General features: G+C 71.5%; 52 protein-coding genes (1 of these 52 only partly in view). 26 read left to right on the top strand and 26 right to left on the bottom strand.

From position 1 onward, the window contains the following. The 4 genes in view from moaCB to ACFRFH_RS16100 are tightly spaced (at most 33 nt apart) and all read right to left on the bottom strand, a layout consistent with a single transcriptional unit that may run on beyond the window. A protein-coding gene (gene moaCB / locus ACFRFH_RS16115; RefSeq protein ID WP_382464006.1) for a bifunctional molybdenum cofactor biosynthesis protein MoaC/MoaB crosses the window boundary here: on the bottom strand, positions 1-476 show its beginning. It extends 547 nt beyond the left edge of the window; the window shows 476 of its 1,023 coding nt (coding positions 1-476); the start codon lies at positions 474-476; its stop codon lies off the left edge, out of view. After that, entirely contained in the window at positions 473-1,687 is a 1,215-nt protein-coding gene (gene glp, locus ACFRFH_RS16110) for a gephyrin-like molybdotransferase Glp (protein WP_382464005.1), read from the bottom strand. The genes moaCB and glp overlap by 4 nt, the downstream gene beginning before the upstream one ends. 33 nt (positions 1,688-1,720) lie before the next feature. Next, positions 1,721-2,890, bottom strand: coding sequence for a ThiF family adenylyltransferase (locus tag ACFRFH_RS16105; RefSeq protein ID WP_382464004.1), 1,170 nt, complete (start codon positions 2,888-2,890; stop codon positions 1,721-1,723). A gap of 4 nt (positions 2,891-2,894) precedes the next feature. Further along, a complete protein-coding gene (locus ACFRFH_RS16100) occupies positions 2,895-4,502 on the bottom strand; it encodes a molybdopterin-dependent oxidoreductase (protein ID WP_382464003.1) in 1,608 nt (535 codons plus the stop codon). 68 nt (positions 4,503-4,570) lie between these two features. Here ACFRFH_RS16100 and ACFRFH_RS16095 point away from each other — a divergent pair, with 68 nt between their 5' ends. The 3 genes from ACFRFH_RS16095 to ACFRFH_RS16085 all read left to right on the top strand — a co-directional run bounded on the left by ACFRFH_RS16095 (position 4,571) and on the right by ACFRFH_RS16085 (position 8,804). Beyond that, positions 4,571-7,126 (top strand): DEAD/DEAH box helicase, encoded by a 2,556-nt coding sequence (locus ACFRFH_RS16095; protein WP_382464002.1) that lies wholly within the window; start codon positions 4,571-4,573, stop codon positions 7,124-7,126. A 131-nt stretch (positions 7,127-7,257) separates the two neighbouring features. Further along, entirely contained in the window at positions 7,258-8,472 is a 1,215-nt protein-coding gene (locus ACFRFH_RS16090; RefSeq protein WP_382464001.1) for an anion permease, read from the top strand. Further along, on the top strand, positions 8,469-8,804 hold the full coding sequence (locus ACFRFH_RS16085; RefSeq protein WP_382464000.1) for a peptidase: 336 nt from the start codon (positions 8,469-8,471) through the stop codon (positions 8,802-8,804). Before ACFRFH_RS16090 ends, ACFRFH_RS16085 begins: the two co-directional genes overlap by 4 nt. Before the next feature lie 15 nt (positions 8,805-8,819). On the opposite strand, the gene ACFRFH_RS16080 is transcribed toward ACFRFH_RS16085, so the two are convergent. The 9 genes from ACFRFH_RS16080 to ACFRFH_RS16040 form a co-directional block, all read right to left on the bottom strand. Next, positions 8,820-9,422 (bottom strand): hypothetical protein, encoded by a 603-nt coding sequence (locus ACFRFH_RS16080; RefSeq protein ID WP_382463999.1) that lies wholly within the window; start codon positions 9,420-9,422, stop codon positions 8,820-8,822. A gap of 92 nt (positions 9,423-9,514) precedes the next feature. Then, complete coding sequence (locus tag ACFRFH_RS16075) at positions 9,515-11,509, bottom strand: alpha/beta hydrolase (RefSeq protein WP_382463998.1); 1,995 nt, start codon at positions 11,507-11,509, stop codon at positions 9,515-9,517. Beyond that, positions 11,499-11,795, bottom strand: coding sequence for a hypothetical protein (locus tag ACFRFH_RS16070; protein ID WP_382463997.1), 297 nt, complete (start codon positions 11,793-11,795; stop codon positions 11,499-11,501). Before ACFRFH_RS16070 ends, ACFRFH_RS16075 begins: the two co-directional genes overlap by 11 nt. A gap of 30 nt (positions 11,796-11,825) precedes the next feature. Next, a complete protein-coding gene (locus ACFRFH_RS16065; protein WP_382463996.1) occupies positions 11,826-12,569 on the bottom strand; it encodes a GolD/DthD family dehydrogenase in 744 nt (247 codons plus the stop codon). After that, positions 12,566-13,021: a ribose-5-phosphate isomerase gene (locus tag ACFRFH_RS16060; RefSeq protein ID WP_382463995.1), complete on the bottom strand. Its 456-nt coding sequence runs from the start codon at positions 13,019-13,021 to the stop codon at positions 12,566-12,568. The genes ACFRFH_RS16065 and ACFRFH_RS16060 overlap by 4 nt, the downstream gene beginning before the upstream one ends. Continuing rightward, the gene (locus ACFRFH_RS16055) at positions 13,018-14,784 is read right to left on the bottom strand and encodes a dihydroxyacetone kinase family protein (RefSeq protein ID WP_382463994.1); all 1,767 of its coding nucleotides are present in this window, start codon (positions 14,782-14,784) and stop codon (positions 13,018-13,020) included. Before ACFRFH_RS16055 ends, ACFRFH_RS16060 begins: the two co-directional genes overlap by 4 nt. Beyond that, entirely contained in the window at positions 14,781-16,100 is a 1,320-nt protein-coding gene (locus tag ACFRFH_RS16050; RefSeq protein WP_382463993.1) for an RbtT/DalT/CsbX family MFS transporter, read from the bottom strand. The genes ACFRFH_RS16055 and ACFRFH_RS16050 overlap by 4 nt, the downstream gene beginning before the upstream one ends. 32 nt (positions 16,101-16,132) lie before the next feature. Further along, positions 16,133-17,251 carry a zinc-binding dehydrogenase gene (locus ACFRFH_RS16045; protein WP_382463992.1) on the bottom strand — a complete coding sequence of 373 codons (1,119 nt, stop codon included), beginning with the start codon at positions 17,249-17,251 and terminating at the stop codon, positions 16,133-16,135. Between the two features lie 119 nt (positions 17,252-17,370). Then, positions 17,371-18,648: a uracil-xanthine permease family protein gene (locus ACFRFH_RS16040; protein ID WP_382463991.1), complete on the bottom strand. Its 1,278-nt coding sequence runs from the start codon at positions 18,646-18,648 to the stop codon at positions 17,371-17,373. A gap of 149 nt (positions 18,649-18,797) precedes the next feature. Between ACFRFH_RS16040 and ACFRFH_RS16035 the strand changes: the two genes are divergently transcribed. The 5 genes from ACFRFH_RS16035 (at position 18,798) to ACFRFH_RS16015 (ending at position 24,504) form a co-directional block, all read left to right on the top strand. After that, entirely contained in the window at positions 18,798-20,198 is a 1,401-nt protein-coding gene (locus ACFRFH_RS16035; RefSeq protein ID WP_382464175.1) for an NCS2 family permease, read from the top strand. A gap of 91 nt (positions 20,199-20,289) precedes the next feature. Further along, positions 20,290-20,598, top strand: a complete 309-nt coding sequence (locus tag ACFRFH_RS16030) for a hypothetical protein (protein ID WP_382463990.1) — start codon at positions 20,290-20,292, stop codon at positions 20,596-20,598. A gap of 35 nt (positions 20,599-20,633) precedes the next feature. Continuing rightward, positions 20,634-21,317: a tRNA (guanosine(46)-N7)-methyltransferase TrmB gene (gene trmB, locus ACFRFH_RS16025; RefSeq protein ID WP_382463989.1), complete on the top strand. Its 684-nt coding sequence runs from the start codon at positions 20,634-20,636 to the stop codon at positions 21,315-21,317. Positions 21,318-21,342: 25 nt separating this feature from the next. Next, positions 21,343-22,767, top strand: coding sequence for an aldehyde dehydrogenase family protein (locus ACFRFH_RS16020; RefSeq protein ID WP_382463988.1), 1,425 nt, complete (start codon positions 21,343-21,345; stop codon positions 22,765-22,767). Positions 22,768-22,947: 180 nt separating this feature from the next. After that, entirely contained in the window at positions 22,948-24,504 is a 1,557-nt protein-coding gene (locus tag ACFRFH_RS16015; protein ID WP_382464174.1) for an aspartate ammonia-lyase, read from the top strand. A gap of 76 nt (positions 24,505-24,580) precedes the next feature. On the opposite strand, the gene ACFRFH_RS16010 is transcribed toward ACFRFH_RS16015, so the two are convergent. The 4 genes from ACFRFH_RS16010 to ACFRFH_RS15995 all read right to left on the bottom strand — a co-directional run bounded on the left by ACFRFH_RS16010 (position 24,581) and on the right by ACFRFH_RS15995 (position 29,021). Next, positions 24,581-25,483, bottom strand: a complete 903-nt coding sequence (locus tag ACFRFH_RS16010; RefSeq protein WP_382463987.1) for an alpha/beta fold hydrolase — start codon at positions 25,481-25,483, stop codon at positions 24,581-24,583. Between the two features lie 87 nt (positions 25,484-25,570). Beyond that, positions 25,571-26,446 carry a fumarylacetoacetate hydrolase family protein gene (locus ACFRFH_RS16005; RefSeq protein ID WP_382463986.1) on the bottom strand — a complete coding sequence of 292 codons (876 nt, stop codon included), beginning with the start codon at positions 26,444-26,446 and terminating at the stop codon, positions 25,571-25,573. 94 nt (positions 26,447-26,540) lie between these two features. Next, entirely contained in the window at positions 26,541-27,305 is a 765-nt protein-coding gene (locus tag ACFRFH_RS16000; protein ID WP_382463985.1) for a glycosyltransferase, read from the bottom strand. Positions 27,306-27,377: 72 nt separating this feature from the next. After that, a complete protein-coding gene (locus ACFRFH_RS15995; protein ID WP_382463984.1) occupies positions 27,378-29,021 on the bottom strand; it encodes an AlkA N-terminal domain-containing protein in 1,644 nt (547 codons plus the stop codon). 79 nt (positions 29,022-29,100) lie between these two features. On the opposite strand from ACFRFH_RS15995, the gene ACFRFH_RS15990 reads away from it, so the two are divergent. Next, the gene (locus ACFRFH_RS15990; protein ID WP_382463983.1) at positions 29,101-30,483 is read left to right on the top strand and encodes an FAD-binding oxidoreductase; all 1,383 of its coding nucleotides are present in this window, start codon (positions 29,101-29,103) and stop codon (positions 30,481-30,483) included. Between the two features lie 143 nt (positions 30,484-30,626). Then, the gene (locus tag ACFRFH_RS15985; RefSeq protein WP_055919382.1) at positions 30,627-31,001 is read left to right on the top strand and encodes an FKBP-type peptidyl-prolyl cis-trans isomerase; all 375 of its coding nucleotides are present in this window, start codon (positions 30,627-30,629) and stop codon (positions 30,999-31,001) included. A 77-nt stretch (positions 31,002-31,078) separates the two neighbouring features. On the opposite strand, the gene ACFRFH_RS15980 is transcribed toward ACFRFH_RS15985, so the two are convergent. Together ACFRFH_RS15980 and ACFRFH_RS15975 are read right to left on the bottom strand one after the other, a co-directional pair. Beyond that, on the bottom strand, positions 31,079-31,570 hold the full coding sequence (locus tag ACFRFH_RS15980) for a carboxymuconolactone decarboxylase family protein (protein ID WP_382463982.1): 492 nt from the start codon (positions 31,568-31,570) through the stop codon (positions 31,079-31,081). A gap of 60 nt (positions 31,571-31,630) precedes the next feature. Continuing rightward, positions 31,631-32,389, bottom strand: coding sequence for an SDR family NAD(P)-dependent oxidoreductase (locus tag ACFRFH_RS15975; protein ID WP_382463981.1), 759 nt, complete (start codon positions 32,387-32,389; stop codon positions 31,631-31,633). Positions 32,390-32,477: 88 nt separating this feature from the next. Here ACFRFH_RS15975 and ACFRFH_RS15970 point away from each other — a divergent pair, with 88 nt between their 5' ends. The 3 genes from ACFRFH_RS15970 (at position 32,478) to rpsO (ending at position 34,284) form a co-directional block, all read left to right on the top strand. Beyond that, on the top strand, positions 32,478-33,086 hold the full coding sequence (locus ACFRFH_RS15970) for a TetR family transcriptional regulator (protein WP_382463980.1): 609 nt from the start codon (positions 32,478-32,480) through the stop codon (positions 33,084-33,086). Between the two features lie 26 nt (positions 33,087-33,112). Further along, the gene (locus ACFRFH_RS15965) at positions 33,113-33,871 is read left to right on the top strand and encodes a VOC family protein (protein WP_382463979.1); all 759 of its coding nucleotides are present in this window, start codon (positions 33,113-33,115) and stop codon (positions 33,869-33,871) included. A gap of 143 nt (positions 33,872-34,014) precedes the next feature. After that, on the top strand, positions 34,015-34,284 hold the full coding sequence (gene rpsO / locus ACFRFH_RS15960; protein ID WP_382463978.1) for a 30S ribosomal protein S15: 270 nt from the start codon (positions 34,015-34,017) through the stop codon (positions 34,282-34,284). A gap of 167 nt (positions 34,285-34,451) precedes the next feature. Here rpsO and ACFRFH_RS15955 read toward each other — a convergent pair whose 3' ends face one another. Beyond that, the gene (locus ACFRFH_RS15955) at positions 34,452-35,630 is read right to left on the bottom strand and encodes a low temperature requirement protein A (RefSeq protein ID WP_382463977.1); all 1,179 of its coding nucleotides are present in this window, start codon (positions 35,628-35,630) and stop codon (positions 34,452-34,454) included. 18 nt (positions 35,631-35,648) lie between these two features. On the opposite strand from ACFRFH_RS15955, the gene ACFRFH_RS15950 reads away from it, so the two are divergent. The 3 genes from ACFRFH_RS15950 to ACFRFH_RS15940 all read left to right on the top strand — a co-directional run bounded on the left by ACFRFH_RS15950 (position 35,649) and on the right by ACFRFH_RS15940 (position 39,454). Then, positions 35,649-36,092: a VanZ family protein gene (locus tag ACFRFH_RS15950; protein WP_382463976.1), complete on the top strand. Its 444-nt coding sequence runs from the start codon at positions 35,649-35,651 to the stop codon at positions 36,090-36,092. 36 nt (positions 36,093-36,128) lie between these two features. Continuing rightward, on the top strand, positions 36,129-36,887 hold the full coding sequence (locus ACFRFH_RS15945; RefSeq protein ID WP_382464173.1) for a fructosamine kinase family protein: 759 nt from the start codon (positions 36,129-36,131) through the stop codon (positions 36,885-36,887). A gap of 281 nt (positions 36,888-37,168) precedes the next feature. After that, on the top strand, positions 37,169-39,454 hold the full coding sequence (locus ACFRFH_RS15940) for a polyribonucleotide nucleotidyltransferase (protein WP_382463975.1): 2,286 nt from the start codon (positions 37,169-37,171) through the stop codon (positions 39,452-39,454). Between the two features lie 142 nt (positions 39,455-39,596). On the opposite strand, the gene ACFRFH_RS15935 is transcribed toward ACFRFH_RS15940, so the two are convergent. Continuing rightward, positions 39,597-40,061: an Lrp/AsnC family transcriptional regulator gene (locus ACFRFH_RS15935; RefSeq protein WP_382463974.1), complete on the bottom strand. Its 465-nt coding sequence runs from the start codon at positions 40,059-40,061 to the stop codon at positions 39,597-39,599. A gap of 188 nt (positions 40,062-40,249) precedes the next feature. On the opposite strand from ACFRFH_RS15935, the gene pdhA reads away from it, so the two are divergent. The 3 genes from pdhA to ACFRFH_RS15920 are packed head-to-tail and all read left to right on the top strand — an operon-like array spanning position 40,250 to position 43,739. Next, positions 40,250-41,374, top strand: a complete 1,125-nt coding sequence (pdhA, locus tag ACFRFH_RS15930) for a pyruvate dehydrogenase (acetyl-transferring) E1 component subunit alpha (RefSeq protein WP_382464172.1) — start codon at positions 40,250-40,252, stop codon at positions 41,372-41,374. Continuing rightward, positions 41,371-42,381 carry an alpha-ketoacid dehydrogenase subunit beta gene (locus tag ACFRFH_RS15925; protein ID WP_382463973.1) on the top strand — a complete coding sequence of 337 codons (1,011 nt, stop codon included), beginning with the start codon at positions 41,371-41,373 and terminating at the stop codon, positions 42,379-42,381. The genes pdhA and ACFRFH_RS15925 overlap by 4 nt, the downstream gene beginning before the upstream one ends. Then, on the top strand, positions 42,381-43,739 hold the full coding sequence (locus tag ACFRFH_RS15920) for a dihydrolipoamide acetyltransferase family protein (RefSeq protein ID WP_382463972.1): 1,359 nt from the start codon (positions 42,381-42,383) through the stop codon (positions 43,737-43,739). Before ACFRFH_RS15925 ends, ACFRFH_RS15920 begins: the two co-directional genes overlap by 1 nt. 76 nt (positions 43,740-43,815) lie before the next feature. Here ACFRFH_RS15920 and dapD read toward each other — a convergent pair whose 3' ends face one another. Next, positions 43,816-44,793, bottom strand: coding sequence for a 2,3,4,5-tetrahydropyridine-2,6-dicarboxylate N-succinyltransferase (gene dapD / locus ACFRFH_RS15915; protein WP_382463971.1), 978 nt, complete (start codon positions 44,791-44,793; stop codon positions 43,816-43,818). Between the two features lie 17 nt (positions 44,794-44,810). On the opposite strand from dapD, the gene dapE reads away from it, so the two are divergent. The 3 genes from dapE (at position 44,811) to ACFRFH_RS15900 (ending at position 47,401) form a co-directional block, all read left to right on the top strand. After that, a complete protein-coding gene (dapE, locus tag ACFRFH_RS15910; RefSeq protein ID WP_382463970.1) occupies positions 44,811-45,893 on the top strand; it encodes a succinyl-diaminopimelate desuccinylase in 1,083 nt (360 codons plus the stop codon). Continuing rightward, positions 45,862-47,109, top strand: a complete 1,248-nt coding sequence (locus ACFRFH_RS15905) for a hypothetical protein (protein ID WP_382463969.1) — start codon at positions 45,862-45,864, stop codon at positions 47,107-47,109. The genes dapE and ACFRFH_RS15905 overlap by 32 nt, the downstream gene beginning before the upstream one ends. 118 nt (positions 47,110-47,227) lie before the next feature. After that, on the top strand, positions 47,228-47,401 hold the full coding sequence (locus ACFRFH_RS15900; RefSeq protein ID WP_021764147.1) for a DUF3117 domain-containing protein: 174 nt from the start codon (positions 47,228-47,230) through the stop codon (positions 47,399-47,401). A gap of 87 nt (positions 47,402-47,488) precedes the next feature. On the opposite strand, the gene ACFRFH_RS15895 is transcribed toward ACFRFH_RS15900, so the two are convergent. After that, complete coding sequence (locus ACFRFH_RS15895; RefSeq protein WP_382463968.1) at positions 47,489-48,121, bottom strand: O-methyltransferase; 633 nt, start codon at positions 48,119-48,121, stop codon at positions 47,489-47,491. Between the two features lie 80 nt (positions 48,122-48,201). On the opposite strand from ACFRFH_RS15895, the gene ACFRFH_RS15890 reads away from it, so the two are divergent. The 3 genes from ACFRFH_RS15890 to ACFRFH_RS15880 all read left to right on the top strand — a co-directional run bounded on the left by ACFRFH_RS15890 (position 48,202) and on the right by ACFRFH_RS15880 (position 51,467). Further along, the gene (locus ACFRFH_RS15890; RefSeq protein ID WP_382463967.1) at positions 48,202-48,558 is read left to right on the top strand and encodes a Sec-independent protein translocase TatB; all 357 of its coding nucleotides are present in this window, start codon (positions 48,202-48,204) and stop codon (positions 48,556-48,558) included. Positions 48,559-48,634: 76 nt separating this feature from the next. Beyond that, positions 48,635-50,011, top strand: coding sequence for an MFS transporter (locus tag ACFRFH_RS15885; protein WP_382463966.1), 1,377 nt, complete (start codon positions 48,635-48,637; stop codon positions 50,009-50,011). Next, positions 49,998-51,467, top strand: coding sequence for a pyridoxal phosphate-dependent decarboxylase family protein (locus ACFRFH_RS15880; protein WP_382463965.1), 1,470 nt, complete (start codon positions 49,998-50,000; stop codon positions 51,465-51,467). Before ACFRFH_RS15885 ends, ACFRFH_RS15880 begins: the two co-directional genes overlap by 14 nt. 14 nt (positions 51,468-51,481) lie before the next feature. Here the strand turns inward: ACFRFH_RS15880 and ACFRFH_RS15875 are convergent, their stop codons facing one another. The 3 genes from ACFRFH_RS15875 to ACFRFH_RS15865 are packed head-to-tail and all read right to left on the bottom strand — an operon-like array spanning position 51,482 to position 54,468. Beyond that, positions 51,482-52,645 (bottom strand): Mrp/NBP35 family ATP-binding protein, encoded by a 1,164-nt coding sequence (locus ACFRFH_RS15875; RefSeq protein ID WP_382463964.1) that lies wholly within the window; start codon positions 52,643-52,645, stop codon positions 51,482-51,484. Next, entirely contained in the window at positions 52,638-53,165 is a 528-nt protein-coding gene (locus ACFRFH_RS15870) for a DUF1003 domain-containing protein (protein ID WP_382463963.1), read from the bottom strand. Before ACFRFH_RS15870 ends, ACFRFH_RS15875 begins: the two co-directional genes overlap by 8 nt. Beyond that, positions 53,152-54,468, bottom strand: coding sequence for a magnesium transporter MgtE N-terminal domain-containing protein (locus ACFRFH_RS15865; RefSeq protein WP_370056997.1), 1,317 nt, complete (start codon positions 54,466-54,468; stop codon positions 53,152-53,154). Before ACFRFH_RS15865 ends, ACFRFH_RS15870 begins: the two co-directional genes overlap by 14 nt. A 57-nt stretch (positions 54,469-54,525) precedes the next feature. Here ACFRFH_RS15865 and ACFRFH_RS15860 point away from each other — a divergent pair, with 57 nt between their 5' ends. Further along, positions 54,526-55,125, top strand: coding sequence for a general stress protein (locus tag ACFRFH_RS15860; protein ID WP_382463962.1), 600 nt, complete (start codon positions 54,526-54,528; stop codon positions 55,123-55,125). The last annotated feature ends 81 nt before the right edge of the window (positions 55,126-55,206 follow it).

Raw genomic sequence — 55,206 nt, 5'->3', positions numbered from 1 at the left:
CCGTCCCGCCGCCAGTCGCCGCGCTTCCCGCCGCTCTTCGCCACCAGCCGCACGTCCGTCAGGCTCGCCGCCGGGTCCACGGCCTTCACCATGTCGTGCAGCGTCAGCCCCGCCACGGCCACCGCGGTCAGCGCCTCCATCTCGACGCCGGTGCGTCCATGCGTGCGTGCGACCGCCTCGATCGCGATCGACCCCGCCGCCTCGTCCAGCGCGAAGTCGACGCGCAGCGAGTTGAGCGGCAGCGGGTGGCAGAGCGGGATGAGGTCGCTCGTGCGCTTGCCTCCCGCGATCCCGGCGATGCGCGCGGTCGCGAGCACGTCGGCCTTCGGGAGGTCGTCCGCCGCGACCAGGCGCACCACCTCGGGCGTGGTCACCAGCCGGCCGCGGGCGACGGCCTCCCGGTCGGTCTCCGGTTTCGCGCCGACGTCGACCATGCGGGCGCGACCGTCGGCGTCCAGGTGGGTGAGCTCGCTCATAGGGTCCAGACTGTCACGTCCGCGCCCGACTCGATCGCCTCCGCTTCCGCGGGCAGGTCGATCAGCACGTCCGCGCCGGCCATCGCCGCGACGAGGTGGGAGCTCGGCCCCGAGACCGGCGCCACGCCGTTCTCCCCGACCCGTCCGCGCAGGAACTGGCGCTTGCCCGGCACCGACCGCACCGACTCGGCCAGCCGCACGCGCCGGACCGGCAGCTCGGGCAGCCCGGCCGCGTCGCGCAGCGGCCCGCGCAGGAACACCGCGAACGACACCTGCGTGCTCACCGGGTTGCCGGGGAAGCACAGCACGGGCACGCCGTCGACCACCGCCGTCGCCTGCGGACCGCCCGGCTGCATCGCCACCGTGGTGACCTCCGCGCCGCGCGGCAGCAGCACCTCCCGCACCACCTCATAGGCACCCTTGGAGATGCCGCCGGAGGTGACGACCAGGTCGGAGGCGGCGACCGCGGCGTCGAAAACGCGCGCGAAGGCCGCCGGGTCGTCGCTGCTGCTCGCCCGCAGCGACACGACGGCGCCGGACTCCTCGACCAGCGCGGCGAGGGCGACGCCGTTCGCGTCGAAGACCTGCCCGAAGCGCACGCCCCGGCCGGGCGCAGCGAGCTCGGAGCCGGTGGTCAGGACGGCGACGCGCAGCCGCGCCCGCACGGCCACCGAGCTGACGCCCGCGGCAGCGAGCGCCGCCAGGTGCCGCGCGGCCAGCCGGGTGCCGGCCCGGACGAGAACGTCGCCGCGCTCCAGGTCGCTGCCGCGCTCGCGCACGAACTCGCCGCGCGTGCGCGAGCGCCGGATCTCGACGACGGCGCCGGCCAAGTCGTCGTCCCGGCCGAGGACGAGTTCGGTGTCCTCCACCGGCACGATCGCGTCGGCGCCGCTGGGCACGGGAGCGCCGGTCATGATCCGGATGGCGGTGCCGGGCGTCAGCGTCAGCGGCACCTCGTGGCCGGCCGGGACGTCCCCGGTCACCTCCAATGCGACCGGCACGCGGGCGACGTCGGCGGCCCGCACCGCGTAGCCGTCCATCTGCGAGTTGCGGAACAGCGGGAGGTCGACCTCCGACCGGACGTCGGCCGCGGCGACGCGCCCTGCGGCGTCGGCGAGCAGGACGGTCTCCACGTCCGGCTCCGCGGTGAGCGGCTCCAGCAGGCGGTTGACGTGCTCGACGTGCTCCTCGACGCTGCGCGGTGGGGTCATGGGTTCAGTATCCCCCTCAGCAGCAGGAGAGGGTCAGTAGCGCGGGAGCGACGGGTCGACCTGGCGCGACCAGGCGTCCAGGCCGCCCTCCAGCACCACGCCGGGAGCGCCCGCTGCCGCCAGCAGCCTCCGCGCGGTCTCCGCCCGGATGCCGTGGTGGCAGACGATCACGAGCGGGTCGTCGCCCAGTCGCCCGGCCACGCCCGGCGCGTCCCGCACCACGACGTCGAGCGGCACCAGCAGCGACCCGGGCAGTTCGGCGATGTCGGCCTCCCACGGCTCGCGCACGTCGAGGAGGATGTGCGGCTGCCCCGCGGCCAGCCGCGCGGCCAGGTCGGCGGGGGAGACGGTGGTGGCGGTCGCCGCCGCAGCCTCCGCCGGGGCCACTCCGCAGAACAGCTCGTAGTCGATCAGCTCCGTCACCGGCTCCGCCGCCGGGTCGGCGGCGTACGGCAGCTCGCGGAACGTCCCGCGCAGGCCGTCGTGGACCAGCACCCGCCCGAGCAGGAGGTCGCCCTCCCCGGTCACGACCTTGGTCGCCTCGCTCGCCATCAGCGACCCGATCACGCCGCACACGCTGGGCAGCACGCCCGCCTCCGCGCAGCTCGGCACGCTGCCCGGCTCCGGAGGCACGGGGAACAGGTCGCGGTAGTGCGGCCCGTGCGCCGCCCAGCTCAGCCCGACCTGGCCGCCGAACCGGTGCACAGCACCCCACACCACTGGCAGGCCCCCCAGCAGCGCCGCGTCGTCCACGAGGTACCTGGTCGGGAAGTTGTCGCTGCCGTCGAGCACGAGGTCGAATCCCTCGAGGATGCCGAGCGCGTTCGCCGACGTGAGCCGCTCCGCGAAGACCCGCACGTCGATGCCGGCATCGATGGCGCGGATCGCGTCGGCCGCCGACGCGGTCTTCTGCCGGCCGAGGTCGCGTTCGCGGTGAATGGTCTGGCGCGGGAGGTTGCTGAGCTCCACGCTGTCGTCGTCCACGATCCCGATCGTCCCGAACCCGGCGCCCGCCAGCAGCGGCAGCACGGCCGAGCCGAGGCCGCCGGCGCCGACCACCAGCACGCGCGCGGCACGGAGACGGCGCTGGGCGACCTCCCCGAAGCCCGGGAGCTGGACGGTCCTGGCGTAGCGCGCACGCTGCTCCGGGGGCAGCACAGGGCCGGGCGCGACGAGCGGAGCTGGGCGGTCGGGGGAGGGCATGGCGCTAGCCAACCACGGTCACGCCGATGGAGTGCAATCCGGTCGCGCCGTCCGGGATCACGTCCTGCACCTTCGAGGTCTGCACCGTCCCGTGCGCGTCGGTGGCGCGGACCGTGATCGTGTGCGAGCCGGGCGTCGCGGCCCACGCGTACTTCCACTGCCGCCAGGTGTCCGCCGAGATGGCGTCGGCGAGCGTGGCCTGCTGCCAGGCGCCGCCGTCGATCTGGACGTGCACGGCGCTCACGCCGACGTGCTGCGACCAGGCGATGCCCGCGACCGCGACGGTGCCCGCCTTCACCTGGTGCCCGTCCGCCGGCACGTCGATGCGCGACTCCAGTTTGACCGGGCCGCGCTCCGACCAGCCGCGGTCGGTCCAGTACGAGGTCGCCTTGTCGAAGCGTGTGACGTTCAGCTCGACCACCCACTTGGTGGCCGACACATAGCCGTACAGGCCGGGGACCACCATCCGCACCGGGTAGCCGTGCTCCAGCGGCAGCGGCTCGCCGTTCATCCCCACCGCCAGGATGGCGTTGCGGCTGTCGGTCAGTGCCGCCAGCGGCGTCCCTGCCGTCCAGCCGTCCTGGCTGCGGGAGAGCACCATGTCGGCGTCGGCGGACGGCTTCGCCCGGGCGAGCAGGTGCCGGATGGGGTAGCCGAGCCACTTCGCGTTGCTGATCAGGTTGCCGCCGACCTCGTTGGAGACGCAGGTGAGCGTAGTGACGGACTCCTCCAGCGGCAGGGCGAGCAGCTCGGCGAAGGTCAGCTCGACCTCCTGCTCGACCATCCCGGTGATGCGGAGGCGCCAGGCCGACGGGTCGATGCCGGGGATCTGCAGCGCGGTGTCGATGCGGTAGAAGTCGGCGTTCGGCGTGACGATCGGCGCCAGACCCGCGATGTCGAACGACGCGCCGGCCGGCACCGGCGGGGCGGTGACGGCGGGCGTCGGCAGGTGGAAGGCGGCGCGCGCCGCGGAGGCCGCGCGATAGCCGGTGGCGATGGCCTGGCCGACGATCGTCGCCACGATCCCGGCTGCCGCGGTCGCCGCGCTCGCCGTGACGAAGTGCCGCCGGCTGACCTCGCCCTCCGGGCTGATCCGGGTCGGCCGGGTGCCGCGCAGCAGGTCGGCCAGCCAGCCCAGGATGAGGATGGCGACCAGCGCCGCGAGCGCCGACGGCACGACGTTCACCACCGACGACCCGGCCCGGGTGAGCGCGGCGAACACGCCCAGCGCCCCGCCGATCCCGATCAGGACGCGGCCGAACGGAGGCCGCCGCACTTCCACCCAGCCCGCCAGCGCGCCGCCGATGAGCAGGACCACCGCCAGGGACGAGATCAGGAACGTCTTGTCGCCGGTGCCGAACACGCCGATCACGGCGTTCTTCAGCCACGCCGGGGTGAGATCGATGACGAGCGCCCCGACGACCAGGATCGGGCTGCCGTCCTGCACGAAGAACGCGCTCAGCAGCTCGGCGGCGCCGACCCCCGCCACCACGCTCGCGGCGCCGACGGCGGCGGAGGGCCAGAAGGGGGCTCGCGGCCTCACGGACGGCGACGACCCCGCGGCCCCCGACCCCTCCGGCCGCGCAGGCCCGGCAGACACAGGCGATCCCATACCCGAAGAATAAGCGCGCGATCCGGTGGATATGCCGAGCATCCCGGCCTGTGACAGGCTTGGACCCTATGGCCTCCCTCCGCGTCGACGACCTCCCCGGCTGGGCCGGCCCCTCCTCGGTGAGCGAGGACGCCGTCTACGAGGCGTTCGTCGCCTGGGCGGAGTCCACCGGCATCACCCTCTACCCGGCGCAGGACGAGTCGGTGATCGAGATCGTCGGCGGCTCGAACCTCATCCTGTCCACGCCCACCGGCACCGGGAAGTCGCTCGTCGCCGTCGGCGCCCACTTCGCAGCGCTGGCCCGCGGCGAGCGCAGCTTCTACACCGCTCCCATCAAGGCCCTGGTCTCCGAGAAGTTCTTCGCCCTCGTCGACGTCTTCGGCGCCGAGAACGTCGGGATGATGACCGGCGACTCCTCCGTCAACGCCGACGCGCCGATCATCTGCTGCACCGCCGAGATCCTCGCCAACCTCGCCCTGCGCCAGGGCGACGACACCCCGGTCGGGCAAGTCGTCATGGACGAGTTCCATTTCTACGCCGATCCCGACCGCGGCTGGGCCTGGCAGGTGCCGCTGCTGGTGCTGAACCGGGCGCAGTTCGTGCTCATGTCCGCGACCCTCGGTGACGTCACGGCGCTCGCCGCCGACCTCAGCCGCCGCACCGGCCGGGAGACCGCGACCGTGACGGGCGTCGAGCGCCCGGTGCCGCTGCACTACTACTACGAGCTGACGCCCATCCACGACACGGTCGAAGACCTCCTGCACACCGGCCAGGCGCCGATCTACATCGTGCACTTCTCGCAGCTGGCCGCCCTGGAGCGCGCGCAGGCGCTCTCCAGCGCCAAGATCGCGACCCGCGAGCAGCGCGATGCCATCGCCGAGCTGATCGGGGAGTTCCGGTTCACGACCTCCTTCGGCCGCACGCTGTCCCGGCTGCTGCGCCAGGGCATCGGCGTGCACCACGCCGGGATGCTGCCCAAGTACCGCCGGCTGGTCGAGCAGCTCGCCCAGCGCGGCATGCTGCGGGTGATCTGCGGCACCGACACGCTCGGCGTCGGCATCAACGTGCCGATCCGCACCGTGCTGCTGACTGCGCTCACCAAGTTCGACGGCACCCGGATGCGGCAGCTCAACGCGCGCGAGTTCCATCAGATCGCCGGACGGGCCGGCCGCGCGGGCTACGACACCGCGGGCACCGTCGTCGTGCAGGCTCCCGAGCACGAGAGCGAGAACGTCAAAGCCCTGGAGAAGGCCGGCGACGACCCGAAGAAGCGCCGCAAGATCGTGCGCAAGAAGGCGCCGGAGGGCTTCGTGTCCTGGGGCGAGCCGTCCTTCCGCAAGCTCGTGGAGGCCGACCCGGAGACGCTCACGTCCTCCATGCAGATCACCAGCGCCATGCTCATCAACGTGATCGGGCGCGGCGGCGACGTCTTCGGGCACGTCCGCGACCTGGTCTTCGACAACCACGAGCCGTGGAAGCGCCAGCTCGCGCTCGCCCGCCGCGCGCTCGGCCTCTACCGCTCGCTGCTCACCGCCGGGGTCGTGGAGGTCGTGGACGGCGAGATCCGCCTGACCGTCGACCTCCAGCCCAACTTCGCCCTCAACCAGCCGCTGTCGCCGTTCGCGCTCGCGGCGTTCGAGCTGTTCGACGCCGAGTCGCCGACCTACGCGCTCGACATCGTCTCGGTGGTGGAGGCCACGCTCGACGACCCGCGGCCGGTGCTCTCCGCCCAGCAGTTCCAGGCGCGCGGCGAGGCCGTCGCCGCGATGAAGGCCGAGGGGATCGAGTACGACCAGCGCATGGAGGCGCTGGAGACCGTCACACACCCCAAGCCGCACGACGAGCTGCTGGACGAGGCGTTCGTCACCTACGCCTCCAGCCAGCCGTGGGTGGCCGACTTCGAGCTGAGCCCCAAGTCGGTGGTCCGCGACCTCTACGAGCGCGCGATGACCTTCGGCGAGTTCATCGCCTTCTACAAGCTCGCACGCTCGGAGGGCGTCGTGCTGCGCTACCTCTCCGACGCCTACCGCGCGCTGGGCCAGACGGTTCCGCTCGACCTGCGCACCGAGGAGCTGCGCGACCTCGTGGAGTGGCTGGGCGAGCTGGTCCGCCAGGTCGACTCCAGCCTCCTCGACGAGTGGGAGGAGCTGGTGCACCCCGACGCCGCGAAGCACGCGGCCGAGCGCGGCGAGCTCGCCCCGCCCGCCCCGCGCAACGTCACCACCAACCGGCGCGCGTTCTTCGTGCTGGTGCGCAACGAGCTCTTCCGGCGCGTGCAGCTCGCGGCGCTCGACAAGGTCCAGGAGCTCGGCGTGCTCGAGAACGAGGCGGCGGTGCTCGCCGAGGCCACCACACCGTCGTTCACCGAGCTGCAGTGGGACGAGGCCCTGGAGGCCTACTACGCCGAGCACGACGAGATCCTCACGGACGCGTCGGCGCGGGCCGCGAGCATGATCGTCGTGGACGAGACGCCCGCCGCCGCGGAGGGCGTCTGGCGGGTGCGGCAGATCCTCGCCGACCCGGCGGGCGACCACGACTGGGGAATCGCCGCAGAGGTGCTGCTGGCGGACTCCGCCCGCACCGGCGTGGCGGTCGTCCGGGTGACGGCGGTCGACCGGCTGTGACTGCGCCGTGACGGTTTGACGCACCCGAGCGGCCGTGAAAACATGTCTCCGGTGTCTGTACGGCGCCAGGCACTCCGCATGAACGTCCGGTGAACTCGCCGGCCGTCCGTCGACACACGAGAAAGAAGCCGGTGGATCTCACCCTCATCATCGTGCTGGTCATCGCGCTGGCCCTGTTCTTCGACTTCACCAACGGGTTCCACGACACCGCGAACGCGATGGCGACGCCCATCGCGACCGGCGCCATGCGGCCCAAGGTCGCCGTCGCGCTCGCCGCTGTCCTGAACCTCGTCGGCGCGTTCCTCTCGACGGAGGTCGCCAAGACCATTTCGGGCGGCATCATCAACGAAGGCTCGGGCGGCGTCCTGATCTCGCCGGAGCTGATCTTCGCCGGACTGGTCGGCGCGATCGTCTGGAACATGGTGACCTGGCTCTACGGCCTCCCGTCGTCCTCCAGCCACGCCCTGTTCGGCGGCCTGATCGGCGCGGCGATCGTCGGCGCCGGGTTCGCGTCCGTGAACTTCCCGGTGGTCGTGCAGAAGGTGGTCCTGCCCGCGGTCATCGCGCCGTTCACCGCCGGCGTGGTCGCCTGGGCGGCGACCAAGCTCGCGTACTGGATCACCCGGCGCTACGACGGTCGTCCCGACGGCCGCGGCGGCTTCCGCTACGGCCAGATCTTCTCCTCGTCGCTGGTCGCCCTGTCGCACGGCACCAACGACGCGCAGAAGACGATGGGCGTCATCACCCTGCTGCTGATCTCGGCCAACCTGCTGCCTGCCGGGAGCGTACCGCCGCTCTGGGTCGTCGTCGCGTGCGCGCTCGCCATCGCGGTCGGCACCTACTCGGGCGGCTGGCGCATCATCCGCACGCTCGGCCGCGGCCTCACCGAGGTGAAGCCCGCGCAGGGCTTCGCCGCCGAGACGAGCACGGCCGCGACCATCCTCGCCTCCAGCCACCTCGGCTTCGCGCTTTCGACCACCCAGGTCGCCTCCGGCTCGGTGATCGGCTCCGGCCTCGGCCGGCGCGGCGCGTCGGTGCGCTGGGGCACGGCCGGCCGGATCGCCGTCGGCTGGGTGCTGACCCTCCCGGCCGCCGGAGTCGTCGGCGCCCTCGCCGCGTTCGTCGGCCTGCTCGGCCCGGTCGGCATCCTGATCGACACGGTGATCGCCGTCGTGGTGATCGCGTTCATCTTCTGGCGCTCGCGCCGCAACCAGGTCTCCAGCGCCGACGCGGTGGAGCCCGGCCCCGTGCAGGGCCAGAGCGACGTCGCCGAGTCCGGCCGGGTCGTGAAGATCCGGAAGGTCAAGCCGCTCAAGCGCGAGCGCACCGGAAGGAACCCCGCATGAGCGCCGTCCTTCAGTTCCTCACCGTGTTCGTCGCGTCGCTGGTCGGCGCGTGCGTGGTCGTCGGCTTCTACGCCCTGGGCACGCGGCTGCTCGCCGTGGCCGGGCGCGGGCTGTTCGTGGAGCCCGCGGAGTTCACCGACGCCATCACCGTGATCACCCCGGAGCAGGCCGCCAAGGCCCAGCGGAAGGCCGCGAAGGCCCAGCGCAAGAGCCCGCCGGTGAGCGAGGGCCGCAAGCGCGCCGCGCTGGCCGGCGCCTACGCGTGCTTCGTGCTCTGCGCGCTGGCCGTGCTGTACGGGCTGTACCTGATCATCCCGTACTTCCACGGCTGAGCTACATCCACGAGATCAGAATCCCCAGAACCAATCGTCGTCGGTTACGGCGTCGGCAGCCGGGGACGGCGTCGGCTCGCTCGGCGTGGGCTGCAGAGACTTCCATCTCTCCTCGACGCGCTTTTCAGCCCAGGTGTCGATGGAGGGGTGGGTGGAGCACTCGGACGAGACGTCGATGGCCACAACCTGGCTGGTGACGCCGAGTCCGTAGAACACGCCGTCGGATCGCGTAGCGCGGATTGCGACATCCATCTCACCGGTGGGGGATGTCCAATCGACCGTGCGCAGGACCGTGAACCCTTCGCTCTCCCAGTACGCGGTGAGCTTGTCAGCGATCGGATGCGGATCCTTCTCGAACGCATCATGCGTCACCTGGTTGCTCACCTGATGAGCAGTCTTCGACCCGACAGTCCCGCACGGTGGCAGGCTCACTTCCTCCGCAGCAGGGTCCCAGGGCCTCCCATTCTGGATCGGACCGCGAAACCACCCCTCTATGTCACCGGTGGCGGCGATCGCGGCGTTGGTGAGGTCCGCCCACTGCGTCAGCAGTTCGTGGATCGTCTTCTGCGGGGTGCCCGAGCTCTGCGGGGCAGGACCACTCACAGCGGGAACAGACATACACCCTCCTAAAACCGATATCGTCACGGCTGCGACGTCCGCCACAGCGCACATTCTCACTATTCGACCCACGAGGACACCCGAACTCCCGTTCATCGGGTGGTCCTCAGCCCACCGACGACGCTCTCGGATAGGCCGACCGTCGTAAAGCCCGTGTTTCGCAGGGCCTCCGTGTACTTGTCGAGATACCCGAAGCCTTCCGGCGCGATCCCGTTGAGGGGGTTCAGCCCGTCGATGGGCTCGCCCACCGTGCTGTGGCCCTTGGTCTGCTTCAACACCTCCTCGCCGGGCAGAACGGCGCCTTCGGAGGAGAACGACTGCGCACCACCCATCGATTGCGGCTGGTTCAGTACCCCCTTCAGAGGCAGTGCCACCGCCGTACCCAGGTTGGAGAGCGCCTCGGGGTTCGGTTCCGCGCGGCCGCCCATCGCCGAACCGAACGGTGCGAGGAAGTCCAACTCCGCCGCGGTCGTGAAGATCGACGGTCGCCCGCCCGCCTGCTTCACGCGAAGGTCCGACAGCGAGGACACCACATCCGTGTCGATCCCCGCCGACCCGAGCATTGTGAAGGAATCCACCGTGTGCTTGACCCGCGTCAACGCATCCGCAGCCATCGTCGTCCCATAGGAATGCGCCACCACCGACACGTACGGGAACGGCACCGACGGGTGCGCCGTCCGGGTGGCGTGTGTCCCGTCCAACTCGTTCGCGAACCGCCACGACCCGTCCTGCGCCAGCGCCGGAGTGTTCACGCTCACCAGAGCCGGAGTGTCATACCCCAGCCAACCCACCACAGCGTGCGAGCGGCCACGGTCAACGCGGTTTTGCTCCTCGTACAAGTTCACAGCGGCACGCGACCAGCTCTCGGTCGCGTCCGTTGCGTCAGAATTCATCCCGGGCGCCGCCCAGGTCACCGTGTCAGCCGTGTCAAGATCGCCGTACCCGATCGCGACCATGGGCACACGCGCATTCAGGTTGAGACAGACCAGCGAAGCCGACGGGTCCGCGAGAACCTTCTTGAGCGCGTCGAGCACCTTCTGCTGCTCCGGAGTGTGGCCTGGACTGTCCTTGACGGTCAGATAGACGTTCAGATTGCACCGATGCCTCACCGCGTACGGCAACCCCGCCAGGTTCCCCAGGACCCCCGGCGCCGCCGTCTGGAACGCCTCCTTCGCCTCCTCGCCGAGGCCCGACCACCATTTCGCGACCTTGTCCGGCGACGGCGGATGCCGCCAGAACTCCTGCACCAGGTCGGGGTCCTCCGCCACGAGCACCGTCAGCTCCTCCGGAGTCAACCGCTGCAACATGTCCATCAGCGACGCGTTCACGCTCGCCGAGGCAGGGATGCCGGACAGCTTGCCGACGATCGACGCGAAAGCCTTCAGCTCCGGCTGCGGCGTCGGGGCCAGGGCGCCGTGCAACGCGTCGTCCAGCTTCTTGGCGAACGTCCTCTCGGCTGCGGCGTAGTCCTGCTTCGCCCGCTCGGCCCGCCGCTTCGCGTCGTCCAGCCGTTCCTGCGCGTCTCGGATCGTCAAGCGCGCCGTCGCCAGCTTCTCGCTCGCGTCCTGCTCCCGTCGGCGAGCACTCGTCACATCCACATGCGCGGGCGCCGACGAGCCCGGCGGCGGCTTCTCGGGCGAGTTGTAGGCCTTCTCCAGCGCGCGCAACGCCGACAGCAGTGCAGCCTGCTCGGCGCCCAACCCCACCACCGACGCCTCCGCGGTATCCAGGTCCGCCAACGCGTCCTCGGCGTCCTGCAACGCCCGGTCCGCCTCGCCCTGCGTGTACTCGAGCGCCATCGACCACGCCTTCGCCGCTACCGCACCCGCATTGTGCTGCTCGGCCGCCTTCAGCGCCGCGGCCGTCAGCGCACGCAACCGGTCCGAGAACACCTCCGCGGCCAGTCCCGACCACGACGCCGCCCCGAGGTTCGTGTCCAGCACCGTGCGCGCCGCCTTCGACTGCCCCTCCAGCCGGCCGGACCACTTATCCAGGTGGACGACCAATGCCTCCACCAGCTCCCGGTCACCCGGCGTCGGGTCCGTCTCGAACCCGACCGGCGACCAATCCGCCCACCTAGAACCCATAGAACCCGGCCCTGTCTTTCCGCAACGCCTCGGCGTCCTCAGCGTCCCGGCGCTGATAGGAATCCGCCGCCTGGGAGAGCGCGCCTGCCAACCCGGTGACCAGTTCGTCGACCGTCGACTGCCCGCGGACCCAGTACCCCTCGAACCGGCTCACCGCACCTCGCGCCACCGCTGAGCCGAACCCGTCGGACTCGTCCGCCGACGGACGAGAACCGGTCGAGGCCTCCTTCAGTGCTTTCGCACCCGCCGTCAGCTGCGCCGTGTCGACGGCAACCGCTCTGGCCATCTGTCCTCCAAAACTCACACTCTCCACGGGTCAGATGGAGGAGTAGCCGCCGTCGATCAGGATGTTCTCGCCGGTGACCATGCCCGCCTCGTCGGACGCCAGGTAGCCGATCAGCGCGGCGACCTCTTCCGGCTGGGCGAAGCGCCGGGCCGGGATGCGCCCGCGCAGCTCGGCGCCCTTCGCTCCCTTCCAGGCCTCCCTGCCGAGCGGGGTCTCCACCACGGTCGGCGAGACGGCGTTGACGGTGACGCCGTGCGGCGCCCACTCCAGCGACAGCACGCGGGTCATCCCGAGCAGCCCCGCCTTGCTCGCGCAGTAGGCGACGTGCTCGTCCAGGCCGACGACGCTCGCCTGCGACGCCAGGTTGACGATGCGGCCGAAGCCGGCGGGCACCATCCGCGCGCCGACGGCCTGCGCCATCCGGAAGCTCGCCGTGAGGTTGACCGCCAGCGTGCTGTCCCAGTCGGCGGCCGTCGTCGCGAGCGCGGGGGAGAGCCGGGCGATGCCGGCGGAGTTGACCAGGATGTGCGGGGGGCCGGCCTCCGCCTGGATGCGCGCGACGGCGGCCTCCGCTGCTCCCGGTTCGGTCAGGTCGGCGACGACCGGCAGGTGCCCCGCTCCCGGCAGCCCGGCGAGCAGGTCGGCGACCCGCTCGTCCCGGTCGACACCCGCCACCGTGGCGCCGCGCTCGGCGAACCAGCCCGCGACGGCGAGACCGATGCCGCTCGCGGCGCCGGTGACGATCGCAATGCGTCCCTCGAACGCCCCGCTCACCGCTCGAGCTCCCCGATCAGCTCGACCTTGCGCGCCGACGGACTGGAGGTGTCGAACCGGTAGGTCAGCCACTCCTTCACGAGGCGACGGGCCAGCTCGGTGCCGATCACCCGCTGCCCGAGGCAGAGCACCTGGGCGTCGTTGGAGAGCACCGCCCGCTCGACCGAGTAGGAGTCGTGGGCGGTGACGGCGCGGATGCCCGGGATCTTGTTCGCCGCGATGGCCATGCCGAGCCCGGTGCCGCACACCAGCAGCGCGCGGTCGGCCTCACCGGACGCGACCAGCTCGGCGGCGGCCGACGCGACCGCCGGGTAGGCGGTGTGGCCGTCGGCGTCGACCCCGACATCGACGAGCGAGGCGACGAGGGGATGGGCCTCCAGGTCGTCGCGGAGGATCTCCTTGAGCCTGAAGCCGGCGTCATCGCTGCCGATCACGACGCGCAGTGCGGTCATGGTGTCGTCCTTTCGGTCCGGTGCTGGTTCGTCAGGTTGTGGTCGGTCGGGCGCGCCGGCAGCTCGCCCAGCGCGGTCACGATCAGGGCGAGGGAGGTCGCGCCGGCGTCCGGCGTCCCCACGGACTTGTCGGCGAGCGGGCGCGCACGGCCCCGCTTCGGCCGCAGCGCGGCGGTCGCCGCGGCTGCGTCGGACGCGACCAGCGCCGCGTCCCGCCACGCGTCCGCCAGCGGCACGCGGGCGGCGATCCGGGCGGCCAGCGCGTCGCGGAACGGCAGCAGCGCGTCCACGAGCGTCTTGTCGCCGGGCTCCGCGCGGCCGAGGTCGAGGATCGCCGCGGTGAAGGCGGCGATCGCCGTGCTCGCACTGTCGTCGGCGAACGCGGTCGCGGTGTCGTCGAACGTCGCGCCGGCGGCCTCCAGCGCCGCGCCCCAGAGCACGCCGGAGGTGCCCCCGGCCTGCTCGGCCCAGGCACGCCCGCCGGCGGCGAGCACCGCGCCGGCTCCCGCACCGCGCTCGACCGCCCGCTCGATCGCGACCGTGGCCGCCTCGGCGCCGCGCAGCATGCCGCGGCCGTGGTCGCCGTCGCCCGCCACCGCGTCGATCGCCCCGAGCTCGTCCTCCCGCTCGCGCAGCAGCTCGCGTACGAGCCCGGCCGCCGCCGCGACGCGCGCCGCCAGGGCCGTCGAGGCAGGGGAGGGCGGGACGAAGGCCTGGGTGTCGTCCACGACCGCGTCCTCCGCCTCGACGCCGGACGCCAGGGTGGCCGCGAGGGCAGCGGCCTGCTTCCGGTACGCCGGGGCGTACGCGTCCGCCCGCCAGAGCGGCTCCAGCTCGTCGTCCAGCCAGGTGAGCGTCAGCGAGCAGCCGCCCATGTCGAGGCTCGTGACGAGCTCGCCGACCTCGGGCTCGACCACCTCCAGCCCGGCGGCCTCCAGCAACGGGAGCGCCCGCGCCCAGAGCAGGAAAAGCTCCTCGTACTTGGTGGTGCCGAGGCCGTTGAGGATCGCGGCGACCCGCGCAGGGCCGGGGCGCGGGGCGGCCTCCAGCACGCCGGCCACGAGAAGCTCCGCCAGGCCGGTGGCGGTCGGCATCGCGACGTCCCGGATTCCGGGCTCGCCGTGGATGCCGAGGCCGAGCCCGAGCATCCCCGGCTGCACCTGGAAGAGCGGCGCGCGCGCACCGGGCATGGTGCAGCCGGAGAACGCGACGCCGAGCGTGCGCGTCGCGGCGTTGGCCGCCCGGCCCGCGCGCTCCACGGCGTCGAGGTCGAGCCCGGCGGCCGCGGCGGCGCCGAGCGCCTTGAACACCACGAAGTCGCCCGCGATCCCGCGGCGGTCGTCCTCGGCGGGAGTGGACGCCACGTCGTCGGTCACCAGCACGATGCGGGTGTCGATGCCCTCGGCACGCAGCCGGTCGGCGGCGATCCCGAAGTTCATCACGTCGCCGGCATAGTTGCCGAACGCCAGGACGACACCGCGGCCGCGGTGCGCGGCCTTCGCGACGGAGTACACATGCGCCGCGGACGGCGAGGTGAAGATGTTGCCGACGACGGCGCCCGTGGCGAATCCCGGGCCGACGAGCCCCGCGAAGGCCGGGTAGTGGCCGGAGCCGCCGCCGACCACCACGGCGACGGTCGGCTGACCGGCTGCCCGGGCGACCACGCCGCCGGCGACGCGGCGCAGCCGGTCCCCGTAGAGCGCGACGAAGCCATCGAGCTGGTCCTCCGCGAAGTCGGCGGGGACGTCGGCGATGCGGGTCATCGGACGCCCTCCAGCTCCGGCTCGGCCGTCGGCTCGTCCTCGGCGTGCTGATTCACCTTCAGGAAGCCGATCATCACGAACGCGCAGGCGTACAGCGCGACGAACGCCCACACCACGCCGACCGCGCCGGCGAGCGGGAACACCAGGGCGACCACGCCGCTGCCGAGGAAGGTCGCCCCACCGGCCGCGGTCGTGTACATGGCCATCGCGGCGCCCTTCTGCTTCGGGGCGAGCGCCGGCATGATCGCTCCCATCGGGACGAAGCCTGCGAGCATGATGCCGAAGACCGTGCCCGCGATCGTCGCGACGACGAAGCCCCAGTCGCTGCCGGCCGGCACCCAGTGCGGCACGTACCACCACAGCAGGAGGCCGATGGACGAGCCGACGATGCCGAACCAGCGGACCGTCCTGCCCCAGCCCATCCGGTCGCCGATCGCGCCGAACACCGCGTTGAAGGCGATGTTGCCCGCGAAGATCACCACCGTCATGATCAGCCAGCGGCTCTGCCCCCAGCCGAGCTGGTCGGCCATGACCGCAGGCAGGACGATGAACATCCCGAACTCCGGAGCGGTGTTGATCAGGCGGATGAGGAAGCCCATCAGCACCCTCGGATTGCGGGCGGTGAGCACGATCCCCGAGGTCAGCACGCGCGCCGCCGAGTCGGTCGCCGGGGCGAGCCGCCGCTTCCCGTGCGGCTCACGAACGCCGAAGCGGGCGATCGCCCAGCCGACGAGCACGAGCGCCGCCGAGGCGACCATCGTGTACGTCTCGCCACCCGCGCCTCCGCCGAACGCCGGGATCGCGAAGACCGCGAACAGCGAGCCGAGGGTGGGCAGCCCGCCGGTGAACATCACGTAGAACCAGCCGACCGCGGTGCCGTTGCGCTTCTTCGGCACGATCTGGTTGATCCAGACCAGGAACGCGAACGCGAAGAACGGGAAGCCGAAGCCGCGCAGGAAGTAGCTGACGAACAGCAGCGGGACGCTCTCGATCGAGAGCGAGAACAGGAACGCGCCCTCGAACACGATCCACAGGATCATGCCGAGCGTCATCACCCGCCGCGGACCCCACAGGTCGGCGAGCGCGCCGGACAGGTAGGACGCGATCAGGACGGCCAGGCTGTACATGGCGATGATCTGCGCGACGATGGCGAATTTGTCCTCGCCGAGCGCGTGCGTCATGTGCGGGGAGAGGAAGTTGGACTCGACCCCGTTGCCCGTCATGAAGACGAGGACGCCGAGGAACCCCCAGCGCAGGGGATGGGGGATGCCGATCCGGTCGAGGAAGGTCTCGCGGACGGGGGCTGTGGTGGTCATCAGAAACTCCGGTGGTCGTCGGGTCGGCTGCCTCAGGGCAGGATGGTGACCTTGATGGACGCGCCAGCGGTGTCGCCGACCAGGTCTAGTGCGCTCTGGAACCCGTCGAGCGGGAACTGGTGCGTGCAGATCTCGTCCATCGGCAGCACGCGGGACTCGAGTAGCTTGATCGCGGCGGGCCAGCAGCCAGGCCCCAGATGGGCGCCCCGCACGTCGAGCTCCTTGTCGTCGCTGATGATCGACCAGTCGACCGTCACGTCGGAGCCGAAGACCGAGTACTCCACGTAGGTGCCGAGCTTGCGCAGGAGGTTGAGGCCCTGGCCGACCGCCGAGGGGTGGCCGGTCGCCTCGATGTAGACGTCGGCGCCGTAGCCGCCGGTGAGCTCCTTGACGCGGGCCACGGCGTCCTCCGTCGTGATGTTGATCGTGAGGTCCGCGCCGCACTTGCGGGCGAGCTCCAGCTTGTCGTCGCTCATGTCGAGCGCGATGACCGTCAGCGGGTTCTTCTGGCGCACGCCGGCGATGGCGCCGAGGCCGATCGGGCCCGCTCCCGCGATCACGACCACGTCGCCGAACTTCACGTCGGCGCGCTCCACCGCGTGCATGGCGCAGGAGAGCGGCTCGGCGTACGCCGCGTGCTGCGGCGCGAGGTCGGCGGACACCGGATGCGTCAGCGCGCGCTCGGGTACGAGCGCGTACTCGGCCATCGCGCCGTCGAACTCCTTGAAGCCGAACATCGCGTGCGGGGCGCACATCCAGTACTGGCCGCGCTCGCAGTACCGGCACTCGCCGCAGGGGACGATCTGCTCGCACGCGACGCGGCCGCCGAGGGCGAGTCCGCGGTGGGCGAGCGCTGCCGGATCGCCCGCGACGACGCGGCCGACGAACTCGTGACCGGGGATGCGGCCCGTCTCCGCCCAGGCCGGCCGGTTCTCGTCGCCCCAGAACTTGGCGGCGCCGTGGTAGCACTTGAGGTCGGACGCGCACACGCCGACGGCCTCCACGCGAAGCAGCAGCTCGCCGGCGCCGGGCCGCGGCACAGGAACGGTCTCGAGTCGGTAGTCCTCCGGGCCGTGGACGACGACGGCCGTCATGGTCTCGGGGAGCGGAGCGCCGGCGTGCGCCTCGGTTGCGGACAGCGTTGTGGACATGGCACTCCTCTGGGATCGACCAGGCTGACATTTTTCAGCTTAGGATAGATCCCAGGGAGTGTGCAATTTCAGATTTAGCACGCCGGGAATGGTGGGCGGCCGGCGTCCGCTGGACGGGGCTAGGCCGTTCCGCGCACCTTCGCGATCGAGTTCATGACGTGGTACACCACGATCGCGGCGATGGCGCCGAGCGCGATCCCGTTGAACGTGAGCTGGCCGAAGTTCAGCGTGAAGTCGCCGATGCCGATGATGAGCGCTGTCGCCGCCGTGAACTGGTTGACCGGCTTGGAGAAGTCGACCTTGTTGTCCAGCCAGATCTTCACGCCGATCACGCCGATGAGGCCGTACAGCGCGGTCGTCACGCCGCCGAGGACTCCGGCGGGGATGGTGTTGATGACCGCGCCGACCTTGGGGGAGAGGCCGAGCAGCACGGCGACGATGCCGGCGACCCAGTACGCGGCCGTCGAGTAGACGCGGGTCGCGGCCATGACGCCGATGTTCTCGCCGTAGGTGGTCGTGCCGGAGCCGCCGAAAAAGCCGGCGATCGTCGTCGCGAGCCCGTCGGCGAACAGCGCGCGCCCGGTGAGCTTGTTGACGGCAGGGTTCGTGAGCTGTGCGACACCCCGGATGTGGCCGACGTTCTCGGCGATCAGCACGAGCACGACCGGGAGGAACGCCGGGAGGATGCCCCAGGTCGACGCCGCGTCGGTGAACGGGTTGGCCGGGAACGTGAACTGCGGGAGGCCGATCCACGCCGCCTTGTCGATCTTGCTGAAGTCGACCTGGCCGGCGAGCGCGGCGAAGACGTAGCCGACGACGACGCCGAGGAAGATCGAGAGCCGCCCGAGCATCCCCTTGAACAGCACCGTGCAGAGGATGACCGCCGCGAGCGTGACGAGCGCCGTGACCGGCGCCTGCATGAAGTTGTTCTTCGCCGCGGGCGCGAGGTTGAACCCGATCAGCGCCACGATCGCTCCGGCGACGATCGGCGGCATCAGCCCGTCGATCCACTTCGTGCCGGTGGCGACCACGATCAGGCCGACGACGGCGAGCAGGAGGCCGGTGACGACGATGCCGAACAGCGCGGACGGCATCCCGTGCGCCTTCGTCGCCGCGACGATCGGCACGATGAACGCGAACGAGGAGCCCAGGTAGCTGGGCAGCTTGTTGCGCGTGATCAGCAGGAACAGCATGGTTCCGACGCCGGAGAACAGCAGCGTGGTGCTCGGCGGGAAGCCGGTGAGCAGCGGCACCAGGAAGGTCGCGCCGAACATCGCGACGACGTGCTGGGCGCCGAGCCCGATCGTCCGCGGCCAGGTCAGCCGCTCGCCGGGGAGCACGACCTCCCGCGCTCCGACCTTCTTTCCGTCGCCGTGCAGCTTCCAGGGCAGAGCCATGCGTGTCCTTATCGTGTCGCGAAGGGAATTAGGCTGGTACGGCGCTGTGACATCGCTTCGAATGCGCCTCGAACCAAACCCCACCGATACTACGGGAGACCACCATTTCCGCTTCGACTTCGACGCCCAAGCCCACCGTCACGGGGCGCCTGGACCGGTTCTTCGAGATCACGTCCCGCGGCACGACGTGGGCCACGGAGATCCGCGGCGGCCTGCTGACCTTCGTCACGATGGCGTACATCGTCATCCTCAACCCGATCATCCTGAGCTCGACGCCCGACGTGTCGGGGCACTCGCTGGGCTTCGACCAGGTCGGGGCCGTCACCGCCCTGAGCGCCGGTGTCATGACCGTGCTGTTCGGCCTGGTCGCCCGGCTGCCGTTCGCGTTCGCGGCCGGCCTCGGCATCAACTCCTTCCTCGCGGTGAACGTCGTCAAGGTGCTCACCTGGCAGGACGCGATGGGCCTCGTCGTCATCAACGGACTGATCATCGTGCTGCTGGCGGCGACGGGCCTGCGCCGCCTGATCTTCAACGCGGTGCCGCCGCAGCTCAAGACGGCGATCACAGTCGGCATCGGCCTCTTCATCGCCTTCATCGGCTTCGTCGACAGCGGCTTCGTGCGCAGCACCAAGTCGGCATCACCGCCCGTGCAGCTCGGGGAGGCCGGGTCCATCGCGACCCTCCCCACCCTGGTGTTCCTGGTCGCCCTGGTGATCATGGGCGTGCTCATGGCGCGCAAGGTGAAGGGCGCGCTGCTCATCGGCATCGTCGCGGCGACGGTCGTCGCCATCGTCATCGAGGCGATCTTCCACCTCGGCTCGTCCGCGAAGAACCCGGACGGCTGGAACCTCTCCGTCCCGCAGCTGCCGACCTCGTTCGTGTCCGTGCCGAACCTCGGCCTCGTCGGGCAGTTCGACCTGTTCGGCTCGTTCACACGCATCGGCGGCCTCGCGGCCATCATGCTCGTCTTCACGCTCGTCTTCACGAACTTCTTCGACGCGATGGGCTCGATGACGGGCCTCGCCCGCAGCGCCGGCCTGGCCAACGAGGACGGCACCTTCCCGCGCCTGCAGTCCGCGCTCATCGTGGAGGGTGTCGGCGCGGTCGTCGGCGGTGGAACGTCCGCGTCCTCCAACACGGTGTTCGTCGAGTCGGCCTCCGGCATCGGCGAGGGCGCGAAGACCGGGTTCGCGAGCGTCATCACCGGTGTGCTGTTCCTGTTGGCCATGTTCTTCACGCCGCTCACGAGCGTCGTCCCGAGCGAGGTCGCCGCAGCGGCGCTGGTCATCGTCGGCGCGCTGATGGTGGTGCAGATCCGCCACATCGACTTCCACGAGTTCTCCAGCACGCTCCCGGTGTTCCTGACGATCATCGTCATGCCGCTGACCTACTCGATCGCGAACGGCATCGGCGTCGGCTTCATCTCGTGGGTGCTGGTGCGCTCGCTGTCCGGCAAGGCGCGCGAGATCAGCCCGCTGCTCTGGATCGTCGCGGCCGGCTTCCTGGTGTACTTCGCGCGCGGCCCGATCGAGGCGCTGCTGCCGCACTGAGCCTGCTGAGCTCCACATCCCGGGTAACCCCTGACCGCAACCGGGGGTTACCCGGATGTGCGCGGGCCGCCCGGATCGCTTGACTGGATCCATGACATCCACCGGCACCTCACCGAACCCGTACCAGGCCGCCCCGGCCCGCACGCTCAGCGTCACGAGCTTCGCGCTCGGCCTCGCGTCCATCGTCTTCAGCTGGACCTTCCTCGCCCCGATCGCCGGCCTCGTGCTCGGCGTGCTCGCGCTCAGCCGCGAGCCGCAGGGCCGCACCTTCGCGATCTGGGGGATCGTGCTCAACGCCGTCCTGCTCGCAGGCATCCTGATCGGGCTGCTGATCGCGGTGCTCGGCGTGGGCTTCGGGCTGGCGTTCCTGCCGTGGCACTACGTGGGCGCCCACCTCTGACCGGTGCCCCTCGCGCGGCCTGCGAGAATGGAGGGATGGAACCGTCCCCCCTCGTCAGGCCGCACAGCTTCGTCATCCGCGGCAGGAAGACCGAAGCCCAGCGTCGGGCGATCGACGAGTTCTGGCCGGTCTTCGGCGTCGACTTCGACGGCTCGCCGCTCGACCTCGATGCGATCTTCGGGCGCTCGGCGCCGCGGGTGGTCGAGATCGGCTTCGGCAACGGCGAGAACCTCCTCGCCCTGGCCGCACGGCATCCCGAGAACGACTTCCTCGGCGTGGAGGTGCACGGCGCCGGTGTCGGGCGCGTGCTCGCCGCCGCGCACGAGCAGGGGCTGACGAACGTCCGGGTCATCCGGCACGACGCGGTGGAGGTGTTCGAGCGGGGGCTCGGCGCCGCGAGCGTCGACGAGGTGCTCATCTTCTTCCCCGACCCGTGGCCGAAGGCCCGCCACCACCGGCGCCGCCTGGTGCAGCCCGACGTCGTCCGGATCATCGTGGCGGCGCTGAAGCCCAGCGGCGTGCTCCGGCTCGCGACGGACTGGGAGCCGTACGCCGAGCACATGATCGAGGTGCTGGACGCCGAGCCCGCTCTGGTGAACGTCGCCGGCGCCGGCGGGTTCATCCCGCGGCCCGACGACCGGCCGGTGACCAAGTTCGAGCGCCGCGGCGAGCGGCTCGGACACGCGATCTACGACCTGGAGTACCGGCCGCGCGTGTGATCGCCGCGCGTGTGATGATGGGCGCATGACTTCGGAGTCAACGCTCACGTCCGGCAGTGTCGCCGGCGACAGCATCCCGCACACCGTCGCGACCCTGCGTGCCACGTTCGACAGCGGCCGCACCAAGCCGCTCTCCTGGCGGCTCGCCCAGCTCGCCGCCCTTCGCCGGATGCTCACCGAGCGCGCGGCCGAGTTCGAGGACGCCCTGCTGGAGGACCTCGCCAAGAACCCGACCGAGTCGCAGATCGCCGAGGTCGGTTTCGTCGTCGGCGAGATCGACCACATGCGCCGCAACCTCCGGCGCTGGCTGCGGCCCCGACGCGTCTCCGTGCCCGGCGCCCTGATGCCCGCGAAGGCCAGGGTCGTACTGGAGCCGGTCGGCGTCGTGCTCGTGATCGCTCCCTGGAACTACCCGGTGCAGCTGCTGCTGGCGCCGGTCGTCGGCGCGCTGGCCGCGGGGAACGCCGTCGTGCTGAAGCCGAGCGAGCTCGCGCCGGCCACCTCCGCGGCGATGGCACGGCTCGTCCCGCAGTACCTGGACAGGTCGGCCGTGGTCGTGGTGGAGGGCGGTGTGGCGGAGACCACGGAGCTGCTCGCCCAGCGCTGGGACCACATCTTCTTCACCGGCAACGGCCGCGTCGGCCGCATCGTCGCCGCCGCGGCGGCCGAGCACCTGACCCCGGTGACCCTGGAGCTCGGCGGCAAGTCCCCGGTGTACGTGGACGACTCCGTCGACCTGGCGGCGACGGCGCGCCGACTCGCGTGGGGCAAGTTCATGAACGCGGGTCAGACCTGCGTCGCGCCCGACTACATCCTGGCCACGAAGGCCGTCTCCGAGCGGCTCGCCGTCGAGCTCGCGAACGCCGTGCGCTCGCTCTACGGCGACGACCCGGCGCAGAGCCCCGACTACGGGAGGATCATCGACGACCGCCACTTCGAACGGCTCACCGGGCTGCTCGGCTCGGGGACGGCCGCGGTCGGCGGCGCGTCGGACGCGGCCTCCCGCTACCTCGCCCCGACCGTGCTCGTGAACGTGCCGCGTGACTCCGCCGTCATGGGTGAGGAGGTCTTCGGCCCTGTGCTCCCGATCGTCGCCGTCGACGGGCTGGACGACGCCATCGCGTTCATCCGCTCCGGCGACAAGCCGCTGGCCCTCTACGTCTTCAGCGAGCGCCGCGACGTGCGGCGGCGCATCCTCACCGAGACCAGCTCCGGGGCGGTCGGCTTCGGCGTTCCCGCGGCACACCTCGCGGTCGGCGGCCTGCCGTTCGGCGGAGTGGGGGAGAGCGGCTCCGGCGCGTACCACGGCCGCCGGTCGCTGGAGACCTTCAGCCACGAGAAGGCCGTGCTGACGAAGGCGCTCGCGCCCGACACCCTGCAGCTGATCTACCCGCCGTACACCGAGGGCAAGGACCGGTTCGCGCGCGGATTGCTGCGCAAACTCGGCTGAGCGGAGACCGGCTCGACAGGCTGTCGAACGGTGTCCGGGATACCGGACGATGTGTCCATCACCCGTGCAGTCACCAGGGGTAGGCTCGGCTGTGCCGGGCGCCACGAACGGCCGGCACCCCCCACAAACGCCAACGCACAACGAGAGGCAATGGAGCCAAGCGTGGATTCCACAGCAACGATGGACGAACCGAAGACTCACCCGATCCCCGTCATCGACAGCACCGTCGTCGACGCGTCCGAGAACGTGTCCGACGTCCCGACCCCCAGCGCCGAGGGCCGGCCCACCCGCATCGAGACCGACTCGCTCGGCAGCCGGGAGATCCCGGCCGACGCCTACTGGGGCGTCCACACCTCACGCGCCCTCGAGAACTTCCCGATCGCCAAGCGGCCCATCTCCGTCTACCCGGACCTGATCGTCGCCCTCGCCGCCGTCAAGCAGGCCGCGGCGCGCGCCAACGTCGAGATCGGCGTGCTGGAGAAGCACAAGGCCGACCTCATCGACCGGGCCTGCCAGCTCATCATCGACGGCAAGTACCACGACCAGTTCGTGGTCGGTGTCATGCAGGGTGGTGCGGGCACCTCCACGAACATGAACGCGAACGAGGTCATCGCCAACATCGCGCTGGAGCTCGACGGCCGCCCCAAGGGCGACTACGCGTTCATGTCCCCGATCGACGACGTGAACCGCAGTCAGAGCACCAACGACACGTACCCGACCGCGATCAAGATCGGCCTGACCTTCTCGCTCGGTCACCTGCTCGACGAGCTCGCGCTGCTGCGCGACGCCTTCGCCGCCAAGGGCCGGGAGTTCCGCCACATCCTCAAGGTCGGCCGCACCCAGCTGCAGGACGCCGTTCCGATGACGCTCGGCCAGGAGTTCCACGGCTTCGCCACCACCCTCACCGAGGACCACGCCCGGCTCACCGAGACCAAGTGGCTGCTCGCCGAGATCAACCTGGGCGCGACCGCGATCGGCACCGGCATCACCGCCGACCCCGGCTACGCGGCCTCGGCGGTCAAGCACCTCAACCTGATCACCGGCCTCAACCTGGAGACCGCCCCCGACCTGATCGAGTCGACCAGCGACGCCGGCGCCTTCATGTCGTTCTCCGGCTCGCTCAAGCGCAGTGCCATCAAGTTGTCGAAGATCTGCAACGACCTGCGGCTGCTGTCGTCCGGCCCGCAGGCGGGCCTCGGCGAGATCAACCTCCCGCCGCGCCAGGCCGGGTCGTCGATCATGCCGGGCAAGGTCAACCCCGTCATCCCGGAGGTCGTCAACCAGGTCGCGTTCTCCGTGGCCGGCGCCGACGTCACCGTGACGATGGCGGCGGAGGGCGGCCAGCTCCAGCTCAACGCGTTCGAGCCGGTGATCGCCCACTCGCTGCTGCAGAGCATCACCTGGATGGCGCAGGCCTTCCACACGCTGCGCGTCAACTGCGTCGACGGCATCACCGCCAACGAGGAGCGCCTCGGTGCGATGGTCGGCTCGTCGGTCGGCGTCATCACCGCGCTCACCCCGCACATCGGCTACGCCGCCGCGGCCGCGCTCGCGAAGTCCGCGCTGCTGACCGGCCACAACGTCGCCGACCTGGTCGTGGAGGCCAAGCTGATGAGCCGCGAGGAGGTCATGCGGCTGCTGTCCCCGGCCCGCCTGAGCGGCCTCGAGGCGATCACCACCTCCATCCCGATCGTCGAGGCCGAGGCCATCGAGGCCGCCGAAAAGTCCCGCGAGTAACGCTCCCGCCTTCTGTCGAAGGGCACGTAGACGCCCCTAAAACGCCGTTTTAGGGGCGTTTACGTGCCCCTCGGCGTCAGTGGGCGGAGCGGAAGAGGGCGATCATGTCGCGGCCGAGCTGGTTGGGGGCCGTCTCACACGGGCTGTGCCCGGTGCGGTAGACGGCGAGCCGCGCGCCCAGCGCCTCCGCGTTCGCGGCGTGCAGGTGGGTCGGCCACAGGTCGTGGTCGCCGGTCGCGACCAGCACGGGGAGGCCGATCGCGGCGATGCGCTCGCGCACGTCGGGCACCCGCTTCATCAGCCCGACGATGTCATCCACGCTCGACCTCCGGGTGAGAGCGAACCGGGAGTGGACGAACGCCAGGCGGGTCGGGCCGACCTTGTTCTTGTTGGTGACGATGCCCCAGATCATCAGCCCGGCGCCCTGGCGGCCGCCCAGGAACCAGCTCAGCCAGCCGATGACGCGGACGCTCCGGAAGGCCTGGCCCGGCTCCGGCGGCGAGGTCAGCAGCGTCAGCGTGCGGAACAGCTCCGGATGCCGCACGAGCGCGAGCTCGGCGAGGATGCCGGCGAACGAGTAACCGAGGACGTGCGCGGGGCCGCCGTCGCGCAGGAACGCCACGAAGTCGGCCACCAGCAGGTCGTAGGTGTAGTGGCCTCCCGCCGGCGGGCCCGCCGATGCCGACTCGTACTGGCCGGCCAGGTCGAAGCTCTGCACGTAGTAGCCGGCCGCCGCCAGGATCGGCGCGAGGAGGTAGAAGTCCTCCTTCGAGCCGGTGGCGCCGGGCACCAGCACGACGCGCGGGTCGGCGGGGTCGCCGAGCGCGACCACGGCGAGCTCGCCGCTGGGCGCGCGGAAGGTCGAGAACGTCGCGCCGACGGGAGCGATCGACCAGTCGATATCCGGCAGGACCGCGTCGAGGCGGGCCGCCTCGTCGTCTCCGCCCGAGACTCCTGGCCGCCGCTCGCCGATCGACATGCACTCACGCTAGCCGACAGCGCCGACTAATGCGTGCAATGCATGTATTGGCGGGACGCCAGCTTGGTTGACGGCTGGAGCCCGGCCTCAGTTGACCCGGCAGTACGTCGTCAGGTACCCGATCCCGCCGATCGAGACCGTGACCGTCGAGCGGTCGCGCAGGAACACCGGGGGAGTGCGCGAGTAGCCGGCGCCGCCCGGGCTGCCGGTGGAGATGAGCGTGCCGGGCTGGATCGTGGCCGACCGCGACAGGAACTCGATGATCTCGGCCACCGAGCGCACCATGTCGGCCGTGGAGGCGTCCTGCAGGATGGCGCCGTCCACGTTCGTCGTGAGCCAGAGGTCCTGCGGGTCGGCGACCTCGTCGGCCGTGACGACCACCGGGCCGTTGGGGGTGAAGCCGTCGAACGACTTGCACCGCGACCACTGCGCCTCGGAGAACTGGAGGTCGCGCGCGGTGATGTCGTTGACCACGGTGTAGCCCCACACGTAGTCGAGGGCGTCGCGCACCGAGACGTTGCGCGCGGGCTTGCCGATGATGACGCCGAGCTCGGCCTCGTAGTCGACCTGGGTCGTGAGGTCCTCCGGCCAGCTGGTGGTGCCGCCGTGGCCGGCGAGCGAGTTCGGCCAGAGCGAGAAGACGGTCGCCGCCTTCTCGCTGCGCAGCTTCAGCTCGGAGGCGTGCGCGGCGTAGTTGGCGCCGATCGCGATCACCTGCGGCGGGCGCAGCACGGCGGAGGCGTGCCGCAGCTCGTGCACGGGGACGAGCGGGGCGCCGGCGGCGACGGCATCGTCCACGAGGGCGCGCACCTCCGTCAGGCTCGCGTCGCCGCGCTCGATGAGGTCTTGGAGGTCGCGGGGCGCGTCGGCGAGGAGCTCGTCGAGGAAGAGGGCGCCGTCTCCGATGACGGCCGCCAGGCGCGGGTGCGAGTCCGGGGTGGTGCTGAGGTGCGAGAATCTCACACTGTCCAACCTATCGGTCGGGAGCCCGCGGACACGAACCGGGACGGCCGTGGGGAACGCCCACAACGCGCAGAACCCGGGCGCCCGCCCTGCCTCAGGCGATCGCGCCCGGAGCCTCCTCGGTGTGCTCCGCCTCCCACCGTCGCCGCGCCGCCCGGCGCCGCCACGGCGTCTCCTCCGGCAGGTGCATGCGCAGCGTGCCGAACGCCCAACGGATGCGCCGTCCGAAGCCGCGCCAGGTCGAGAACGGCCGCGACGAGATGCCGACCAGCAGCCGCTCGTCGTAGCGCACGACCACGCCGGGGTCGAGGTGGATGGCGAGGTCCAGGTCGTCGTGCACCTCGCGCAGGTCGCGGTGCACGCGCCCGCGGACCTCCTGCCAGACCTCCCGGCGCATGGCGAAGTTGGAGCCGAAGATCGGCGGGTGCCCGAGCCAGATCTCCATCGACCAGAAGTAGCCGCCGATGTAGAGGAGCTGACCGAGGCCTGCGACGAACGTGCTGCCGTCGTAGAAGACGCCGGGACCGGTCAGCACGCCGATCGCCGGATCGTCCACGAACTCGGCCTCGATGTGCAGCAGCCAGTCGACGGGAGGCCGCGAGTCGGCGTCCAGACGCGCGACGATGTCCGTCGTGGCGGCATCGTAGCCGGTGGCGGCCGCGGGGAAGATGCCGCGCACCGGCTGCTCGAGCACGCGCGCCCCTCCGGCACGGGCGACGGCCGCGGTGTCGTCGGAGCTGCCGTTGTCCACCACGATGATCTCGTCGGCCGGGCGGAGCTGCGCGGCGAGGTCGGTGAGGCAGCGGGCGAGCATCCCGGCGTCGTCGAGCGCGGGGATCACGACGGTGATCGAGGGCACGAGAGCGCTCCCTCCTCGACCGAGATGCAGGTATCCATCACGGGCCGTCACGGTGGCCCTGTGGGGGCGATCCTACGCTTCCCGGGTGCCCGCGGGGCTGCGGCGGGTCGGCCGCGTCGCGCGCTGCGCCTCCCTCTGCTCCCTCGCCTCCCGCTGCGCCTCGTGCGCGCTCTCCCACAGGTGCATCCCGGCGTAGCTGCGCCACGGCGACCAGAGCGCCCCACGGGCGGCGAGCTCGCGCGGCTCCGCCGGGAGCCCGAGTCGCGCCGCCCCCTGCCGCAGCGCCAGGTCGCCGGTCAGCAGGACGTCCGGGCTGCCGAGTACGCGCAGGGCGACGTAGCCGGCGGTCCAGGGGCCGATGCCGGGGAGCGCCACCAGCCGGGCCTCCAGCTCGGACCGGGACTCGCCGACGTCGATCGCGAGCGAGCCGTCCGCCAGCGCCGCGGCGGCGCCGACGATCGCGTCGATGCGCTTGCCCGGACCGCGCAGCACCTCCCTGCCGTGCTCGGCGATCGCCTGCGCGGTCGGGAACAGCCGCGTGAAGCCGCCGATCGCCACGGGCTCCCCGAGCGCGGCGGTGAGGCGGGCGAGTGCGGTGCGCGCGGCCGGCACCGACACCTGCTGCCCGATCAGGGCGCGGAACAGGATCTCCTCCGGGTCGACCGCTCCTGGGACCCGCATCCCCGGCGCCGCGGCCACGGCCGGCGCGAGCACCGGGTCGGCCGCGAGTGCGGTGTCGATCGCCTCCGCGTCGGCGTCCAGGTCGAGGAGGCGCCGGACCCGCGCCACCAGCGGGGCGAGGTCGGCCATGTCGGCGAGGCTCGCCTCGCACTCGATCGCCGGGGAGTCGGCGTCGCCCGCCAGGGTGAGGCGGATGGCGGCCGGGCCGTGCGGCAGGCGGAGGGCGCGGCTGTAGGAGGGCGCGATGCCGGACTCGCCCGCCCCCGCCACCGCGGCCTCCATGCCCTCGATCGCCCGCGCCCCCAGGAACGCCAGCACCCGGCCGCCGTCGAAGGGAGCCCGCGCCGGCAGCCGCAGCGCCAGCGACGCGCCGGCCGTCGCGCCGGCCACCATCGGCCCGTGCACGATCCCCGGCCGGCGTCGCGCGGACTCCCGGATCGCGCCAGGCGTCACATGGTAGATCTCCGCCATCGTCTCGTTGAACTGCCGCACGCTGGAGAAGCCCGCGGCGAACGCCACATCGGTGACGGGCATGTCCGTGCCCGCCAGCAGCAGCCGCGCGGTCTGCGCCCGGTGTGCCCGGGCGAGGGCGAGCGGCCCGGCGCCCAGCTCGGCGGTGAGCACCCGGCCGAGGTGGCGCGGCGTGTAGCCGAGGCGGTGGGCGAGCCCCGGCACGCCCTCTCGCTCGACGGTGCCGTCGGCGATGAGGCGCATGGCGCGCGCGGCGAGGTCGTCGCGGACGTTCCACTCGGGCGAGCCGGGCACGGCGTCGGGGAGGCAGCGCTTGCACGCCCGCAGGCCGGCCTCGTGCGCGGCGGCGGCGGTCAGATAGAAGGTCACGTTGTCGGCCTTCGGCGTCACGGCGGGGCAGCTCGGCCGGCAGTAGATGCCGGTGGAGTGGACGCCGGTGATGAACTGGCCGTCGAAGCGCGCGTCCCTGGCGCTCATCGCGCGGTAGCGCTGCGCGAAGACGGGGTCGGCGAGCCGGTCGCCCGCGGTGTCCCGGACGCCCGGCTTCGTCGTGGTGCTCCTCATGTCTCCCAGCCTGACACGGGCCACCGACATCCGATAGCGGAAATCGGACATGGGTATGACCGGCGATAGCATGACGGTCATGGATGTCATCGACTGGCTCACGGCGGCGCTCGGCGAGGACGCGGACGACGTGCTGTCGGTCGACCCCGCCCACCTGGACGCCGCGCGCGGCGACCACTCCGGCTGGGTGGCGGACGGGCTCCCGCTCGCCGTCGTGAACGCCCGCACGGTGGAGCACGTCCAGGCGACGATGCGCGCGGCCTCCGAGTTCCGGGTGCCGGTCGTGCCCCGCGGCGCCGGCACGGGCCTGGCAGGAGGCGCGAACGCGACCGCCGGCTCCCTCGTGCTGAGCGTGGCGCGGATGGATCGCATCCTCGAGATCTCCACGGAGGATCAGCTCGCGGTCGTCGAGCCGGGCGTCGTCAACGGCGACCTCAACGCCGCGCTGGAGCCGTTCGGGCTGTTCTTCGCGCCCGACCCGGCGAGCAAGGCGATCTCGACCGTGGGCGGGAACATCGCCACCAACGCCGGCGGGCTGCGGTGCGCCAAGTACGGCGTGACGCGGGAGGCCGTGCTGGGCCTGGACGTCGTGCTCGCCGACGGGCGCTTCGTGCGCACCGGCCACCGCACCGTCAAGGGCGTCACCGGCTACGACCTCACCTCGCTGCTGGTGGGCTCGGAGGGCACGCTCGGCGTGATCGTCGGCGCGACGGTCCGCGTCCTCCCGATACCGCAGGGCGAGCCGACGACGCTCGGCGCGCTGTTCGCGGACGTGCGCGCGGCCTCCGACGCCGCCGCGCGGGTGACCGCCGCGCACCTGCGCCCGGCGATCATGGAGCTGCTCGACGGCCCGTCGCTGGAGGCCATCTCCGCCCACCTCGGCGAACAGGCCATCCGGGAGGCCCTAGGCGCGACCGGGGGAGCGGCGTACCTCCTCGTGCAGTTCGACGGCCCGGCCGCCGCCGCGGACGCCGCGCTGGCGAGCACCCTGATCGCGGAGACCGGCGGCACGGTGCGCGTCGCCGCCGACGCCGAGGAGGGCGAGCGGCTGCTCGCGATCCGCCGGGCGTTCCATCCGGCGCTCGCCGCCGGCGGGACAGTGCTGATCGAGGACGTCGCGGTGCCGCGCTCCCGGATGCCGGAGATGTTCGACGCGATCGAGCGGATCGGCGAGCGCTACGGCATCGCCATCCCGACCGTCGCGCACGCGGGCGACGGCAACCTGCACCCGAACTTCATCACCGAGGGCGAGGTCGGCCCGGAGGTCTGGGACGCCGCGGGCGACCTGTTCCGCACCGCGGTCGCGCTCGGCGGCACGCTCACCGGCGAGCACGGCGTCGGAGTGCTGAAGCGCCGCTGGCTGGCGGAGGAGCTCGGACCGGACTCCTACGAGCTGCAGGTGAAGATCAAGTCGGTCTTCGACCCGCTCGGCATCCTCAACCCGGGGAAGGTCTTCGGTTAAGAGGCGTTAAAAGACTCGACGCCCGGTGGTGCGGCAATGCCTGCAACGCTCCCGGGTCGTCGAGTTATGCGTCTAGCTTCCCCCAGGCTCGCCCGGATTGCAAGACTTTTGACGTGGACGGCCTGCACCGGTTGGATGGGTGCATGGCAGAGAACACCAATGAGAAGCCCGAAGTCGACGCCCCCGAGGGCCCGGCCCCCACGACCCTCGAGATCGTGGACATCGTCGAGGGCTCCGGCCCGGAGGCGACCCCCGGCTCCAAGGTCGACGTGCACTACCTCGGCGTCGAGTACGAGTCGGGCGAGGAGTTCGACTCCTCGTGGAGCCGCGGGCAGTCCATCAACTTCCCGCTCAACAACCTGATCAAGGGCTGGCAGGACGGCATCCCCGGCATGAAGGTCGGCGGCCGTCGCAAGCTCACCGTCCCGCCGGCGCTCGCCTACGGCCCGGCCGGCGGCGGTCACCCGCTCTCGGGCAAGACGCTGATCTTCGTGATCGACCTGCTCGGCGTGAGCTGACCCACCTCCACCGACGTAGCGAAGGGCACGCGGACGCCTCCTGGCGACCGCGTGCCCTTCGTGCACCCAGCCTCTGCTCAGAGCGCGGGCGGCTGCTGGTGCGTGGTGACGGCGATGCGGTTCCACAGGTTGATCGTGCCGATCGCGAGGATCAGGTTCGCCAGGTCCACCTCGCCGAACTCGGCGACTGAGCGCGCGTAGAGCTCCTCGCTCACGCCGCCCGCCGGGAGCAGGGTGACGGCCTCGGTCAGCTCCAGCGCGGTGCGCTCGCGCAGGCTGAACCAGGGGGACTCGCGCCAGGCGGAGACGGCGAACACCTTGCGGGTCGGGTAGCCGCCGTTCTGGAGGTCGACGGAGTGCAGGTCGACGCAGTAGCTGCAGCCGTTGAGCTGGGAGGCGCGCAGCTTGATCAGGTCGCCGAGCGGCGCCTCCACGGCCTGGCCGACGTAGCGGTCGAGGTCGAGCACGGCGCGGAAGCCGTCGGGGACGATGGCGGAGAGCTGCAGGCGGTCGACCGGGGTGGGGTGGTGCGCCGTGGCGGCGATTTCGATGATCGAGGTGTCTGTCATGGCACCACCGTAGGAGCAACACCGCCTGACGCGCAGCTACCGCGCGTCAGGCGGCACTGCTCAGATCGCCGACCAGCCGCCGTCGGAGGCCAGGACGACACCGGAGATGTTCGCGGAATCGTCGCTCAGCAGCCAGGTGATGGCGGCCGCGAGCTGCTCGGGGTGGGCCACCGGCGGCACGTTGGTCTGCATGATCGGGCCGAGGCGCTCGCCGGCGAGCTGCGACTTGAAGGTGCCGTCCACATTCGTGATGACGCCGCCCGGCGCGACCGCGTTGGTGCGAACACCGTTGGGCGCGTAGAAGACGCTCGTGCTCTTGGTGAGGCCGACGACCGCGTGCTTGGAGGCCGTGTAGGCCGCGCCCGCCGCCGAGCCGCGCAGGCCCGCCTCGGAGGACACGTTCACGATCGAGCCGCTGCCCGCCGCCACCATGATCGGGAGGACCGCGCGGGTGAGCCGCATGATCGCGGTGACGTTGACGAGGAACACGCGGTCCCAGGTCGCGTCGTCGACCTCGGCCGCCGGGAGGAAGCCGTCCATGATGCCGGCGATGTTGGCGAGGGCGTCGACTTTGCCGCCCGCGGCCTCCAGGACCGCGGCGATGTTGTCCTCGCTGGAGACGTCGCCCGCGACGGTGACGATGTCCAGCTCCGGGTTCTCCGCGACCAGGGCCGCCAGACGGTCGGCGGAGATGTCGCTGCCGACCACGCGCGCGCCCTCGGACGCGAGGCGGAGGGCGGTCGCCTTGCCGATGCCGGAGCCCGCCCCGGTCACGATGGCGGTCTTTCCGGCGAAGCGGCCGGTTCCGTTGCTGCTCATACTGCTGTACTCCTTGAGTCGATGACATCGTCGGCGCTCGAGTTCGGGCGTCGATGCATTTATAACACCGAGTGCCATAATGGAGACTATGAATTCGCCCGAAGTCGAATCCGTCCCGCGGAAACGGGGCCGGCCCGCCGACGTCGACCCCGACCGGGTCGCCCTGCTGGCCCTCCGGCACTTCGCGGAGCACGGCTACGAGACGACCACGATGGACGACATCGCGGCGCTCGCCGGCATCGCGCGGCGGACGCTGTTCCGCTACTTCCCGTCGAAGCCCGACCTGGTCTGGGGCGGCCTGGAGCCGGTGGTGGACCGGATGCACGAGGTCCTGGACGCGGCGCAGGCGGACGAGCGCCCGCGCGACGTGATCGCCCGCGCCATCACCGAGTCGCTCGACCTCGGCCCGGAGGGCGTGGAGGCCACCCGGTTCCGCCTCCGGCTGATGGCCTCCGACCCGGCGCTGATCGGGTTCGGGCTGACCCGGCTCGGCGCGAACCGCGACATCCTCGCGGAGTTCATCGCGCGCCGACTCGGCGTTCCTTCGGAGGCGCTGCGTGCGCAGGTGCTCGCCGACGCGATCAGCTCGGCGAACTTCTCCGCGCTGCTCTGGTGGGCGGTGCGCGGGGAAGGCGACGACCCGGCGGCGGTCGCGGTGGAGGCGCTCGACGAGGTGCTGCGGGGGCTGCCCGGCTGACCGGGCGCGCGAGTAGCCTGTGCGGCATGCCGATCGTCACCGAGTACCCGTCCGGCACGCCCGTCTGGGCCGACCTCCAGACCGCCGACCCGGCTGCCGCAGCCGCGTTCTACCGCTCGCTGTTCGGGTGGGACGTCCCCGACGCCGACCCCGCCCACGGCGGCTACGCGGTCGCGTCGCTCAGCAGCACGCCAGTCGCCGCGATCGGCCCGTTCCCGCCGGGGATGCAGCGCCCGGTCTGGACGGTGTACTTCGCCGTAGCGGACCTCGACGCGTCCGCGGCGGCGGCGACGGCGACCGGGGGAGCGGTCCTCCTCCCGCCGGGCGACCTCATGCCCGGACTGCGGATGGCCATCGTCGCCGACCCCGCCGGCGCCGTGCACGGCCTCTGGCAGCGCGACCAGGACTCCCCGTGGCTGCGCGACGAGCCGGGCGCCGTCGACTGGCTGGAGCTCGCGGCGCCCGACTACGAGAGCACATTCCCCTTCTACGAGGACGTGCTCGGCGTCGCGGTCAGCGAGATGCGGGTGAACGACGAGCCGTACGGCCTCCTCGACGTCGGCCCGGCGAACGTCGCGGGCGCGACGACCGCGGCTCCCGGGGTGCAGGCGCACTGGCTCGTCTACTTCGGCGTCGCCGACCTGGACGCCGCCGTGCAGCGGCTGACGGGGCTCGGCGGGAGCATCCTCGAGGCCCCGGTGGCCGCCGCGGGCGTCGGCCGCTGGGCGATCGTGACCGACGCCCAGGGCGCCGGTTTCGGGCTGCTCGAACCGGAGGCGCGCTGAGGCCGCGAGGGCCCGCTCGCGCGGACTCCGTGCGCATCCCGGTCTGCTAAACTCTTCAGGTTGCCGTCTGAACGGCCGCGGAGAAAGAGAGCCCAGGCATTCGGCCCCGGGCACCGCGCAACGAGAGAAAGGGGATCCCCTCTATGGCACTGGATGCAGAGACCAAGAAGGCGATCATCGACGAGTACGCGACCCACCCCGGTGACACCGGATCCCCCGAGGTTCAGGTCGCCATCCTGACCAAGCGGATCAAGGACCTCACCGAGCACCTCAAGGAGCACAAGCACGACCACCACTCGCGTCGTGGCCTGCTCCTCCTGGTCGGTCAGCGTCGCCGCCTGCTCGGCTACCTGTCGGACATCGACATCAGCCGCTACCGCGCCCTCATCGAGCGCCTCGGGCTGCGTCGATAAGGCAAAGTCGATAACGCGGGTCGTCGATCGACAACGCGATCTTCTTGCGAACGGGCCGTCACCTCCGGGTGGCGGCCCGTTCCGCGTTCCCGCCCCGCGCGACATTCGTGCCGAATGTCGCGTTTCGCGGTCGCAAACGCGACATTCGGCACGAATGTGGCGCGGATTCAGGCGCGGTGCGTCGTCAATGCACGGTCGATGAGCGTGGTGGCGATCAGCCCCGCCGCCGCCAGCGCGACCACGATCACCACGCCCACCAGCCCGATCCACGGCGACGCCAGCGGCGCGAGCAGCACCAGCAGGATCGCGATCCCCGTCTTCAGCGGGCGGATGACGACCTCCGGCACCAGCGGGGCGTGCAGCACGTAGAGCATCAGTAGGAACACCGCCACCGGGATCGCGATGGCGTACTCCACTGCCGCGTCCGACACCTCCGCGTGCGCCGCGCCGCGCTGCACCGCGACCTCCAGCCCCGCTCCGAGGGCGGCGAGCGATGCGAACACGAAGTAGTGGCCGTAGCCCCAGAAGAACGACCGCTCGCGCTTCGAACGCAGGCCCTCCGCCGCAGGCTCCAGGAAGTACAGCCACCACAGCGCGAACAGCAGCACCAGTCCCGCCGCCGCGATGACGACCAGGGCGGGGGAGACGCCGTGCGCCGCCAGGCCGGCCTGCACCCCGATCGCGGAGGCCGACACCGACTCGCCGAGCACGATGATCGTGAACAGCCCGTACCGCTCCGCGATGTGGTGCGGATGCCAGGAGGTCATCCCCGGCCGCTCAGCCCACACCGGCACCAGCAGCTCCAGCAGGGCGGCGAGCAGGAACGTCCACAGCTTCAGCTCGACGGGCAGGAACCCCCAGGCGATCCAGAGCACCTGCACAGCGGCGATCCCGACCGCGTACCGGATGGCGGTCGCCCGCCCGTCCGGATGCTCGATCGCCGCGCGGACCCACTGGCCCACCATCGCCAGCCGCATGATGACGTAGCCGATGATGATGGCGGTGAATTCCGTGAGACCGAAGGCCGCGGGCACACCGGCCGCCAGCACCAGCACGCCACCCATCTGGAGCATCGTCATCAGCCGGTACGGAACGTCGTCGGTGTCGTACGCGGACGCGAACCAGGTGAAGTTCACCCAGGCCCACCAGATGGCGAAGAACACCATCAGATACGGGCCGAGGCTTGCCAGCGCGTGGCCCTGCACGCTCGCGTGGGCGAGCTGCGCCGAAACCTGGGCGACCGCGACGACGAAGGTCAGGTCGAAGAGCAGCTCGAGCGGACTGGAGACGCGATGCTCCTCATCCGTCGAGCGCCCGGACATCGGGATGCGGAAGGCGGTGCTCATGTGCGCAAGCATAGGAGGATGCTCCGCCGCGTCCTCCTCGCCGTCACCGCCGCCTACCTGCTCGTGGTGGCGTGGATCACGCTGAACCCGGCGCCGGCCGATCCGCACCGCAACCCGCTGCTGGAGGGACTGCTCGCGACCTTCGCATCCACGCCGCTGCTCCGGTGGGTCGACTACGACGTGGTGGAGTTCACGGCGAACGTGCTGCTGTTCGTGCCGATGGGCCTCCTGTTCGCGGTGCTGCTGGGCCGCTGGCGGTGGTGGCTGGCATTCGCGATCGGCGCCGCGGCGACGCTGACGATCGAGTTCGTCCAGCTCTTCCTGCCGGCGCGGGTGAGCGATCCGCGCGACCTGCTCGCCAACACGCTCGGCACGCTGGTCGGCATCGGGATCGCCGCGGTGGTGACGACGGCGCGTGAGCGACGCGAGCGGATGCGCGGCGCCGTTGCGGACGCGGCGTAGCGCGGGCGGCTGAGTACCGTGGACCCCGTGCGCACGATCGTGAAGGAACGCCCCGACGCGCCCGACTCGTTCTTCGAGGCCGAGGCCGCCGGCCTGCGCTGGCTCGCCGAGGCCGAGCGCGACGGTGGGGCCCGCGTCGTGCGGGTGGTCGGGACGTCGCCCGGGCGCATCGAGCTGGAGGAGGTGACGGGGACGCGGCCCGACCCCTCCGCAGCGCGCGCGTTCGGCGCAGCGCTCGCTGTGACGCACGATGCCGGCGCCGCCGCCTTCGGCGCCCCGCCGGGCGGCCGGGACGGCCCGCTGTTCATCGGCGGCCGCCCGCTCCCGGTAGCGCACGAGACCCGCTGGGGACGCTTCTACGCGCGCGATCGCGTCCGCCCGTATCTCGATCCGGCTGTGGCATCCGGCAACCTGACCGCGCAGCAACGGGAGATCGTGGAGGCCGCCCTCGCCCGCGTTGAGGCCGGCGACTTCGACGACGATGAGCCGCCTGCACGCCTGCACGGCGACCTCTGGACCGGCAACGTGCTCTGGTCGCCGGAGGGCGCGGTCCTCATCGACCCCGCAGCACACGGCGGCCACCGAGAGACCGACCTGGCCATGCTCGCGCTGTTCGGCGCACCGCACCTGGCCGACATCCTCGCCGGCTACGAGGCCGCCCGGCCGCTGCGGGCGGGCTGGCGGGAGCGCGTCCCGCTGCACCAGCTCCACCCCCTCGCCGTGCACGCGGCCGGGCACGGGCTGTCCTACGGCGCCGCCCTGGCCGAGGCCGCGCGGGCGACGCTGGCGCTCTGATCCCGGAATTCGGGGCTTCCGAGCACCACGACTGATAGGATTCTGGTGGTCGGCCGAATGCCGATCACTGGAGCAGGCTGGCAGGAGCTGGTCCTCGGTGGTGGTATCCGGATGCGTCGCCGCGACGTAACCGTGTATTTCTACTGATGGCCAGACGGGCTCAGCCCACGCACCCGCATGGGATGCCGCGTACACGAGAAGACGTGTCGAACTGCCTGCTCGCTCCATTGTGGAGTCGCGCCCAGACGGGGCTGCGACGTTAAACAAAGGAGAAAGACCTCTTGGAAGGTCCCGAAATCAAGTTCGCCGAAGCAGTCCTCGACAATGGACGCTTCGGCACCCGCACCGTCCGGTTCGAGACCGGACGCCTCGCCCAGCAGGCGCAGGGCGCCGTCGCCGCCTACCTCGACGAGGAGACCATGCTGCTGAGCGCGACGAGCGCCAGCAAGCACCCGAAGGACAACTTCGACTTCTTCCCGCTGACCGTCGACGTCGAGGAGCGCTCGTACGCCGCCGGCAAGATCCCCGGCTCGTTCTTCCGCCGTGAGGGCCGCCCCTCCACCGAGGCGATCCTCGTCTGCCGCCTGATCGACCGCCCGCTGCGCCCGTCGTTCGTCGACGGCCTCCGCAACGAGGTCCAGATCGTCATCACCGTCCTCAGCATCGCTCCGGACGAGTTCTACGACGCCCTGGCGATCAACGCCGCCAGCGCCTCCACCCAGATCTCCGGTCTGCCGTTCTCCGGCCCGATCGCCGGTGTGCGCCTCGCGCTCATCCCCGGCAACGGCCAGCACGAAGACCAGTGGATCGCCTTCCCGAAGGCCTCGCAGCTCGAGGAGGCCGTCTTCGACCTCGTCGTCGCCGGTCGTGTCCTCACCAACGAGGACGGCACCGAGGGCGACGTCGCGATCATGATGGTCGAGGCGGAGGCCACCGAGGGCAGCTGGAACCTCATCCAGGCCGGCGCCGTCAAGCCGAACGAGGAGGTCGTCGCCCAGGGTCTGGAGGCCGCCAAGCCGTTCATCCGCCAGCTCGTGGGCGCGCAGACGGTTCTCGCCTCGCAGTCCGCGAAGGCGATCGCCGACTACCCGGTGTTCCTGCCCTACGCGCAGGAGACCTACGACAACGTCGCGGCCCTCGCCTACGACGAGCTGGTGAACGTCTACCAGATCGCCGACAAGGTCGAGCGCCAGAACGCCGACGACGCACTCAAGGAGCGCGTCAAGGTCGCCCTCACCGAGAAGGTGGAGGCCGGCGCGCTCGACGCGGAGGTGCTCACGCAGTTCTCCGCGGCGTACAAGTCGGTGTCCAAGGTGGTCATGCGCGGCCGTGTGCTGCGCGAGGGCATCCGCATCGACGGCCGTGGCCTGACGGACATCCGTCCGCTCGACGCCGAAGTGCAGGTCATCCCGCGCGTCCACGGCTCGGCCATCTTCCAGCGCGGCGAGACCCAGATCCTGGGCGTCACCACGCTGAACATGCTCAAGATGGAGCAGCAGATCGACTCGCTGTCGCCCGTCACCAAGAAGCGGTACCTGCACCACTACAACTTCCCGCCCTACTCGACCGGTGAGACCGGCCGCGTCGGGTCGCCGAAGCGTCGCGAGATCGGGCACGGCTTCCTCGCCGAGCGCGCGCTCGTGCCGGTGCTGCCGACCCGCGAGGAGTTCCCGTACGCGATCCGTCAGGTGTCCGAGGCGCTGAGCTCCAACGGCTCGACCTCGATGGGCTCGGTCTGCGCGTCCACCCTGTCGCTGCTGAACGCCGGTGTGCCGCTGCGCGCCCCGGTCGCCGGCATCGCCATGGGCCTGATCTCCGACGTCGTCGACGGTGAGGCCCGCTACGCGGCGCTCACCGACATCCTGGGCGCGGAGGACGCGCTCGGCGACATGGACTTCAAGGTCGCCGGCACCAGCGAGTTCGTCACCGCGATCCAGCTCGACACCAAGCTCGACGGCATCCCGTCGTCGGTGCTGGCGGGCGCGCTCAAGCAGGCCAAGGATGCTCGTACGACCATCCTCAGCGTGCTGAACGCCGCGATCGACGCCCCGGACGAGATGGCCCCGACCGCGCCGCGCGTGATCTCGGTCCAGATCCCGGTCGACAAGATCGGCGAGCTGATCGGCCCGAAGGGCAAGACGATCAACGCGATCCAGGACGAGACCGGCGCCGACATCTCCATCGAGGAGGACGGCACCGTCTACATCGGCGCCACCGACGGCCCGTCGGCCGAGGCGGCCCGCGCCCAGGTCAACGCGATCGCGAACCCGACGAACCCGGAGGTCGGCGAGCAGTTCCTCGGAACCGTCGTCAAGATCGCCGCGTTCGGTGCGTTCATCTCGCTGCTTCCGGGCAAGGACGGCCTGCTGCACATCTCCGAGGTGCGCAAGCTCGCCGGCGGCAAGCGCGTCGAGAACGTCGAGGACGTCCTCGGCGTCGGCCAGAAGATCCTGGTGGAGATCACCAAGATCGACGACCGTGGCAAGCTGTCGCTCGCCCCGGTGCTCGCCGACGAGGCGGCCGCCGAGGCCCCCGCCGAGGGCGCTCCCGCTCCCGTCGAGAGCTGAGCTCCCGCTCGTAACGAAGGCCGCGCCGACTCCGTCGGCGCGGCCTTCGCCGTCCCCCCGCCCCCCGAGCAATCTCTTCCGGACTTATGTACGCGACACGCCGGTGCTGGGCGTACACAACTCCGGAAGAGATGGCTGGGGGCTAGGCGCCTCGGGTGAGGAGGGGGCGCAGGCGGTAGGGGATGAGCTCGCCCATGTCTAGGGAGGTCTCGGCGCGCTCGACGCCGTCGGTGGACTGGATGGCGCCGGTGATGCGGAAGAGGTCCTCCGCGTCGGTGCACACCACGCGCAGCAATAGGTCGGACGGCCCGGAGAGGCCGTGAGCCTGCACGATCTCCGGGATGCCGGTCAGGTGCTCCACGATCGCGGCGAGCTTCTGCTGCTGCACATGCACCGTGACGAAGGCCGCCAGCGGATACCCCGCGGCGGTCGGCGAGATGCGCCGCTCGAACGACAGGAAGGCCCCGTTCCGCTCCAGTTCGGCCACCCGGGCCTGCACCGTGTTGCGGCTCAGGCCGAGCCGGTCGGCGAGGGAGACGTTTGTCGATCGCGGGTCGTCGGCGAGGGCGACGAGGATGCGTCTGTCAGTGCTGTCGAACGTGCGCATAGTGTGAAAGCTAGCATCCCGACGCGACGTACGACAGTGCACTCTGCACGGTCGACACGCCGCTGGTTGTGCGCGCTGATCGTGGAGCGTAGCCTTTCGAGTAATTCCGGCAAGGAGGCCGGAAGCCGGTCGCGCCTGCCACAAGCGGGCGGCCGGACGCGAGAGTGAAGGTTGCGTGAACCGTGACGATCGACAATCAACCCGACACCCGGCTGGACGACGTCCACCTTCCCGTCGGCGCCGACATCGTCGGGCTGCTGACTCCCGAGGGCGAGCGCGTCAGCGACGTCCGCTTCGACGCCTGGGTCTCCGACATCGGCGCTGAGCAGCTCCTCGGCCTCTACGAGGACATGGTCGTCATCCGCCGCATCGACTCGGAGGCGACCGCCCTGCAGCGTCAGGGTGAGCTGGGCCTCTGGCCTCCGCTGCTCGGCCAGGAGGCCTCCCAGATCGGCTCCGGCCGCGCGCTGCGCCACGACGACTTCGTCTTCTCCAGCTACCGCGAGCACGGCGTGGCCTACTGCCGCGGCGCCGGCCTCGTCGACTTGCTGCGCGTGTGGCGCGGCACCGCCCAGTCCGGCTGGAACCCCTACGACATCAACATGGCGACCCCGCAGGTCATCATCGGCGCCCAGACCCTGCACGCCACCGGCTACGCCATCGGCATCCAGGCCGACGGCACCGACGCCGCCTCCATCGCCTACTTCGGCGACGGCGCGACCTCCGAGGGCGACGTCAACGAGGCGCTCATCTTCGCCGCGACGTACGCCGCTCCTGTCATCTTCTTCTGCCAGAACAACCAGTACGCGATCTCCGAGCCGGTCGCCCTCCAGGCGCAGCGCCCGATCGCCGAGCGCGCCCCCGGCTTCGGCGTGCCGAGCGTCCGCGTCGACGGCAACGACGTGCTCGCGGTCATGGCCGTGACCCGTTCCGCCCTCGACCGCGCCCGCAGCGGCGGCGGACCGACCTTCATCGAGGCCGTCACCTACCGGATGGGCCCGCACACCACCGCCGACGACCCGAGCCGCTACCGCGACCCGGCCGAGGTCGACGAGTGGCGCGCCAAAGACCCGATCGCGCGCGTGGAGGCCTACCTCGCGTCCGAGGATCTGCTGACCCCGGAGCGGTTGACCGCCATCCAGGAGCACGCCGACCGCGTCGCCGCCGAGATGCGCCAGGGCGTCGTCGCGCTGCAGGACCCGGACCCGATGACCGTGTTCGACAACGTGTACGCCGAGCCGCACACCGGCCTCGCCCGCGAGCGCGACCACTATTCGCGCTACCTGCGCACGTTCGTGGGAGGCGACCGATGACCGCACTGACCATGGCCAAGGCCATCAACGCCGGCCTCCGCCGCTCGCTCGCCGAGGACGACCGCGTCGTCCTCATGGGTGAGGACATCGGCACGCTCGGCGGCGTGTTCCGGGTGACGGACGGCCTCCAGACCGAGTTCGGCCCGCGCCGGGTCATGGACTCGCCGCTGGCCGAGTCCGGCATCCTGGGCACCGCCGTCGGGATGGCGTACCGCGGGCTGCGTCCCGTGGTGGAGATCCAGTTCGACGGCTTCATCTACCCGGCGTTCGACCAGATCGTCAGCCAGGTGGCGCGCATGCACTACCGCACCGCGGGCGCCGTGCGGATGCCGATCACGATCCGCGTCCCGTTCGCGGGCGGCATCGGCGCCGCTGAGCACCACTCCGACTCGCCGGAGGCCTACTTCGCGCACGCCGCAGGGCTGCGCGTGGTGAGCCCGTCCACCCCGCAGGACGCGTACACGCTCATCCAGCAGGCGATCGCCTCGGACGACCCCGTGCTGTTCTTCGAGCCCAAGCGGCGCTACCACGCCAAGGGCGAGGTGGACGAGGACGCCCCGCTGCAGGACGCCCGCCCGATGGGCACCGCGCGCGTTGTCACCTCGGGCAGCGATGTCACCCTGGTGACGTACGGCGGCCTGGTGCAGCTGGCGGCGGACGCGGCCCTCGCTGCCGAGGACGAGGGACTCTCGGTGGAGGTCATCGACCTCCGCTCGCTGTCGCCGCTCGACCTCGACACCGTCGCGGCGTCGGTGCGGAAGACCGGGCGGCTGGTCGTCACGCACGAGGCCGCGCTGTCCGGCGGCCTCGGCGCGGAGATCTCCGCCTCGATCACGGAGCGCTGCTTCTACCAGCTCGAGCACGCGCCGGTGCGCGTCACCGGCCACGACATCCCGTACCCGGCGGCCAAGCTGGAGGCCGCGCACCTGCCCGACCTCGACCGCATCCTGGACGGCATCGACCGCGTGATGGACCGCCCGAACTCGCTGAGCGGAGTGGAGGACTGATGGCGGTCAAGGAATTCGCGCTCCCGGACCTCGGTGAGGGACTCACCGAGTCGGAGCTGGTGAGCTGGCACGTAGCCGTGGGCGACACGGTGCACCTCAACCAGATCATCGCCGAGGTGGAGACCGCCAAGGCGCTGGTCGAGCTGCCCGCCCCGTACGCGGGGACGGTCTCCCGGCTGTACGTGGAGCCCGGCGTGACGGTGGCGGTGGGGGAGCCGTTGGTGGCGTTCGAGGTGGAGGGTGCGGCCGGGTCTGAGCCCGCGGCGCCCGCTGCCGCGCCGACCGAGGAATCGCCGTCGAGCGACGCCGCGGTCAGGGAGCCCGTGCTCGTGGGCTACGGCGCGCGACCGGATGCCAAGGGCAGGCCCGCGCGGCGCAGCCGTCCGGGGCTGGCGTCGCAGCCGGCCGCCCGGGAGGCTGTCGCCGCGCCTGCCGTCGCAGCGCCCGCACAGCCTTCGGCCCCCACAGCTCCCGCCTCTGACACCGCGGTGCGCGAGCGCCCGCGGGCGACGCCGCCCGTCCGCAAGCTGGCCAGGGAGCGCGGCATCGACCTCGCCGCCGTCACCGGCACGGGCGAGCGCGGGCTGGTGACGCGCGCCGACCTCGACGCGTACGCGACCAAGCCGGCGGCCGCGCTGCAGGCGACCGAAGCCGCACCCGGCGAGCTCCGCATCCCGATCAAGGGCGTCCGCAAGGCGACGGCCGAGGCGATGGTGCGCAGCGCGTTCGGCGCCCCGCAGGCGACCGTGTTCCTCACGGTCGACGTCACGCCGACGAGTGAGCTGATCGAGCGCCTGCGCGCCCGGCCCGACCTCGCCGACGCGCGTCCCGGCCTCCTCGCCGTCGTCGCGAAGGCGCTGTGCCTGGCGGCGCGGCGCACGCCGGAGGTCAACTCCAAGTGGGATGAGGCCGCCCAGGAGATCGTCCAGACCCGTGCGATCAACCTCGGCATCGCCGCGGCGACCCCGCGCGGGCTGCTGGTGCCGGTCATCCGCGACGCCGACGGCCACTCGCTGGCCGAGCTGTCCGGCGCGATCCGCGAGCTCGCCGTCACCGCGCGCTCGGGCAAGACGCAGCCGGCCGCGCTCAGCGGCGGCACGATCACGATCACCAACGTGGGCGTGTTCGGGGTGGACGCGGGCACCCCGATCCTGACGCCGGGGGAGGCGGCGATCCTGGCCGTCGGGGCCGTGCGGCGTCAGCCGTGGGAGCACCGCGGCGAGATCGCCTTGCGCGACGTGCTGACGCTCGCGCTGACGTTCGACCACCGGATCGTGGACGGCGAGCAGGGCTCGCGCTTCCTCGCCGACATCGGCCGCATCCTGGCCGACCCCGCCTCGGTCCTCACCCTCGTCTAGCAGCCATCTCTTCCGGACTTATGTACGCGCACACGCGGCGTGTTGCGTACATAAGTCCGGAATTGATGGCGAGGGGTCAGGCGTGGAGGGCGGCGTTCAGTTCGACGCCGGTGCCGGAGCGGCGGAGGACCTCCACGGCGCCGGTGAGCGAGTTGCGGCGGAAGAGCAGGCCGGGGACGCCGGAGAGTTCGACGGCCTTGACGGTTTGGGGGCGGCCGTCGGCGGTTGCCGGGCTGTCGACCACGACCACCTTCGTTCCGGCGGTGACGTAGAGGCCCGCCTCGACGACGGTGTCGTCGCCGATCGAGATGCCGATGCCAGAGTTCGCGCCGAGCAGCGCGCGCTCGCCGATCGCGACGCGCTGGGTGCCGCCTCCGGAGAGGGTGCCCATGATGGAGGCGCCGCCGCCGATGTCGGAGCCGTCGCCGACCACGACGCCCTGCGAGATGCGGCCCTCCACCATCGAGGAGCCGAGCGTGCCCGCGTTGAAGTTGACGAAGCCCTCGTGCATCACCGTCGTCCCCGGCGCGAGGTGGGCGCCGAGCCGCACCCGGGAGGCGTCCGCGATGCGCACCCGGTCGGGCGTCACGTAGTCGAGCAGCCGCGGGAACTTGTCGATGCCGGTGACATGGATGCCTGCGCGCTGCAGCTTCGGCCGCAGGCGGTCCAGGTCGGCCGGGAGGATCGGCCCGGCGTTGGTCCAGGCGACGATCGGCAGGTGCGCGAAGATCCCGTCCAGGTTCACCGTGTTGGGGCGCGCGAGCAGGTGCGAGAGCAGGTGCAGCCGCAGGTAGGCGTCCGGCGTTGAGGCCGGGGCGGTGTCGAAGTCGATCTCCACCGTCACGATGTCGATGCGGACGTTGCGGCGCGCGTCCTCGCCGGCGAGCTCCTCGAACTCGGCGGGGGCGATCCAGCGCTCGCGGCCGGCCGGGATGCGGCCCAGTCGCGGCTCCGGGAACCAGGTGTCGAGCACGGTGCCGTCGCCGGCGATCGTGGCCAGCCCGTAGCCCCAGGCGGAGCGGGCGGAGGACTCGTCAGGAAAGTCGGAAGGCATGCCCCTAGATTAGTAGCGTGCCTCTCGACCTCAGCGCCACGTCCATCGACCTCACCCGGCAGATCTGCGACATCGAGTCGGTCTCCGGAAACGAGCGAACGCTCGCCGACGCGATCGTGCAGGCGCTCGAACCGCTGCCGCACCTGGAGATCATCCGCGACGGCGACACCGTCGTCGCCCGCACCAACCTGGGCCGCGAGCGCCGCGCGCTGATCGCCGGCCACATCGACACCGTGCCGCTGAACGACAACCTCCCCACCCGGTTCGAGATGGACGGCGGCGTCCGCTACCTCTGGGGCCGCGGCACGGTCGACATGAAGGCCGGCGTCGCGGTGCAGCTCAAGCTCGCCGCCGAGCTCACCGACCCCGCGATCGACGTGACCTGGATGTGGTACGACCACGAGGAGGTGAACGCCGAGCTGAACGGCCTCGGCCGCCTCGCCCGCAACCGGCCCGACCTCTTCGTCGGCGACTTCGCGATCCTGGGCGAGCCGAGCAACGGCGTCGTGGAGGGCGGCTGCAACGGCAACCTCCGCGTCGAGGTCCGGGCTTACGGTCTGCGCGCGCACTCGGCCCGCGGCTGGGTCGGCGAGAACGCCATCCACAAGATCGCACCGGTGCTCGACCTGCTGGCCGGCTACACGGCACGCCAGGTGGAGGTCGACGGCCTCGTGTACCGCGAGGGTCTGAACGCCGTCGGCGTCTCGGGCGGCGTCGCGGGCAACATCATCCCCGACGAGGCGATGGTGCACGTCAACTACCGGTTCGCCCCGTCCCGCAGCTCGGAGGAGGCCATCGCCTACATGCACGAGCTGTTCGACGGCTACGAGATCACCGTGGTGGACCGCGCCGACGGCGCCCGCCCCGGACTCGACGCCCCGCTCGCGCAGGAGTTCGTCGCCGCGGTCGGCGGCGTCGCCAAGCCCAAGTACGGCTGGACCGACGTCGCCCGGTTCAGCGCGCTCGGCATCCCCGCGGTCAACTACGGCCCGGGCGACCCGCTGAAGGCGCACGCCGACGACGAGCGCGTCGACGTGGAGCAGATCGTCGCGGTGGAGGCCGGTCTCCGTGCCTGGCTCAGCGGTCCCGGCGCCCGCTGAGGCGGAGGAGGCGGCGCTGACCGAGCGCGGCCCCTGGTGGTCGCGCTGGTGGGTGCGGGTCCTCGGCGTCTTCCTCGCCAGCCGGGTGGTCACCACCGTCATCCTGCTGATCTTCGCCGCCAACCAGGGCAGGAACCCCTGGACCGGCGCGCATCCCGACTACTTCTCGTTCGCGACGATCTGGGACGGCCTCTGGTACAACATCGTCGCGGTCAGCGGCTACCCGGCGTCGCTGCCGTCGACCGACGGCCTCCATGTGACCGAGAACGCCTGGGCGTTCCTGCCCGGTTACCCGGGGATCGTGGACGCGGTGATGTTCCTCACCCGGCTGCCGTGGGCGCCGGCCGCGGTGCTGGTGTCCGTGGCGTGCGCGGCCGGGGCCGCGCTGGTGTTCTACCGGCTGATGCTGCGCGTGGGGCTGGGCAGGTCCACGAGCATGTTCGCGGTGGTGCTGTTCTGCTTCTCGCCGGTCTCGCCGCTGTTCCAGCTCGCCTACGCCGAGTCGCTCCACCTGCTGCTGCTGGCCGCCGCGTTGCTGCTCCTGGTCGAGCGGAGGTACGGCTGGCTGTTCCCCGTGGTGCTCGCGATGGCGTTCACGCGGCCGAGCGGGCTGGCGTTCGCGCTGGCGGTCGGCCTCCACGTCGCGTACCGCTGGCTGCACCGGCGCGAGGACCCGTTCCCCGTGCGGCAGCGCGTGCTGAGCGTGTCGTTGGCCGTCTTCAGTGCCGTGGCCGGGATCGCCTGGCCGGCCATCGCCGCGATCGCCACCGGATCGTGGACCGCCTACACCGACACCGAGCTCGCCTGGCGCGCGCCGTACATCGGCTACACCCACCTGGTGCCGTTCACGCCGTGGTTCCAGGGCGCGAACTGGTGGGCGAGCGTCATGCTCGGCGTGCCGGGCTGGATCGGCGTGATCGCGCTCCTGCTGCTCGTCGCCGTCTACGCCGTGCTGCTGTTCTCGCCCGCGGTGCGCCGGCTCGGCGTCGACCTGCGGTTCTGGATCGCGGCCTACTCGCTCTACCTGTTCGCAGTGTTCTTCCCGCAGTCGAGCACGTTCCGACTGCTGATGCCGCTGTTCCCGCTGCTGGGCGTGGTCGCGATGCCGAAGAGCCGGGTGTACCGGGTCGGGATCGTCGTGTTGTTCGTGGCGCTGCAGATCGGCTGGATCGCGATCTGCTGGGGTGTGGACGGGGCGGACTGGTCGCCGCCGTGATCCGGCGCGCGCGACGGCGTGTCGCACGCGGCCCATTGCGCCTGGGGTAGACCGGCGATTTCCCCCGTCAGCCGTGGATGACGGATAATAGACACGACATCCACGAAAGGGGAGCTGCATGGCGGCCATGAAGCCGAGGACCGGGGACGGGCCAATGGAGGCTGTGAAGGAGGGACGGCTCATCATCGTGCGGGTACCGCTCGAAGGTGGGGGACGTCTGGTCGTCTCCGTCAACGATGCGGAGGCCAAGGAACTTCACGACGCTCTCGCGAGCGTCGTGAGCGCGTCCTGACGACGTACCCGACTGAACGAGACACCCGAGAAGGGGCCCCGAGCGATCGGGGCCCCTTCCTCGTGTCCGGGGTGGTCTGTCCGGGGTCTACGCGGTCAGCTTGGTGATCTGGAGCAGCCCGTCGCCCGCCGGCGACAGCGCGCTGATCACCGCACCGGAGGCCGCCGTCTCGGTGATGAGCGTGCGGAAGCCGGTCGACAGCGGGTCGCGTGCAGCGGGGTCGGCGACCCGGCCGCGCCAGAGCGCGCGCGCCACCAGGACGGTACCGCCCGGTCGCACCAGGCGCAGGCCGTGCTCGACGTACTCGATAACCGACTGCGGGTCGGCGTCGATGAAGACGATGTCGTAGGAGTTCTCGTTCATCCGGGGGAGGACGTCGAGTGCGTGCCCGGTGATCAGCCGGACGCGGTTGGCGGCGATGCCCGCCTCGGTGAAGAACGTGCGAGCGTGCTGCTGGTGGTCGACCTCGACGTCGATGCTGGTGAGCTGGGCCTCCGTGCCGCCGTGCAACAGCCAGAGCCCCGACACGCCGACGCCGGTGCCGATCTCGACGATGTTCTCCGCCTTGGTCGCGGCGACCACGACGGCCGCCTGCGCGCCCGTGCTCGGTGCGATCGGGTCGACGCCCAGCTCCAGGGACTGCTGCCGGGCTCGGGCGATCACCTCGCTCTCGACGATGACGTCGTCGGCGAATCTCCAGTTCGAGTCTTTGTCAGACACGTATCTCCCTCGGTGGCCTCGGTCAAGAATAGGCCCAGCCGATCCAGCATTCGTGCAGCCGCGCGCGATACTCTTCATGTGTGTTCGGCCTGACCTTCGAGAAGCTCCTCATCGTGGCTGTGATCGCCGCATTCCTGATCGGGCCGGAACGGTTGCCGCTCTATGCGGGCAAGCTCCGGCAGTTCGTGCGCACCGTGCGCGACTTCGCCGACGGCGCCAAGGACCGCATGAAGGAGGAGATGGGGCCGGAGTTCGACGACGTCGACTGGAAGAAGCTCGACCCGCGTCAGTACGACCCGCGCCGCATCATCCGCGAGGCGCTGCTGGACGACGCGCCCGCGCCGTCCGCGATCAAGCCGGTGACCCCATCGGCGTACGCACAGCGTGCGAGCCTCCCGCCCGGGACGGTGCCGCCGTTCGATCCCGAGTCCACCTGAGCACTCGTACAGGATTGCGCGCGCGTCGCTGACGCGCTGCGCCCCTGAACGAGCCTGCATCCCATACGATGCGGGAATGATCGCAACGCAGCAGTCGCTGACCCGGGCGACTGTCGCCCGTTACGCCGTCGGCTCGCTCGGCACCGGAGGCTTCGCGACGCTCCCCGGACTGGTCCTCGTCTACTACCTGACCGACAGCCTGGGCGTCGCCGCCCTCGCCGCCGGGCTCGTGGTCACGGTCGCCAAGGTGTGGGACGTGATCATCGATCCGGTGATCGGCGCGCGCAGCGACCGGATGCTGGCCGCACGCGGGTCGCGGCGGCCGATGATGCTGCTGGGCGCGGTGGCGCTGCCGGTGTTCTTCCTGCTCACCTTCGCCGTCCCGGCCGGCGCCGGCGCCGTCCCCGCAGCCGTGTGGGTGTTCGTGGCGTTCCTGCTGACCGCGACCGCGTTCAGCCTGTTCCAGGTGCCGTACATCGCCCTCCCGGCCGAGCTGGCCTCCGGCTACGACGAGCGCACGCGGCTGCTGACCTGGCGCGTAGTGGTGCTGACCTTCGCGATCCTCCTGTTCGGCGCCGGCGGACCCGCGCTGCGGTCGCTCGGCGGCGGGAACGACTTCGCCGGCTACTTCCTGATGGCGCTGGTCGCCGGAGTGGTGATCGGCGGCGGGATGCTCGTCTCGGCGTTCGTCGCGCCACGGCAGCTGCCCGCCGAGGTCCTGCCGCCGCGGGAGGGCGTGCTCACGACGCTGCGCACGAACTATGCGGCAGGGATCGGCGCCCTGCGCGACAGCCAGCCGTTCCGCGCGCTGCTGCTCACGTTCCTGCTGCAGGGGCTGGCGACCGGGATGATGCTCGCCGGCGCGAACTACGTCGCGACCTGGGTGCTGCACTCGGAGGACGCGGTGACGTTCCTCTTCATCGCGCTGATCGGCCCCGCGCTGGTCGTGACGCCGCTGTGGGGCGTCGTGGCGCGGCGGATCGGCAAGGAGCGCGGCTTCCTGGCGGCGAGCGTCCTGTTCGGGGCGGCGGCGCTGTCGATGGTGCTGCTGGTCTGGTTCCCCGGAGCGTGGGTGTACCTGCCCGTCGCGGTCGCGGGAGCGGCCTACGCGGGCATGCAGTCATTGCCGATGGCGATGCTGCCCGACGTGATCTCGCACGACGCGCGCCGCAACGGTCCCGGTCGCGCCGGCACGTTCGGCGGGATGTGGACGGCGGGGGAGACGACGGGCATGGCGCTCGGCGCGACCGTGCTCACCATCGTGCTCGCGCTGACCGGGTACATCGCCCGCTCGGCGTCGGCCGCGGCGGCCGTGGGCGCGACGCAGCCCGTGGAGGCGGTGGCCGGGATCGTGCTGAGCTTCAGCCTCATCCCCGCAGCGGTCATCGCGGTGAGCCTGGTGCCGCTGTCACGGTACCGGCTGCGGAAGGGAGACGTCGATGACATCCTTTGACCGGAACGCCATCCTGGGCCGGCTCGCGAGTCTGCGTGCCGCGGACGCGCCGACGCACGGCGGACAGGTGCTGAGCTACGTGTACGACTCGGGGATCGCCGAGCTCGACGAGCTGGCCGCCGCCGCGGTGCGGATGCTGCAGCCGGTGAACGGGCTCGACCCGACCACCTTCACCTCGGTGGCGGTGATGGAGCGGGAGGTGCTCGGGTTCGCGCGCGAGCTGCTGCACGGCGGCGACGACGTCGTCGGCTCGGTGACCTCCGGCGGCACCGAGTCCTGCCTGCTCGCGGTGAAGACCGCGCGCGAGGCGTGGCGGGCCCGCGGCGGCACGGGCGTGCCGCGCATCCTCGCGCCGGTGACCGTGCACGCGGCGTTCCACAAGGCGGCGGAGTACTTCGGGCTCCAGCTGGAGCTCGTGCCGGTCGACGCGGACACCGGGCGGCTGGACCCGGCGCGGCTGATCGAGCGGCTGGGGCCGGAGGTCGCGCTCGCGGTCGTCTCCGCGCCGTCGTACCCGTACGGGTCGCTCGACCCGGTCGAGGAGGTCGCGGCGGCCTGCGACGAGGCCGGTGTCGACCTCCACGTCGACGCCTGCATCGGCGGCTGGATCCTGCCGTTCTGGCGCGAGCCGGACGGGTCGGCGCTGCCCGCGTGGGACTTCCGGGTGGCCGGGGTCACCAGCCTGTCGGCCGACCTCCACAAGTTCGGCTACGCGCCGAAGGGCGCGAGCGTCCTGCTGCAGCGCGGGCGCGACCGGCAGCGGCTGCAGTACTTCGCGACGACCGGATGGCCGGGCTACCCGGTCGTGAACCCGACGCTGCTCGGCTCCAAGTCCGCCGGCGCGCTGGCGGCGTCGTGGGCGATCATCCAGGCCCTCGGGGCGCGCGGCTTCGCGTCGCTCGCGGAGGCGTGCCTGCAGGCCACCCGGGCACTCGCCGACATCGTGGGCGACATCGAGGGGCTGCGCGTGCTGGGAGCGCCGACCGGGCCACTGCTCGCGGTCGCGGCCGACGACGCCGTGCCGGAGAACCGCAGGGTCGACCCGCACCACTGGGCCGACCGGGCGCGCAAGCGCGGCTGGCACCTCCAGCTCCAGCCGGGGCTGACGCAGCCGGACGGGACGCGCCTGCCGCACACGACGCACCTGACGATCACCCCGGTCACCCGGGGCCGTCTGGACGAGCTGGAGGCCGCGCTGCGGGCCTCCGCGGACGACGTGCGCGGCGTGCCGCCGGTGGACACCGCGGCCGCGCTGTCGGCGCTGCCGCCGCTCGGCGACCGGCCACTCGACTCGGACACCGCCGCCGGGCTGCTGCGCGCCGTCGGGATCGCGGGCGACGCCCCCGGCCTCCCGGACGAGCAGGCCCCGCTCCTGGCGCTGATCGAGGCGCTGCCGCGCCCCGTCACGGAGCGCCTCCTCATCGAGCTCCTGGCCCGCCTCGCCGAGCCCGCCTAGCGGGCCGATCGCGCCTAGCGGGTGGACAGGGGCAGCTTGCGGCGGGGGAGGTCGCGGGGGCGCTGGGCGAGGCCGGCGGCGACGGCGCGGATCGCTGCGGCCGCCGGGTCCTGCGGGTCGGTGACCACGATCGGCGCGCCGGTGTCGCCTCCGGTGCGCAGTGGCACGCTGAGCGGGACGCTGGCGAGCAGCGGCACCGGCTCGTCCTGACCGGCCGAGAGCCGCCGTGCGACCTCGGCTCCGCCGCCGGAGCCGAACAACTCCAGCACACTGCCGTCCGGCTGCACGAGCCCGGCCATGTTCTCGATGACGCCGACGATCCGCTGACCGGTCTGTCGCGCCACGACGCCGCTGCGCTCCGCGACGTCGGCCGCCGCGGGCTGCGGTGTGGTGATCACGAGCACCTCCGCCTGCGGCAGGAGCTGGCCGACCGAGATCGCGACGTCCCCGGTGCCGGGCGGGAGGTCGAGGAGCAGCACGTCCAGGTCGCCGAAGAAGACGTCGCCCAGGAACTGCTGGATCGTCCGGTGCAGCATCGGCCCGCGCCACGCCACGGCCGCCGATGAGGAGTCGACGAACATCCCGATCGAGATGATCTTCACGCCGTAGGCGACCGGCGGCAGGATCATGTCGTCCACGCGCGTCGGCCGCACCGCGACGCCGTCGGCGTCGGTCAGGCCAAGCAGCCCCGGGATCGAGAAGCCGTGCACGTCCGCGTCCACCAGGCCGACCCGGAGGCCGCGCTCGGCGAGCGCCACGGCGAGGTTGGCGGTGACGGTGGACTTGCCCACCCCGCCCTTGCCGCTGGTCACGGCGTAGACGCGGGTCAGCGAGTCCGGACCGAACTGCTGCGCGCGTGCAGCGCGGCCGCCGCGCAGCTTCTCGGTGAGCGCCGCGCGCTCGGCGGGCGTCATCACCGAGACGTCGACCGTCACGCCGCTGACGCCGGGGACGGAGGCCGCAGCGGCCCGGACGTCCCGCTCGATCTTGTCGGCGGCCGGGCACCCGACGATGGTCAGTTTCACCCGCACGGTGGCGTGCCCGTCCCCGTCGACCTCCACGCCGCCGATCATGTCCAGCTCGGTGACGGGCTTGCGGATCTCCGGGTCGAGGACGCCGGAGAGGGCGCGCCCGATCAGCTCGGCGACGCCAGGACCGGAAGGACCGGCCTCAGGCACGCGCACGTCCGTTGTCGGCCGGCTCGCCTTTGTCCAGGTCCTCCAGGAGGGCGCGCAGCTCGGCGCGGATGAAGTCCTTCGTCGCCATGTCCCTGACCGCCAGGCGCAGGGCAACGACCTCGCGGGCCAGGTACTCGGTGTCGGCCAGGTTGCGCTCGGCGCGCTGCCTGTCCTGCTCGATCTGCACGCGGTCGCGGTCGTCCTGCCGGTTCTGTGCGAGCAGGATCAGCGGCGCTGCGTACGACGCCTGCAGCGACAGCACCAGCGTCAGGGCGATGAAGCCGAGCGCCGCCGAGTCGAACCGCCAGGCGTTCGGCAGGAGCGTGTTCCACAGCATCCAGGCCACGACGAAGACCGTCAGCCCGACGATGAACCACGGCGTGCCCATCGCCCGCGCGATCCACTCCGTGAACCGGCCGAACCGGTCGCTCTGCTCGAGCGGGTCGCGGCGCCGGGGGATCACCGACGTGCGGAGGCCCTTCGGGGCGTCCAGGCTGTTGTCCTGCTTACCTCGTGCCACTTCCGCCCCTCCTTCCGTTCACGATGCGGATACTGCCGGTCTCCTCGGACGGGGCCTTCACGGGCTCGTCCTCGTCCTGACTTCGCCAGTCGTCGGGGAGCAGATAGTCGAGGATGTCGTCGATGGTCACCACCCCGACGAGCCGGTGCTTCTCGTCCACGACGGGCACGGAGACGAGGTTGTAGCTGGCGAGGATGCGCGACACCTCTGCGGCGGAGGTGTCGGCGGTGACCGGCTCCAGGCTCGGGTCGAGCAGGGTGCCGAGCCGGACGTGCGGCGGGTAGCGCAGCATCCGCTGGAAGTGCACGATGCCGAGGAAGCGGCCGGTCGGCGCCTCGTACGGCGGCAGGGTCACGCAGACGGCCGCGCCGAGCGCGGGGGCGAGCTCGTGGCGGCGGATGAGGGCGAGGCCCTCGGCGACCGTGGCGTCGGCCGAGACGATGATCGGCTCTGTGGTCATCAGGCCGCCGGCGGTGTCCGGCGCATAGCTCAGCAGCATGCGGACGTCGTCGGCCTCCTCGGGCTCCATGAGCTCCAGGAGGTGCTCGCCGCGCTCGTCCGAGAGCTGGGCGATGAGGTCGGCCGCGTCGTCGGGCTGCATCTGGTCGAGCACGTCGGCGGCGCGGTCGTCGTCGAGCTGGGCGAGGATCTGCACCTGCTCGCTCTCCGGCATCTCCTCCAGCACGTCGGCGAGCCGGTCGTCGGGGAGCTCCTCCGCCACCTCGAGCATGCGCTGCTGCGGGAGGTCGAGGAGCGTGTTCGCCAGGTCGGCGGGCTTCAGCTCCGAGTAGGCGGCGATGAGCTGCTCGGCGGACTGCGCCTCGCCGCGGGCGGCCTGCTTCTCGCGCACCTCGTTCCAGGCGGCGAACGTGGTCTGGCCCTTGCCGAACGGGGACGCGCCCGACTTGGGCCGCCGGACGAAGAGCTGGCTCACCGCCCAGTCGCCGGTCGGGGACTCCTGGATGGCGACGTCCTCGATGGTCGCCTCTCCGGTGCCGTCGGTGAAGAGGACCTTGCGGCCGAGGAGCTCCGCGATGACCCGGACCTCACCGCCGCGCTGCTCGAACCGGCGCACGTTGATGAGACCGTTGGTGATGATCTGACCGCTGGAGATGCTGGTCACCCGCCCGATCGACAGGAACACGCGCCGCTTGCCCGGGATCTCGACGATGAGGCCGACGACACTGGGCGGATCGTCCTTGCGGTACACCACCAGCACGTCGCGGACCTTGCCGACCCGGTCGCCGACCGGATCGAACACGCTGGTGCCGGCCAGGCGGGCGACGAAGATGCGGGTACTCACGTCTTATAACTTAAGCCCTAGATGCCGGGCGGACGGTGAGGATGGGACAATGACGGGATGACCACACCCAGCCCGCTCGGCGGACGAAACCGGATGCTCTTCCCGACGATGCCCCGGGGAGAGGTCGTGGCCACGTACGAGACGTACGTCGACGCGCAGCAGGCGGTCGACCTCCTGGCCCGCGCGGACTTCCCCGTCGACAAGGTCTCCATCGTCGGAAGCGACCTCAAGAGCGTGGAGCGCGTGACCGGCAAGCTCACCTGGGGGCGGGTCGCGCTCGCCGGGGCGGCCTCCGGAGCCTGGCTCGGCATCTTCTTCGGGCTGCTGCTGCTCATCTTCTCGCCGACGGTCAGCTACGCGTTCGTCATCGCGGCCGTGCTCATCGGCGCCGGGTTCGGGATGCTGTTCGGCATCGTGTCCTACGCGATCAACCGGCGCCGCCGCGATTACACGTCGGTGATGCAGGTGATCGCGACCAGCTACTCGGTGCTGGTGGACTCCGAGCTGGGCAACCGGGCGCGCAACCTGCTCGGCGGCGTCCCGGACGTCCAGGCTGCGCCTGGCACCTGGGCGCCCCCCGCGCACCCGTCCGACCCGCCGCCCGCGCCGGCGGCGCCGCCCGCGGACGACCAGCACCCCACCCCACCCACGGCATAACGCGATCGAGGGGCACGTCGTTGTCACTTTTCTCGACGAGAAGATAAAACAAAACAGCCCGCCGGCGGGGATGGAGGCCGC

This window comes from Leifsonia sp. NPDC056824, assembly GCF_042789575.1.
Classification (GTDB): Bacteria; Actinomycetota; Actinomycetes; order Actinomycetales; family Microbacteriaceae; genus Leifsonia.
This window is presented reverse-complemented; position numbering and strand designations above follow the sequence as displayed.

Bases quoted from the DNA above. Each gene is read 5' to 3' on its own strand.
- ACFRFH_RS15920 (WP_382463972.1), top strand. From the start codon at position 42,381: ATGGCGGTCAAGGAATTCGCGCTCCCGGACCTCGGTGAGGGACTCACC.
- ACFRFH_RS16040 (WP_382463991.1), bottom strand. From the start codon at position 18,648: ATGGCTCTGCCCTGGAAGCTGCACGGCGACGGAAAGAAGGTCGGAGCG.
- rpsO (WP_382463978.1), top strand. From the start codon at position 34,015: ATGGCACTGGATGCAGAGACCAAGAAGGCGATCATCGACGAGTACGCG.
- ACFRFH_RS16070 (WP_382463997.1), bottom strand. From the start codon at position 11,795: ATGGCCAGAGCGGTTGCCGTCGACACGGCGCAGCTGACGGCGGGTGCG.
- ACFRFH_RS15900 (WP_021764147.1), top strand. From the start codon at position 47,228: ATGGCGGCCATGAAGCCGAGGACCGGGGACGGGCCAATGGAGGCTGTG.
- ACFRFH_RS16050 (WP_382463993.1), bottom strand. From the start codon at position 16,100: ATGACCACCACAGCCCCCGTCCGCGAGACCTTCCTCGACCGGATCGGC.
- glp (WP_382464005.1), bottom strand. From the start codon at position 1,687: ATGACCCCACCGCGCAGCGTCGAGGAGCACGTCGAGCACGTCAACCGC.
- ACFRFH_RS16045 (WP_382463992.1), bottom strand. From the start codon at position 17,251: ATGTCCACAACGCTGTCCGCAACCGAGGCGCACGCCGGCGCTCCGCTC.
- ACFRFH_RS16010 (WP_382463987.1), bottom strand. From the start codon at position 25,483: ATGTCGATCGGCGAGCGGCGGCCAGGAGTCTCGGGCGGAGACGACGAG.
- ACFRFH_RS15985 (WP_055919382.1), top strand. From the start codon at position 30,627: ATGGCAGAGAACACCAATGAGAAGCCCGAAGTCGACGCCCCCGAGGGC.
- ACFRFH_RS15885 (WP_382463966.1), top strand. From the start codon at position 48,635: ATGATCGCAACGCAGCAGTCGCTGACCCGGGCGACTGTCGCCCGTTAC.
- ACFRFH_RS16015 (WP_382464174.1), top strand. From the start codon at position 22,948: ATGGACGAACCGAAGACTCACCCGATCCCCGTCATCGACAGCACCGTC.
- ACFRFH_RS15925 (WP_382463973.1), top strand. From the start codon at position 41,371: ATGACCGCACTGACCATGGCCAAGGCCATCAACGCCGGCCTCCGCCGC.
- ACFRFH_RS15955 (WP_382463977.1), bottom strand. From the start codon at position 35,630: ATGAGCACCGCCTTCCGCATCCCGATGTCCGGGCGCTCGACGGATGAG.
- ACFRFH_RS15970 (WP_382463980.1), top strand. From the start codon at position 32,478: ATGAATTCGCCCGAAGTCGAATCCGTCCCGCGGAAACGGGGCCGGCCC.
- ACFRFH_RS15880 (WP_382463965.1), top strand. From the start codon at position 49,998: ATGACATCCTTTGACCGGAACGCCATCCTGGGCCGGCTCGCGAGTCTG.
- ACFRFH_RS15990 (WP_382463983.1), top strand. From the start codon at position 29,101: ATGGATGTCATCGACTGGCTCACGGCGGCGCTCGGCGAGGACGCGGAC.
- ACFRFH_RS16030 (WP_382463990.1), top strand. From the start codon at position 20,290: ATGACATCCACCGGCACCTCACCGAACCCGTACCAGGCCGCCCCGGCC.
- trmB (WP_382463989.1), top strand. From the start codon at position 20,634: ATGGAACCGTCCCCCCTCGTCAGGCCGCACAGCTTCGTCATCCGCGGC.
- ACFRFH_RS16055 (WP_382463994.1), bottom strand. From the start codon at position 14,784: ATGACCCGCATCGCCGACGTCCCCGCCGACTTCGCGGAGGACCAGCTC.
- ACFRFH_RS16075 (WP_382463998.1), bottom strand. From the start codon at position 11,509: ATGGGTTCTAGGTGGGCGGATTGGTCGCCGGTCGGGTTCGAGACGGAC.
- ACFRFH_RS16080 (WP_382463999.1), bottom strand. From the start codon at position 9,422: ATGTCTGTTCCCGCTGTGAGTGGTCCTGCCCCGCAGAGCTCGGGCACC.
- ACFRFH_RS15975 (WP_382463981.1), bottom strand. From the start codon at position 32,389: ATGAGCAGCAACGGAACCGGCCGCTTCGCCGGAAAGACCGCCATCGTG.
- ACFRFH_RS15980 (WP_382463982.1), bottom strand. From the start codon at position 31,570: ATGACAGACACCTCGATCATCGAAATCGCCGCCACGGCGCACCACCCC.
- ACFRFH_RS15995 (WP_382463984.1), bottom strand. From the start codon at position 29,021: ATGAGGAGCACCACGACGAAGCCGGGCGTCCGGGACACCGCGGGCGAC.
- ACFRFH_RS16085 (WP_382464000.1), top strand. From the start codon at position 8,469: ATGAGCGCCGTCCTTCAGTTCCTCACCGTGTTCGTCGCGTCGCTGGTC.
- ACFRFH_RS16095 (WP_382464002.1), top strand. From the start codon at position 4,571: ATGGCCTCCCTCCGCGTCGACGACCTCCCCGGCTGGGCCGGCCCCTCC.
- ACFRFH_RS15965 (WP_382463979.1), top strand. From the start codon at position 33,113: ATGCCGATCGTCACCGAGTACCCGTCCGGCACGCCCGTCTGGGCCGAC.
- dapD (WP_382463971.1), bottom strand. From the start codon at position 44,793: ATGCCTTCCGACTTTCCTGACGAGTCCTCCGCCCGCTCCGCCTGGGGC.
- ACFRFH_RS16060 (WP_382463995.1), bottom strand. From the start codon at position 13,021: ATGACCGCACTGCGCGTCGTGATCGGCAGCGATGACGCCGGCTTCAGG.
- ACFRFH_RS16100 (WP_382464003.1), bottom strand. From the start codon at position 4,502: ATGGGATCGCCTGTGTCTGCCGGGCCTGCGCGGCCGGAGGGGTCGGGG.
- ACFRFH_RS15935 (WP_382463974.1), bottom strand. From the start codon at position 40,061: ATGCGCACGTTCGACAGCACTGACAGACGCATCCTCGTCGCCCTCGCC.
- ACFRFH_RS15860 (WP_382463962.1), top strand. From the start codon at position 54,526: ATGACCACACCCAGCCCGCTCGGCGGACGAAACCGGATGCTCTTCCCG.
- ACFRFH_RS16020 (WP_382463988.1), top strand. From the start codon at position 21,343: ATGACTTCGGAGTCAACGCTCACGTCCGGCAGTGTCGCCGGCGACAGC.
- ACFRFH_RS16105 (WP_382464004.1), bottom strand. From the start codon at position 2,890: ATGCCCTCCCCCGACCGCCCAGCTCCGCTCGTCGCGCCCGGCCCTGTG.
- ACFRFH_RS15950 (WP_382463976.1), top strand. From the start codon at position 35,649: ATGCTCCGCCGCGTCCTCCTCGCCGTCACCGCCGCCTACCTGCTCGTG.